The following is a 56,356-nucleotide window of genomic DNA, read 5'->3' as shown; positions in this document are numbered from 1 at the left end:
GCACGCGCTGCGCCTCCGCGCCGAGTACGGCGACTCCACCCGCATCGTCGCGGCCGAGCAGGTCGCCCACCTGGAGCCGCTGCCGGAGCTCGTCGTGCTCGGCGACGCCGTCATGTACGAAGTGGTCATCGGCGCCGAGCTGACCACGGAGTACGCCCTGCGCCACACCGACCCGGACGTGATCCGCCGCTGCCGCCGCCTGATCCAGGAGATCTACGACCTGGGCCGGCCACTCACCTAGAGCACCTGCCGGAGGAAGTCTTCCAGCGACGTCGCCGGACGCCCGATCAGGGTCGCGAGGGTGGGGTCGGCCGGGCCGAAGTCGCCGTCGCGGCTCGACAGGAACATTCCGGCCAGCATCGTCGCCGCCGGTTCGGGCAGCCCGTTGCGGTAGTCGGCGTCGGGAACCACGACATGCCGGATCTCGCGGCCGGTGACCCGCGAGGCGATGACTGCCACGTCCGCCATGTCGAGAGCGGCCGGCCCGGTCAGCGGCGCGGTCGGCCCGTCGTCGGCGCCGTCCACCAGCAGGCGGGCGGTCGCCGCGGCCAGGTCGGCGTGGGTGGTCCAGGCGACCGGGCCGTCCGCGGGCGTGCGCAGCTCGCCGGTCTCCAGCGCCTGCCGCAGCAGCATCGGCACCGCGGTGGCGTAGTAGCCGTTGCGCAGCACGGTGAAGGCCAGACCCGACTCGGCGAGCATCTCCTCGGTGGCGGCGTGACCTCGCATCGGCGGGAAGTGCGACGCCGGGTTCACGCCCATGTGGCTGGTGTAGAGAACTCGCTTCACCCCGGCCGCTCCGGCCGCGGCGATCGCGGTGCGGTGCGTCTTCAGCAGCGCGTCGCCGATGAGCGGGGCCGAGACGAGCAGCAGCGACGAGGCGCCCTCGATCGAGTGCTCCAGCGAGGTGTAGTCGCCCTGCCGGACACGCACTCCGCGGTCGCCGAGGTCGGCGACCTTGGAGACGTCGCGGACGCTGACGCCGACCTGGGACGCGGGCACGAGCGACAGCAGTTCCTCGACGACAGCGCGGCCCAGCTGGCCGCTCGCACCGGTAACGACGATCATGATCTTCTCCTCGGCTGAAACGGTGTTAACGCGACGACCATAACACCGGTAATACCACTGGAAGCAAGGGTGCGTTATCGTTGGTTTCGTGAGCGACGACACCCGCGAGCGGATCATCACCGCGGCCCTGAGACTTCTGACCGAGGGCGGGGAGGACGCCGTCTCGACCCGTTCGGTCAGCGCCGCCGCCGGGGTGCAGCCGCCCACCATCTACCGGTTGTTCGGCGACAAACAGGGCCTGCTGGACGCGATCGCCACCAGGGGCGTTCTCGACTTCCTGGAGAGCAAGAGCGCGCTGCCGGCGGTCGACGACCCGGTCGAGGACCTGCGCCGGGGCTGGGACCTGAACATCGAGCTCGGCGTGGCGAACCCGGCGTTGTTCGCGCTCATGTACGGCCGGCCGAGCACGCCGAGCACCCACGAGGCCTTGAACGCCGGCTACGCGATGCTGGCGGCGAAGGTGCACCGCATCGCGGCGGCAGGCCGGCTGCGCGTACCCGAAAGCCTTGCTCTGTCCTTGATCAAGGCGGTCGGCTCCGGGACGACGCAGGCCCTGATCGCCGCGCCCGAGCCCGACCCGTCCCTGTCGCGGGTGGCCCGCGAGGCCGTCATCGCGGCCGTCACCACGGACGAGCCGGCCGGCGGCACCCCGGGCCCGGCGGCCGCCGCGATCACGCTAAGCGCGGCCCTGCCCGGCCTCGACGCCTTCAGCGCGGGGGAGAAGTCCCTGCTGGACGAGTGGCTGCGACGGATCAGCCCTTAGGGTGGGCGGTGCTGTCCCGGGCCACCAGCGAGGTGACCAGCTCGACGCGGGGTACCTCGATGTGCTCGCCGCGGGCCAGGCGCAACGCGGTGCGGGCGGCCAGCGCGCCCATCTCGGCGAGCGGCTGCCGGACCGTGGTCAGCGGGGGCGACGCCCAGCGGGACTCGGGCAGGTCGTCGAAGCCGGCGATGCTGATGTCGTCGGGGATGCGCAGGCCGCGCAGGCGGCAGGCCTCGTACGCGCCGAGCGCCATCGTGTCGCTGGCGGCGAAGATCGCGGTGGGCGGCTCGGGCAGGTCGAGCAGTTCCGTCGCGCCGTCGAAGCCGGAGCGGTGCAGGAAGTCGCCCTGCACGATGGCCTGGTAGGTGAGGCCCGCCTCCTCCAGTGCGGCGCGGTAGCCGTCCAGCCGGGCCCGGCTGCACAGCAGATCCTTCGGGCCCGCGATCAGGCCGATCCGGCGGTGGCCGAGCGAGACCAGGTGCTCGGTGGCGGCCCGGCCGCCGGCCCAGTTGGTGGCGCCGATCGTGGGGACGTCGTTGCCCGCGTTGCCGGCCGGGTCGACGACGACTACGGGGATGCCGAGGCGCTGGAGCTCGGTGTGCGCGACGCCGGGGCCGCACAGTACGAAGATCACGCCGTCGGAGGCACGGGCCCGCAGATTCTGCAGCCACTGGCGGGTGGACGTCGAGCGCCGGTGCACCGCGGAGATGACCGTGCCGACGCCGGCCGAGTGGGTGACCTCCTCGACGCCGCGGATCAGCTCGACCGCCCACGGGCTGTCCAGGTCGTTGAAGACGAGGTCGATGAGCGCCGCGCCACCGGGCCGCTGCCGGGAGGCCCGGCGCTGGTAGCCGTGCTCGCTGAGCAGCTGTTCGACCTTTTCCCGGGTCTCCGGCGCAACGTCCGTGCGGCCGTTGAGCACGCGTGAGACGGTGGGAACGGACACCCCCGCCTCGGCTGCAATCGCCGCGATCGTCACCCGCCTGCCGTCCACCGCCATGAGCGTCCCCTGCTTGGAAGTTTCGGAAAGTATTCCACTTTCTGGCCGCACTGCGGCACCCGGTGGCGATAGATAGGTGAACGTCTATGCTTTCCGCCATGCGGAAGTGGATGGGAGTCATCGCGGTCGCGATCCTCGCCGCGACCGGTCCGGCCGGCGGCGCCCACGCCGGCCCGGCGAGCCCCGGCTCGAAGGACGTCATCGTGCACCTGTTCCAGTGGCCGTGGGCCTCGGTCGCGAACGAGTGCGCCACGGTGCTCGGCCCGAAGGGTTTCGGGGGCGTGCAGGTGTCGCCGCCGCAGGAGCACGTCGAGCTCTCCGGCCACCCGTGGTGGCAGGACTACCAGCCGGTCAGCTACAACCTGGTGACCCGGCGCGGTGACCGGGCGGCGTTCGCGTCGATGGTGTCGGCCTGCCACGCCGCCGGGGTCAAGATCTACGTCGACGCGGTGATCAACCACGCGGCCGGCGGGGCGTCCACCGGTGCGGGCAGCGGCGGATCCACCTACTCGCACTACGCCTACCCGGCCGTTCCCTACGGCTACGACGACTTCCACCACTGCGGGCGCAACGGCAACGACGACATCGCCGACTGGGGCGACCGCTGGGAGATCCAGAACTGTGAGCTCGTCGATCTTTCCGACCTCAAGACCGAGTCGGCGTACGTACGGAGCAGGCTGACCGCGTACCTGAATGATCTGGTCTCCCTGGGTGTGGACGGGTTCCGCGTAGACGCGGCGAAACACGTGCCCGCCACCGACCAGGCCGCCGTCCTGGACGCGGTGACCGGCGACCCCTACGTCTTCTCCGAGGTGATCGAGGGCGGCGCGGGAGAGCCCGCCCCCGAGGAGTACGCGGGCATCGGCGACGTGACCGAGTTCCGCTACGGCGACGTGGTCAGCGGCGCGTTCCGGGACGGCAACCTTGCCCAGCTGGAGGGGCTGCCCGGCCGGATGCGCCTGGCCTCCGCCGACGCGGTGGCGTTCATCGACAACCACGACACCCAGCGCAACGGGCGTAACGTGCTGACCTACAAGAACGGCACCACGTACCGCCTCGCGCAGGCGTTCCTGCTGGCCTACCCGTACGGCGTCCCGCAGGTCATGTCGAGCTACGACTTCAGCGGCCCCGACCAGGGCCCGCCGGCCGCCGCTGACGGCACCACCAGCCAGGTCTCGTGCGGGAGCGGCTGGGTGTGCGAGCACCGTTCCGTCGCCGACCTGGTCGCGTGGCGGGCGTCGGCCGGCGCCCGGTCCGTCGCCAACTGGTGGAGCAACGGTTCGAACCAGATCGCCTTCTCGCGCGGCGACGCGGCGTTCATCGCCTTCAACCGCGGCGGCGCCGCGCTGACCCGGACGTTCGCGACCGGGCTGGCGGCGGGCAGCTACTGCGACGTGCTGGCCGGCGACGGGTGTCCGGTCGCCTACACCGTGAACGCCACCGGCCAGGCCACGATCACGGTGGCGCCGGGAGCAGCGGTGGCACTGCACGTCGGGGCTCGCGGCGGTGGCGGCCCGAACTGCGGCACCGCGTCGATCTCGTTCGCGGTGAACGCCACCACGACCTGGGGTCAGAACGTCTTCGTCGTCGGCGACACACCCGAGCTGGGCAGCTGGAACCCGGCGGCCGCGGTGGCGCTGTCCTCCGCCGCGTACCCGATCTGGCGAGCCGCGGTGACCCTGCCCGCCGGCCGTGCGGTGGCCTACAAGTACATCAAGAAGGAGGGCTCGGCCGTCGTCTGGGAGAGCGACCCCAACCGCTCCCGCACGACGCCGTCCGCCACCCCGTGCAGCGCGAGCTGGGACGATACCTGGAGATGATCCCGGGGTGCGGTGTCGATCCGCCGCCTCGCGACTTCGTCGTTGAGGTAGGCGGGTCCACCAGGACCCCGTGGCAGAACGGGTGCGACATGGCGAAGTACATGCTCCTCATCTACGGCGACGCCCAGCAGTGGGACGCGATGACCCCGGAGCAGTGGCAGGCGCACGGCGAGGCGCACGGCGCGTTCAACGAGGCGGCCGGCGGGAAGGTCGTCGGCGGCGAGCAGCTCGAGCTCGCGCAGACGGCCACGACCTTGCGGACGGACGGCACCGGGTCGGTCCTCACCACGGACGGCCCGTTCCTGGAGACGAAGGAGGTGCTGGGCGGCTTCTACCTGCTCGAGGCGGCCGACCTGGACGAGGCGATCAAGCTGGCGTCCCGGCTGCCCGAGGTGCACGCCGGTCACAGCGGCGTGGAGATCCGTCCGGTCGTCGACCACGGATGATCGAGGAGGCCGGCGCGGCGGTGTCTTCGGCGGTGGCTGAGGCGCACCGCCGCGACTGGGCCCTGGTGCTGGCCGGGGTCGCCCAGCTCACCCGCGACCTGGATCTGGCCGAGGAGTGCACGCAGGACGCGTACGCCCAGGCGCTGGAGTCCTGGGCGCGGAGCGGAATCCCGGACCGCCCCGGCGCGTGGCTCACCACGGTCGCGCGGAACCGGGCGCGGGACCTGATCCGGCGCGAGGCCGTGTTCCGCCGCCGGATGCCCCTGCTCGTGCCGGAGCCGTCGGTGCCCGGGCCGGAGGACGCGCTGGGAGAGGACGGCCGGCTGCGCCTGATCTTCACCTGCTGCCACCCGGCCCTGTCCCCGGAGGCGCAGGTGGCCCTGACATTGCGGCTGGTGTGCGGGCTGTCCACGGCCGAGGTGGCCCGTGCGTTCCTCGTACCGGAGCCGACGATGGCCGCCCGCATCACCCGGGCGAAGAAGAAGATCTCGGCCGCGCGTATCCCGTACCGGGTGCCGGCGCCGGACGAGCTCGCCGGCCGCGTCGGCGCCGTCCTCGAGGTGGTGCACCTGATTTTCACGACCGGGCACACCCCGCCGGCCGGCGCCCGGCTGGTCCGCCGCGACCTGGTGGACGGCGCGATCGACCTGGCCCGGACACTGCACCTGCTGATGCCGCACGACACCGAGATCAGCGCGTTGCTGGCGTTGCTGCTGCTCATCGACGCCCGGTCCGAGACCCGGCTGGCCGCCGACGGCCGGATGCTGCTGCTCGCCGAGCAGGACCGCTCCCGCTGGGACCGCACGCGGATCGCCGAGGGCGTCGGCCTGCTCACCGACGCGCTGCGCCGGCGGCCGCCCACCAGGTACGCCGTGGAGGCCGCGATCGCCGCCGTGCACGCCGAGTCGGTCACCTGGGAGGACACCGACTGGACCGAGATCGCCGGCCTGTACGACGTGCTGCTCCGCCTGTGGCCGTCGCCGGTGGTCGCGCTGAACCGGGCGGTGGCGATCGGCCGGCGCGACGGCCCCCAGGCGGGACTGGACGCCCTCGCGCCCCTGCTGGCGGACCCGGCGCTGGCCACGTACGGCTACCTCAGCGCGGCCCGCGCAGACTTCCTTCGCCGGTTGGGGCGCTGGGACCTGGCCGCCGACGCCTACCGCGAGGCGCTGGCCCTCACCGGCAACGAGGTCGAGCGCGCGTTCCTGGCCGCCCGCCTCGACGAGGTCACCCGCTCACGGTGAATGTCCTGGTCGTACCCGTGAACGGGGTGATCCGGCCGGTCAGGGACCGGGCGTCGCCGTGGTGCACGATCCGGTAGGTGCCGGGCTGTGCGGTCGCCGGGACCGTCCAGGTGATCTTCGCGGTGGAGACGGCGAGGTACTCGCGCTTCCAGGTGTACGTGGTCTGCCACTCGCTGTCGGTCGCCACCGTCCGCCAGGTCCCCTGGGAGAGGTGCTGCACCTCCAGGAACGTGCTCTCGTCGCGGAGGTTGTTGTTGGGGTGCGCGGTCACGAAGTCCGTCGCGACGGTCGCACCGTGCGCATAGGACGCCGCGGGCTGGGTGAGGACCGCTCCGAAGGACCTGCCCAGCGGCGGCGAGTCGACGACGACGCCGGGGCGGGCGCTGATGCGCTGGCGGGACAGGTCGAGCGGCTGAGCGTCGTCGGTGACCGGGCCGCCGTCGCGCAGGGCCGCCGCCAGCGATGCCAGCTCCTGCGCGTACGCCGGACCGGTGTACCGCCCGAAGTGGGTGGCCGCGCCCTCGTAGTGCTGCGCGTCGTACTCCTCCGGCGTGGCCACGTAGCCGGCGTAGGCGTTCGCGTACCCGGCCGGCATCACGTGCGACACCGTGCCGCCCAGCTCGGCGGTCATCGCGTCGATCACCCGCTGCCCGGACACGATGGTGAACTCGCCCGGCGCCGTGCCGACGGCCGGCTGCCCGATGCGCAGCAGTTGCACCGGCATCACCTGCGGCGTCCACGGCGGGTTCTGGCTGCCCGTACCCAGGAAGACCTGCTTGGGCGCCTGACACTGGCGTACCCAGAGGGGGGTGGGGGTGACCACGATGCCGGCGAGCAGCAGCAGGGGGTTGGTGGACAGGTCGCCCTCGTCGACGATCGGCGGGCCGGGACCGTCCTCGGCGCCCGCGGTGAAGTTCTGGCCGAGCGCGCCGGGGCACGTGCGGTGCGGCTGCCCGTCCGGCGTGAACCGCGGCTCGACCTGGATGTCCGAGAAGTCCACGTAGCGGCCGCGGGCGTCGATCGGCCCGGACAGCTCCTCGGTCGCCGACTCGAACAACTGCTCGGCACGGGAGGCCTGCAACTGCCCGATGATCCGGGTGTTCTCGAACTGGTCGTCGGTCGGCCCCTGCGCCCCGCCGCCGCGCAGGTTCGGCGACATGTCACCGGCCGAGGTCTGGGCGAACGCGGCCACGAAACCACCCCGTTCGGCCCAGGAGACGCCGTGCACGTCGTGCTCGACGACGTGTGAGGCGTACCCCTTGTTGTCCGCGCGAACTTCACCGTGCCCGGCGCCAGACCGGCGTCCGCGGCCGTCACCGCCCGCACGATGCCCGCCACGATCGCCTCGAACACCGGCGCCTCGAACCCCGGCGTCGTCAGGTTCCACAGGGTGTACTCGGAGAACCCGCCCGGCCCCGAGTGCGTGTGCGTCGCGGTCAGAACCACATTCTGGCTGCTAAACCCATTCACGTTCGCCCGCAGAGCTCGTCACCCGCCGTTGGCGGAGAAGTGCATGAAGTCCTTCAGCGAGCGATAGTCGCCGCCCCATTCCCATCCGATCGAGGCGAACGCCCGCACGGCCGGCCCGTCCTTCTGGATCATGCCGGGCCGCACGTCACCGCGCTTCAGGTAGGACGTGGCCCGCTCGGGCAGCACCACGTCGCCGCGGTGGTACGGGTTCTGGAACGGGTTGACGTCCACCGCGAGCCCGTACGCGTGCTGTGACCAGGCCTTCCGCCCGCGGACCGGCCGGCACGCGAACGCCGCCGTCGTGTTGCCGTCTCCGGTCGGCGGCGCGTTGAGCTCGGCGAGGCTGGTCACCCGCATCCGCTCGATCGGGAAACCCTGGGCGAACAGCTTGCCGAACACCGTGACCAACTGCTCGGCGGCTCGGGCGTGGACCAGCAACTCGCCGGTGTGCGCCAGCCCGTCGAATCCGCGGAAGCTGACCGTCACGTACCGCAGGCTGGTGGCCGGGACCGGGCAGCGCCGGTTCCAGGTCGACCGTGCGAGCACGCTCGCCGGCACCCGCCGGATCTCGGAGTGGAAGCGGCCGTCGGCCGGCGGCGGCAGGTCGTCCAGCGTGGTGGTGCGGGTGTCCGACGGGCTCCGGCCCGGGGCCGGCGCGGCCGGCGTGACCGTCTCGGTGGGCGCGGGCGCCGCCGGGCCGCCGGAGCAGGCCGCGAGACAGCACACGGCCAGGGCCGCCGCGAGCCGGATCGTCCGTTCCATCGGTTCACGGTAGGCCGCGCGTCCCTCGATCCGGCGATTCTGAGGTCGCCGTGGCGGCCCCGCGGCCCGCTCACGCCGGGACGAGAGCGGGCCTCCTGGCCGACGTCTGCTGCCCGACCTGCGTCAACAGCGTGATTCCGGCGGACCGAGGCCCGGCTTATGCCACGATTCGGGCAAGCTACCGTGCCTCGTGCTCAATACCCGAATTCGTGCAAAGGCCGCGGTTCGCCGTACGATGATCGTCGGCGTCTCCGCCGCGCTCATCGCCGGTGGCGGCGCGGCGCTCGCCGAGGTGGTCGGGACCGCTCCGGTCGCCTCCCCGTCGTTCAACGGCCCGGTCTACGCGGTCGCCCACAGCGGCGACATCGTCTACGTCGGCGGCTCCTTCACCGCCGCGGTGGTGAACAGCAAGACCATCGTCCGCGAGCGGCTGGCCGCGTTCAACGCCAAGACCGGCGCCCTGCTGCCCTGGGCGCCCGCCGCCGACGCCAACGTGCGCGCGCTCGCGGTGGACGGGGCCACGGTGTACGCGGCCGGCGACTTCGACAAGATCTCCGCCACCGCCCGCGACGCGGTCGCCGCCCTGGACGCCACCACCGGCGCGCTCAAGCCGCTCAAGCACACCGTCATCGGCCAGCCCAACGCCCTGGGCGTCGGCAACGGCAAGCTCTACCTGGCCGGCAAGCTGACCTCGATCGACGGCGTGCCGCGGGCCAACGTGGCGGCGTTCTCGCTCGCCACCGGCGCGCTGGACGGCTGGGCGCCGACCACCGACAACGTGGTCAACGCGCTCGCGGTCAGCGGCAACCGGGTCTACCTGGGTGGCAGCTTCCACAAGACCAACGGCGTCAGCTCGACGCTGCGGCTCACCTCGGTCGACGGGACGACCGGGGCCCTCGACAAGTCGTTCCTGCCCAAGCCGGTGTCGCAGGTGTTCGCGCTGGCCGCCGACTCGACCGGGGTCTGGGCCGGGCTCGGTGGCCAGGGCGGTCGTGCGGTCGCCTACTCGCCGGCCGGCGCGACCAGGTGGACGCGGGTGTTCGACGGCGACACGCAGGCGATCGCGGTGCTGGACGGTGTCACGTACGTGGGTGGCCATTTCGACAAGGCCTGCACCACGACGAACAACGGCGTGAAGGGTGTCTGCACCGACGGCTCGGTGCCGCGGGTGAAGCTGGCCGCGGTGGACGCTCAGGGCAACCTGCTGGACTGGGCGCCGCAGGCCAACGGCGTCGCCGGGGTCCGCGCGCTCGCCGTCTCGCCGGCTCTGGGCGTGGTGAGCGCGGCCGGTGACTTCACCGCGATCGGCGCCGCGACGCGCAAGCGGTACGCGGCCTTCAAGATCAGCCGGCAGGAGGACACCCCCGTGCCGGGGACGCCGGCCACGCCGGGGACGGCGACCACCGCGGCCACGCCGGGGACGGCGACCACCGCGGCCACGCCGGGGACGGCGACCACCGCGGCCACGCCGGCCATCCCGACCACTCCGGGCACCACGCCGCCGGCCAGCCCGTACGTGGCGTCCTACAACTTCGACACCACGGTCGCGGACGGCACCTTCGACGACGGCTCGGGCAAGAAGCACCTGCTGCGCGCGGTCACCCGCGGCGGCGGCGCGGTCAAGATGGTCCCGCACGGCAACGGCCAGGCCCTCGCGTTCCCGGCCAAGTGCGCCGGTGCGAACTGTCCCAAGCTCGTGCTCCAGTCCGCCGACGTGCCCGACCTCAACCCGGGCAGCGGGACGCTGAGCTACGGCGCCGCGATCCGGCTCGCCAAGCAGGAGGCCGGCGGCGGGGAGAACATCCTGCAGAAGGGCTACGCGAGCGGCGGCGGCCAGTACAAGCTGCAGGCCGACGGCATCACCGGCAAGCCCAGCTGCGGGATGAGCGACAAGACCACCGCCACCGTCCACATCGCCCGCAGCCGGGAGTCGATCGCGAACGGCCAGTGGCACACGCTCGAGTGCCGCCGGTCGGGTGCGACCCTGAGCATCGTCGTCGACGGTGCGGTCAAGGCGTCCACCACGATCCCGGCGGCGCTCTCGGTGGTCACGACCCAGCCGCTCAGCCTCGGCGGCAAGGGTCTCGGGGCGAACAGCGACCAGTTCCACGGCGAGCTCGACGACGTCTGGATCAAGGTCGGCAAGTAGCGAAGAAAGTGACGCACGAGGCTTTCGCAGTCCTCCGCGCGGCGTGGTAGCCCAGGGCGGCATCCGTGGCCCGGATGCCGCTCTGGGCTACCACTACGGGCTCAGCTCTTGGCCGGGCCGGACGACGGGCGGCCGGGGAGGGCCAAGGCGATCAGGGCGCCGACGGCCACCACGGCCGAGCCGACGTAGACCGCCGGGACCACGCCGTCGATGAAGGCGTCCAGGCTGGTGTAGCCGCCGTACGAGCTGAACACCGACGCCAGCACGGCCACCCCGGCGGCCACCCCGAACTCGCGGATGGTGTTGTTCGCGCCGGAGGCCACGCCCCGCTCCGCCTCCGGAACGCTGGCCAGGGCCATCGTGCTGATCGGCGCGAAGGTCAGGCCCATGCCGATCCCGGCCATCACGAAGGCGGGGACCAGCGACGAGTACGTGGTGTCCGCCGCGGTCACCGTGGCGATCCAGAACAGGGCGCCCGCGAGCAGCGCCTGTCCCGTGGCGATCAGCGTCCGCAGCCCGATCCGGTCGGCGAAGATGCCGGCCAGCGGCGCCACCACCATCGGCGCCAGGGTCCACGGCAGCGTCCGCAGCCCCGCGTCCAGCGGGCTCAGGCCCTGCACCACCTGGAAGAACTGCGCCAGCAGGAAGACCGCGCCGAACGTGCCGGCCGAGAAGGTCAGGGTCACGACGCTGACCAGGCTGAAGCCCCGGGCACGGAAGAGCCGCAGCGGCATCATCGGCGCGCTCGCCCGGCGCTGCCAGGCCACGAACAGGCCGATCAGGACCAGGCCGGCGATCAGCATGGACGCGACCCGGCCGGAGGTCCAGCCGCGGTCCGGCCCGTCGATGACGCCCCAGACCAGCAGCAGCATGCCGGACGCGGAGAGCACCAGGCCGAGCGGGTCGAGCTTCGAGGCGCCGCCGCGTGAGTCGCGCAGCACCACCGCGGCGAGCACCACCGCGATCACGCCGACCGGCACGTTCAGCCAGAAGATCCAGGTCCAGTCGAGGCCCTCGGTGACCGCGCCGCCGACCACCGGGCCGACCGCGACGCCGAGGCCGCTGATCCCGCCCCAGATGCCGACCGAGGCGTTGCGCAGCCGATCGGGCACGGCCTGCGCGAGCAGGGTGAGTGACAACGGCGCGACCGCGGCGCCGGCCAGGCCCTGCACCGCGCGGGCGGCGGTGAGCTGCCACGGCTCGGCAGCCAGCGCCGCCGCGGCGGACGCCAGGGTGAAGAGCGCGATGCCGCCGATGAACATCCGCCGCCGGCCGATCCGGTCGCCGAGGGCGGCGGCGGTCAGCAGGAATGCGGCGAACGGCAGCGTGTAGGCGTTCACGAACCACTGCAGGTCGGTGATGGAGGCGCCGATCGAGCTGCGGATCGTCGGCAGCGCGGTGGTCACCACCAGGTTGTCCAGCGTGACCATGAAGATCGGGATCCCGGTCGCGGCGAGCACCCAGGCCAGCGGCCGGGCCTTGCGCGCCGGCTCGGCGGCGGGCCGCTCGAGAGTCGTGGCGGTCATCAGGTTCTCCCCAGTTGTTATTCACTGATAACTACTCGGCCGAAGGTAGTTATCCACTGATAACTTTGTCAAGTAGGATCGGTGCATGGCCAGAACGAGACTCACCGCCGGAGAGCGCCAGGACCAGCTGGTGATGGCTGCCGTGACCGCGTTCAGCGAGGGTGGGTACGCCGGCACGACCACCGATCAGGTGGCCCGCCTGGCCGGCGTCTCCCAGCCGTACGTCATCCGGCTCTTCGGCACCAAGCAGCAGCTCTTCCTCGCCGCGATCGGCTACGCCTGCGACCGGATCGAGGAGCACTTCCGGGCCGCCGCCGAGGTGACGCCCACCCTGGAGGGGCTCGGCGCGGCCTACGACGACCTGATCGCCCAGCGCGAGCTGATCACCCTGCTGTTGCACGGCTTCGCGGCGGCGGGCGACCCCGTGATGGGGCCGGTGGTCCGCGATGGCTTCGGCCGGATCTACACCTCGGTACGCGACCTGACCGGTGCCAGCACCGAGGAGTGCCGCGACTTCATGGCCATGGGCATGCTCTGCACCGTGCTCGGCTCACTTCGCGTGATCGGGCCGGACGCCGTCGCGCCCGAGCCGTGGGCGGCCGAGGTCCTGGGCACCCTCGCCTTGCATCGGGCCTAGACACCCTTCGAGGTCGAGGTCTGGTCAGGCCGCGCTGCCGGGTGTGCAAGGTGCCCGGGCGCCTGGTCACCCTGGCTGCCGTTGCTTGCGCCCGGTGCGGGGTCGGGGCGGGGTCTGCTTGCCTTGGTTGCCGTTGCTTGCGCGGGGTGCGGGGTCGGGCCGGGGTCTGCTTGCCTTGGTTGCCGTTGCTTGCGCGGGGTGCCGGGTTGGGCCGGGGCCTGCTCGCCTTGGTTGCCGTTGCTTGCGCCCGGTGCGGGGTCGGGGCGGCTTGCCAGGCGCCCGGGTGCCTGCTCACCGTTGCTGCGGCCGGTCGCGGCCGTGGCCGGGCGCGGTTGGTGGCCGGGCGCGGTTGGTGGTAGGAGCGGACGTGAGTGGTAGACCAGGCAGGCGGTGGTGGGCCAGAGCGGTATTTCGGCGCGGATGCCGCGCTGGGCTACCACGGTCCGCGCGCGTGGTAGCCCAGAGCGGTCAGCGGTCTCGGATAGCGCCTGGTCCTACCACCGGCCGCGCGAGACCGGTCGGCCAGAGCGGTCGTGGCGGGCCGTCCAGGTCGGATGCCGCCTTCGGCTACCACTCTCGTGCCCGGCTACCACCCCGCGGGCCGCGGCTACCGCCCTCGTGCCGGGCTACCACTCTCGTGCCCGGCTACCACTGACCGCGCCCGGGCAGAGCCGCGAGCGGCGGCAGCGACGGTGAGCAGGCACCCGGGCGCCTGGCAGACCAAGCGAAAGCCCACGCCCGGCGAGAGCGCCGGCAGCAAGCGCACGCACCGAGGAGCCCCGGCAACGTGAGGGGTCCCGGCAACGTGAGGGGTCCCGGCAACGTGAGGGGTCCCGGCAACGTGAGGGGTCCCGGCAACGTGAGGGGTCCCGGCAACGTGAGGGGTCCCGGCAACGCGAGGGGTCCCGGCAACGCGAGCCGGACCTCCACCGCGAAGAGTCTCTAGACTAGCCACCGGCCACGGACCGGTCCGGGCTCGCCCCCGGACCGGTCCGTGAACGTCGTGAAGGCAGGTCCGCCGCGAGTCCCACGACCACGCCGTTCTACCAAACCCGACTACGGTCGGGTGGGGGACAGGACGGGAGTTGGCTCATGGACGACATCCCGGCAGGACTCGCTGATGCGCCGCGAGGGCCACGGAACTCCTCAACGACAGCCGGGCAGTTAGCCGTCCTTCGTGATCCTTCCGGGGTATCGGCCTCGCCGCCGGGCGATGTGCGGATGGAAGTGCTCGGAGTGGATCATCCAGACAGCGCCGCACTGCTCAGGGCGTTCCGCGAGCAACAGCTGAAGCGTTACGGCTACGCCGACCCCGCCGATGTTCCGCGGGCGGACTATGCCCCGCCGCTGGGCACCTTCGTGGTGATGTACGACCACGAGCGACCGGTCGGGTGCGGCGGATGTCGCTGGTACGACCAGCAGGCCGGGACGGCGGAGATCAAGAAGACCTATCTCTCGCCCATTGCGAGAGGTCGCGGATGGGGTCGGTTGTTGATGCGGTGGCTCGAGGAGCAGGCGGTCGGCTGGGGTGCCGGGCAGCTGATCCTGGAGACCGGAGTCCGGAACGCCGCGGCAATCGATCCATTCACGCGCTGTGGCTATTCGCCCACCCGTGGATATGTGGAAGGGCGCGATCCTGTGATCAATCGCGCATTCGCCAAACGGCTGACGAGAACATTCACGTAGTTCACCGCTACCGGCGGGTTTCGCGCAATACCAGGGTTGCGACCATATGCCGCGCCCGCCTGGACTGGTCGACTGGAACCGCGAAGTCGACTGGAACCGCGAATCGGAACCGGCCGGTCCAGAACTGCTTCCGGCGCTCGACCGGTTCACGGTGGACGGCCGAGGCCTCGCTGGACCGCTCGCGAAGCACGAAGTAGACCGGGGTCTCGGTGGGGTGATGACTCCGGCGCATGATCATCCGGCCGCCGGTGGCGTTGTAGGCGTCCCGGATGTTGGTGTCCGACGCGATGCGCGAGACGAACCAGTAGGCGACGCGATGCGCGGGACGAACCAGTAGGCCATGTGGATCCCGACCCGCCGGTACGGGTCGGGGGAGCCGGGCGGCAGGACGGCCCGGCGCAGGCGCGACCCCTGGCCGTCCGCGCCCACCACCAGGTCGTAGCCGTCCGGGTCGCCGTCCTCCTTGCTCACGCCGAAGACGTACTCGACGTCGTCCTTCGTCGCCTCGTGCAGGATGCGCACCAGATCGCCGCGCATGATCTCGTACTCGGAGGTCAGCGACTGCCGGCCTCTGCCGGACGTGTTCGCCGTGATTGTCGCTCGCGCCCGGCCCCTGGCGTCGACGAAGCTGACGCCGATTCACCGTCGGCAGTGTGCTCGAGGAGCAGGCGGACTCCGGCGCGGCGGCGGTGGATCACGAGGCGGCGTTCGAGGCGGGGCCGGCGCTCATCCTGGACGGTCTGGCGCTGCGGTCCTGAGAACCACTAATCTCCTGCAACGTGTCGTCCGGTGGGGAGCGTTGGATCCGTGTGGCCGCCGGTGTTGTCGCCGGCATGTTCGCCGCGCTCGGGTTGCCCGCCACGGCGGCTCTCGCCGACGACTCGGTCCGTTCCGAGCAGTGGCATCTGCGTACGCTCAATGTGGCCGGTGCCTGGAACTGGTCGATGGGTGCCGGTGTCACGGTCGCGGTGATCGACTCCGGCGTCGACGCCCGGCACGCCGATCTGCGGGGTCAGGTGCTGACCGGCGTCGATCTGGTGGACGACAAGGGCGACGGCGAGACCGACCTGGTCGGGCACGGCACGACGGTCTCGGCGATCATCGCCGGCAAGGACGACGGTGCCGGAGTGGTCGGCATCGCACCCAGGGCCAAGATCCTGCCGGTCCGGGTCCTCGACCAGGAGAACCGGTACAACGACGCGCTGATCGTGGCCAAGGGTGTGCGCTGGGCGGCCGACCACGGCGCCCGGGTGATCAACCTTTCGCTGGGCGGCAACAGCAGCAGCGCTGCGCTGGCGGCGGCGATCGACTACGCCTTCGCCAAGGACGTCGTGGTGGTCGCCTGCACCGGCAACGTGGGCACCTCGTCGTCGACCGGCGTCTGGTATCCGGCCCGCGAGCCCGGCGTGATCTCGGTGGCGGGGACGGAGCGGTCCGGTGACGCGCTCTGGTCCGGCTCGAACTTCGGGCCGGCGACGGTGGTTGCCGCACCCGCGACCCAGATCATGGGCGTCTATCCCAGCGGCTACAAGAAGGCCAGCGGCACCAGCTTCGCCGCGCCGATGGTCTCCGGGACGGCGGCGTTGATCCGTGCCCGCTGGCCCGAGATGCCCGCGGGTGAGGTGGTCAACCGCATCATCAGGACGGCCCGCGACCGGGGTGCGGAGGGCCGCGACGACAAGTACGGCTTCGGTCTGGTCGACCCGACCGGCGCCCTGACCGCGGAGATTCCCGCGGTGGCCGGGAACCCACTGGACACGTCCCCGGCGCCCGGCGTGGCCCGCCTGGGCAGTCGCCGGGTGTCCGGCTCGGCCCAGGCGGCTCCCGACAACTTCCCCGGGATCGCGCGGGCCCCCGCCGAGAAGGCCGGCATCGGGGTCGCGGCACGTCCGGCGGGGGACGACGAGAGATCCGCACGCTGGTGGCCCGCGGCCGTGCTGCTCCTCATCTCGGCGGGTGCGGGCATGGTGATCATCCGTCGCATCCGTCGCGTTCTGTGACATCGCAGACAGCCGCTGGCCGATGGATGTGTAACCCGGGCACCGTAGGGCACTACAGGGTTTGATCAATCTCTGGAGTGGTGATGCCTTCCAAGCCTGACGAGGATGCGCGCCTCAGGGTGCGCCCACCCGCCGACCATGCTGCCGGTCTCAAGGCGGTCCAGGTCAGCATGGCCAGGGCCGTGGGTCAGATGGGCGTGGTCAAGGCCACCCGCAACCTGCTCACCCTCAACCAGGCCGACGGCTTCGACTGCATGAGCTGCGCCTGGCCCGATCCGCAGGGCCACCGGCACACCGCCGAGTTCTGTGAGAACGGCGCCAAGGCGGTGTCCTGGGAGGGCGTCCGCGACACCGTCGGCCCGGCGTTCTTCGCCGAGCACTCGGTCGCGTCCCTGTCCGAGCAGACCGATCACTGGCTGGAGAAACAGGGCCGGCTTACGCATCCGATGGTCCGCCGTCCGGGCGGCACGCATTATGAGCCGCTCTCCTGGGGTGAGGCGTTCGCCCTGGTCGGCGAGCACCTGCGCGGCCTGGCACACCCCGACGAGGCGGTCTTCTACACCTCGGGGCGGGCCAGCAACGAGGCGGCGTTCCTCTACCAGCTGCTCGCCCGGGCGTACGGGACGAACAACCTGCCGGACTGCTCGAACATGTGCCACGAGTCGACATCTGTCGCGCTGGCCGGCACCATCGGCATCGGCAAGGGCTCGGTGACCCTGGAGGACCTGCACGAGGCCGACCTGATCGTGGTGTCCGGCCAGAACCCGGGCACGAACCATCCCAGGATGCTCACGGCGCTGGAGATCGCGAAGCGGGACGGCGCCAAGATCCTGGCCATCAACCCGCTGCCCGAGGCCGGTCTGCTCAAATTCGACAACCCGCAGAAAGCGCGCGGGCTGGCCGGGCGGGGCACCGAGCTCGCCGACACGCTGCTGCAGATCCGCTCCAACGGCGACCTGGCGCTCTGGCAGGCCATCGGCCATCTGCTGCTCAAAGCGGAGGAGGCGGCCCCCGGCACGGTGCTCGACCGCGCGTTCATCGACGGGAGCACCACCGGGTTCGAGGCGTGGGCCGCGCACGTACGCGACATCGACCGCGAAGCGGTCCTGGCCGCCACCGGCTTGACCTGGCAGCAGATCGAGGACGCCGCGGCGATGCTGGCCGGCGCGAAACGCATCGTGCACTGCTGGGCGATGGGCATCACCCAGCACCACAACGCCGTCAACACGATCAAGGAATTCGTCAACGTCGCGCTGGCCCAGGGCATGATCGGCCGGCCGGGCGCCGGCCTCTGCCCGGTCCGCGGGCACTCCAACGTGCAGGGCGACCGGTCGATGGGCATCTGGGAGAAGGCGCCGGACTTCTTCCTCGACGCGCTCGGCGCCGAGTTCGGCTTCGATCCGCCCCGCGAGCACGGCTACGACGCGGCCGCATCGGTCCGCGCGTTCCGTGACCGCAAGGCGAAGGTGTTCGTGGCGCTCGGCGGCAACTTCGTGGCCGCCATGTCCGACACCGAGGTCACCGCCGCGGCGATGCGCGGCGCCGAGCTCACCGTGCAGATCTCCACCAAGCTCAACCGCAGCCACCTCGACGCGGGCGCGACCGCGCTGATCCTGCCCACGCTGGGCCGCACCGAGCAGGACCTCACCGGCGGCACGGTGCAGCGGATCACCGTGGAGGACTCCATGTCCGAGGTGCACGCCTCCCGCGGCCGCTCCAAGCCCGCCGGCCCGCTGCTGCGCTCCGAGGTCGACATCGTGTGCGGCATCGCGGCAGCCACGCTCGGCGACCGGCACGGCATCGACTGGCGCGCGTTCACCACCGACTACGACCGCATCCGTGACCGTATCGGCAACGTGGTGCCCGGCTGTTCCGGCTACACCGAGCGCGTCGACAACGGCGGCTTCACCATGCCGCATCCGCCGCGCGACACCCGCACCTTCACGACCCCCGAGGGCCGGGCGGTCTTCTCGGTCAGCCCCCTCGAGGTGCTCCAGGTGCCGCCGGGCCGGCTGATCCTGCAGACCCTGCGCAGCCACGACCAGTTCAACACCACGATCTACGGGCTGGACGACCGCTACCGCGGCATCAAGGCCGGCCGCCGCGTCGTCTTCATCAGCAAGGCGGACCTCGACGAGCTCGGCTTCGTCGACGGCGACCACGTCGACCTGGTCTCCGAGTGGGTCGACGGCGAGCGCCGCGCACCCCGCTTCCGCCTGGTCGAGTACTCGACGCCGAAAGGCTGCGTGGCCGCCTACTACCCGGAGACGAACCCGCTCGTGCCCCTGGACTCGCAGGCGGCGGAGAGCGGCACGCCCACGTCCAAGGCCGTGATCGTCCGCCTGGAGCCGGCCACGTAGGGTCCGTTCCATGGTGGACTGGGTGACGCTCGAACTGGACATCGCGAACTTCGACGATGCGCTCTTCGAGCATCACCTGCGACGGGCTCGGTCGTCGGGCACGCGGTTCACGACCATGGCCGAGCTCGGCGATGCGCCCGAGCACCGCCGGGCGCTCTATGACCTCAACAAGACGTGCTCGTCCGACATCCCGGGCCGCGGCCTGTTCTACACGTACGACGAGTACGTCACCCAGCGCATCGATGTGGCCACCTACGATCCCCGCGGTGTCATCGTCGCCCTCCAGGACTTCGCGTGGATCGGGATGTCCGCCACCTCCCTGCGCCCGGACGACGGGTATGCCTTCGCCGAGATGACCGGAGTGCTCGCACCCCATCGCGGCAAGGGGCTGTCCCTGGCGTTGAAACTGCTCGCGATTCGCTTCGCCCGATCGTCGGGCTACCAGCGCCTGGTGGCGTTCCACCACCCCGGCAACCACGCCGCGATCGCGATGAACCGGCGGCTGGGCTTCGCGGACGCCGTACCCGATCAGGCCCGTCAGGTCAGCTGACTGACCGCGTCGATCAGCAGCACGACGCCGAAGATGGCGAAGAGCGCCGCGGCGCCGTACTTGATGGCCTTCTCCGGCAGGCGCTTGCCCAGGAAACGTCCGAGCAGGATGGCGAGGGCGTCGGCGGCGACCATGCCGATCGTCGAGCCGACCCAGGTGCCCAGCCAGCCGTGCTGGGTGGCCAGCGTGATCGTGGCGAGCATCGTCTTGTCGCCGAGCTCGGCCAGGAAGAACGCGACGCTGACCGCGACGATCGCCGACCGGTTCGTCCTCTCCGCCTTGCCCTTCTCCTCGTCGCTCAGTGAGTCACCGCGCAGCGTCCAGGCCCCGAAGGCGAGGAACGCGAGACCGGCGACGAGCGCGATCCAGCCGGTCGGCAGCGCGGCGCCCAGGCCGTACCCGATGCCCACCGAGACGGCGTGCACGACAGCCGTGGCCACGGTGATGCCGATGAGCACCGGCAGCGGTTTGAAGCGGGTGGCGAACGTCATCGCCATCAGCTGCGACTTGTCGCCCAGCTCCGCGACGAAGATGACACCGAAGCTGATTGCCAGCGCGGCAAGGAACCCGTCCACGAAAAAAGCCTCTCCACATCATGGCCGGGCGGGCACGAACGACCTCGACCCGGCGTTTCAGCCGAATCGAAGGTCTCGCCCGCCTCACCAGGTGGTGAGGCTGCGTGGCCGGGCGCGAACCGCACACCAGTATGTCGACCATCGCATTGGGAGCTACTCCCCTTCGCGTGATCCAACCTATCGGGAAGTTTGCCGAAGTCGCAAAGACTTTGGCCTGTGATCCGCGCATCAGGCAGGTTGAGGGCATGGATGCGGAATTCTGGGACGAGCGGTATCGGAGCCGGGAACGGCTGTTCAGCGGCGCGCCCAACGGGGTGCTCGTCGACGAGGTGAAGGGCCTGACGCCCGGGCAGGCGCTCGACGTCGGCTGCGGCGAGGGCGGCGACGCGCTCTGGCTGGCCCGGCAAGGATGGCGGGTCACGGCCACCGACATTTCGCGTACGGCCCTCGAACGCGCCGCAGCCGAGGGCGCCGACGTCGCCGACCGGGTGGCCTGGATCCACGGCGACCTGACCAGCATGCCGCCGCCCGCCGGCAACTTCGACCTGGTGTCCGCCCACTACTTCCCGCTGCCACTGCACAAGGACGTGACCGGCCTGCTCGACGCGGTGGCGCCGGGCGGCACGCTGCTCTTCGTCGGCCACGACCTGGCCGGGCTGCCCGCGGACATGGATCCCGACCCGCGCGGCTTCTACCAGCCCAGCCAGGTCGCCGACCTGCTGGACGCGTCGTGGGTGGTGGAGGTCAACGAGACGAGGCCGAGGACGGCGGCCAACCCCGAAGGCGCCCACCACACCCACGACACGGTCCTGCGGGCGCGGCGCGTGCAGTAGCCGTATTGAACTAGCCTCCTAGGATGCCTACGGGTTGTGCGGCACGTTGCCTGGCCGACGATGATGTCTGAAACTCGCCAGCCAGGCTGCGGTCGATCGGCAAGACTCGTCCACGGTGGATCACCGGACGGGGAGAGTGGAATGGTCGGGGACAAGACGATCGCGCGGGCACGGCTGCTGCGGGAGCTGCACGAGGGGCTGCACGAGGGGCTGCACGAGGGCTCGGTGCTGGTACTGCCGAACGCCTGGGACGCGGCCAGCGCCGCCCTGGTGGCGCGCGCCGGGGCGCGGGCGGTGGCCACCACCAGCGGGGGCGTTGCGTGGGCGTTCGGCCGTGCCGACGGTGAGGGCCTGACCCGCGACGAGACGGTCGCCGCGGTGGCCCGCATCGCCGCGGCGGTGGACGTGCCGGTGACCGCGGATGTCGAGAGCGGCTACGGCGAGACTCCCGAGGACGTGGCGGACACGATCCGGTCGGTGATCGGGGCCGGCGCCGCCGGGTCAACATCGAGGACGCCCGCCCGGCCGACGGGAAGCTGCGCACAGTCGAGGAGCAGGCGCCGCGCATCCGGGCGGCCCGCGAGGCCGCGTTCCCCGAGTTCGTGATCAACGTCCGCACCGACGTCTACCTGCGTCAGGTCGGCGACCCCGCCGATCGGTTCGACGACGTGTTGTCCCGCGCGGACGGTTACGCGAAGGCTGGAGCGGACTGCCTGTTCGTGCCGGGCCTGCTCCACCTGGAGACGCTGAGCAGGCTCGTCGAGGCGTCCCCGCTCCCGGTCAACGTGATGACCGGCCCGGGAGGCCCCACGATCGCCGAGCTGGCCGCGATCGGCGTCCGCCGGATCAGCGTCGGCACGGCGCTGGCCCAGGCCGCCTACGCGGTGGCCGACCGGGCCGCCCGCGAGCTGCTCACCACCGGCACCTACACGTCCCTCGAGCCGAACGTCAGCTACCCCGACCTCAACGCCCTCTTCTCCTGAGAGGAAGGCTTCGACGCAGCGAGGGCCGTCGTGGCCGGCCATCCAGGTCGGGCGCCGGCTGCGCTGAGGCACCGGGACGTGGGCGACCCCCCTCCTGGCGTCTGGCGATCACATCGCCGGTCGGCGTGGGCTGATCCGGACCGATCCGCCGGCCTGACGCCAAAGGATCGACCCGGTGGCCCGCCCCGAGCCGACGGATCGGCTGGGCGGGCCTGGCCCTGCGCCGACGGATCGGCCGGGCTGGCCGGACCCCCGGGTATGCATCGGATCGGCGGCTGTCAGCCGGCGGTCTTGCGCAGGACCTTGAAGGCGGCGTCGAGCTCGACATCCCACTCGGCGTTGGCGGCGTCGCGGATGTCGACCTCGTAGGCCACGCCGGGGTCGTCGCTCGCCGACACGTCGAGGACGGTGCCGCCGGCGACTGCGCCCTTGGCCGCCTGCTCGGCCGATGCCCGCTCGGTGGCGCTCAAGACGCGGTCGCCGGCGTCGGGAGTGTCACCGGCGCCGGCGCTGCTGCCGGCGTCGGGGGTGTCGTCGGCGTCGGGCGCGTCGGCCTCCTGGCCGAGCACCTTGAGGTCCTTGTCGAGCGTGACCTCCACCTCGGAGCCGTCCTGCTTGCGCACGTCGACCTCGTAGGCCACGCCCTGGTCGTCGCCGGCCTCGACATCCGACGCGGTGCCGCCGCCTGCGGCCCGGACGGCGGCCTCGGCCACCCGGTCGCGTTCGCCGCCGGTGACGTCGGCGTTCGCCGCGGAGGCCCACACGGTGCCGCCGACCCCGAGGGCGACGACCGCGGCCAAGGTGGGGAGGATGATGCGCTTGCTGCGGAGCTTCGCTGTATTCATGGGTACAGGTTGCCGCGATGTTCCTGAATCCAGCCTGAATGCGGCTGAAAGGCTTTTTCAGGAAGGAAATCGCACGACGAAGCGGGCGCCGCCCAGGTCGGAGTCGGTGATGGTGACGGTTCCGCCGTGGGCGGTGACGATCTCCCGGACGATGGCCAGGCCCAGGCCGCTGCCGCCGGCGTCGCGGGCACGCGCCTCGTCCAGTCGCGCGAAACGCTCGAAGACCTGCTCGCGCCGGTCGGGGGAGATTCCGCCGCCGTCGTCCTCGACGATCAGCTCGACCACGCCGCCGGTGTCGCGGACCGCGACGGCCACGGTCGTGCGGGCGTGCCGCGCCGCGTTGTCCATGAGGTTACGCACCACCTGGGCGAGCGCGGTGGCGTCGCCGTGCACGCGACCGGCGCCGATCCCCGAGGTCCGCACGGTCGGCGCCGCCCGCTCGGGAGACGGAGGCCCAGCGGTGGGCGAGCGGCCCGCGGGGGGAGAGGCGGTCGCAGGGCCTGCGGGGGAGGAGGCGGGCGAGGGACGCACGGGGGCCGAGGCGGGCGAGGGACGCGCAGGGGCCGAGGGACGCGATGGGGGCGAGAGGCCCGGGGTGGGCGAGGAGCGCTCGGGCAGGGCGTCGGTGGCCGTGAGCCGGGCGGCCTCCACGAGGGCGAGGTCGTCGAGGTCGACATCCTGGCGGGTGCTGATGACCACGCCGTCGTCGGCGCGGGCCAGGGTGAGGAGCTGTTCGAGGAGGCGTTGCATGCGGGTGGCCTCCTCCCAGACCGTCTCGGCCAGCCGGCCCTCGGGGAGCGCGCCGGGGTGGGCGCCCGCCACCTCGGTCGCCTGGCGGATGCTGGCCAGCGGGGAGCGCAGCTCGTGGGAGGCGTCGGCGACGAACTGCTGCTGCCGGGAGCGGGCGGCCGCCAGGCGTTCGAGCATTCGGTTCATGGTGTGCGCCAGGCGGTGGATCTCGTCGCGCGCGGGCGGTTCGGGGATGCGGCGGTCGAGGCGGTCGCCGGTGATGGACTCGACCTCGCGGCGGATGCGTTCCACAGGGGCGAGCGCCCGGGTCACCACGACCCAGGTGGTGCCGCCGACCAGCAGCAGGAGCAGTGGCAGACCGATGAGCAGAGGTCGCAGCAGGGCGGCGGTCGAGTCGTCGACCTCCTCCAGGGAGCCGGCCACCGAGACGGTCCACCGGTCGCCGCGGGTCACGACGACGAGGTAGTCGGGATCTGCGCCGGGGATGCGGACCGTGTCGGTGTCTCGTGTCGGCAACGGCGAACGCAGAGCCTGGGAGGAGGAGACCACGGCGCCGGTGGCGTCGGTGATCTGCCAGATGAAGTCCGGATCGTCGTCGTCCAGCAGAGATGAGGGTGGCCGGTCGAGGCTCGTGGCCAGCTCGGCCGCGCGCTGTTCCGCGGCGCTCTCCACCCCGTCACGCAGGGACTCGCGGACCAGGAACAGCAGGGCCGCCGCCCCGGCGAGCAGCGCGACCGCCACCACGACCACGGCCGCCGCGGTCGTGCGCAGCCGTACCGAGGCGCGGCCGAGCCGGGCCCGGCGCTCAGCCACCGTTGCTCACCAGGCGGTAGCCGGCGCCCCGCAGCGTCTGGATCGCCTCGCGGCCGAACGGCCGGTCGAGTTTGTTGCGCAGGTGCCGGATGTAGACCTCGACGATGTTCGGGTCGCCGTCGAAGCCGAAATCCCACACCGCCTCGAGGATCTGCGACTTGGAGACCACGTCGCCGCGGTGGCGGGCCAGGAACAGCAGCACCGAGAACTCGCGCGCGGTCAGCGGGACCTCGGCCGGGCCGCGCCACACGCGGCGGGCGGACGGGTCGATGCGGATGTCGCCCACCGAGATCTCGGTCGGCCGCTCCCGGGCGCCGCGCCGCACGACCGCCCGCAGGCGTGCCACCAGCACGGGGAAGGAGAACGGCTTGGTCAGGTAGTCGTCGGCGCCGGTGTCGAGCCCCTCGACCTGGTCCCACTCGCCGTCCTTGGCGGTGAGCATCACGATCGGCGTCCAGTCCTGCTCGGCCCGCAGCGTCGCGCACACCTGGTAGCCGTTGACGCCGGGCAGCATGAGGTCGAGGACGATCGCGTCGTAGGAATGCTCGCGCGCCAGCCACAGCCCGTCGACCCCGTCGTGTGCCAGGTCGACCGCGAAGCCCTCGGCCCGCAGCCCGGCCCGCACCGACTCGGCCAGCCTCTTCTCGTCGTCGACCACCAGCACGCGCATGCGACTCATAGTGCCCCAGGGAAGCTGAACCCACGCTGAAGGCGGCCGGCACGAGGCCGGCCGCCCGTTACAGCGGGATCAGTTGCCGTCGAGCACCGGCGGCGGCTGGCCGACGTACCAGGCTGCCGCTTCCTTGCCGAGGACGGCGACGTCGAGCGTGCACGCCTCGAGCCAGCCCGCCGCGATCTCCTTCTGGCGGCAGATCGCCTGCGCCCGTTCGCGGATCTTCGGCTCCAGGTCCTTGGCGAAGAACGGCTTGTCGGGGTTGCTCTCCTCGGTCTTCTCGCCGCAGACCGAGAGCAGCGAGTCCGACGGCTTGACCCGCCAGCTGTCGCCGTACTTGTGGTAGAGGTCGTCGAAGGACAGCGGCACCGCGAAGACCGTGCTGTCACGGGACTCGAGCAGCTTGACGTCGTTGTCGGGGTTGCCGAGCAGACCGCGGACCTTGGTCGGCCAGGTGCCGACGCCGACCTCCACGTCGAGGTATCCGTTGCGCGGGGTCACCGTGACGCTGTTGCCCTCCTCGTCGGTGATCACGTACTTGCCGTTGCCGGTCCTGGTGACGTTGACTCCGGTGGGCAGCACCAGCGGCTCGTCCTTGAGTTCGACCTTCTCGCCGTCGACGACGAGGGCCGGTCCGGCGCAGACGGCCACCCGGCTCTTGCCCATCCGGGCGCCGACGGCCTGGTTGACCGACGCGTTCGGCCAGGTCGGCGCGCCGGAGATGTGCCGCGCCTGCACCTCGAAGTCGGGGCCGACCTCGGCGAGCGTGTAGTCGCCGACGCCCTGGAAGTCGTAGTACAGGCCGGCCACGGTGTGCGCGTGGACGTCGCCGACGGTGACCGCCGCGGCGCAGTTGGCCACCGAGCCGCCGCTGTGCTGGTTGAAGATCAGGGCCGGCCCGGGCTGGGACGGCGCCGGGGCGGACGGGCCGAAGCTGAGGTTGTTGGTCTCGCCGGTGAACCCGGTCGCCACGCAGGTGGGTGCGGCGCGGCCACCGTAGATCACCCGGTTCCGCACGGTCATCGAGGCGCCGGGGTTGAAGCTGAACATGCCCCCGCCGTCCTCGTTGCCGCCGAAGCCGAACACGTTGAACTCGGCGGTGGTCCAGCCCGCCGCGGCGTTCACCGAGTTGTCACCCGTACGCGTGAATGCCGTGGTCCCGACGAACAGGGTCGCGCTGTCCGCGGCCGCGCTCGCCTGGCCGGACAGGCTCAGGTTGCCGAGGTTGGCGGCCACCTGATTCGGTACGAGCGTCGCCCCGCCGCCGTTGTTGCGGAAGCAGAAGATGTCGCCGCCCCCGCCGAACTGGAACTGGTTCCAGCCGCCCGGGCAGGTGGTGTTGAAGTTGAGCAGCCAGTACTGGATGAACACGAAGCCGTTCGACCCGTCGTTGGCGTAGACGAACTGTTCCCAGCCGCGGCAGCCCGGGTTCGGTGATCCGGCGCAGGCCGTGCTGGCGAAGAAGTTGGTGTTCATCTGCAGCGTGTACGCGTTGGCGATCGACGGTCCCGTGTTGCCGATCGGCCCGCTGCCACTGCTCACGTTGACGTTCTCGAAGGAGCCGATCGCGGTCTGGATGAAGCTGCCGGCAGGTACGCGCGCCGCGACGTCGGAGCCGTTGCCGACCACGAGCGGCCGGGCGCCGTCCTTGGGCGTCATCGGCACCTTCGGCGAGGCGACGCACGCCGCCGGTTTCCAGTCGGTGGCCGGGTATTCGGTGGTGAAACATCCCGCGGACGCCGGTCGCGACACTTTCGAGACCTGGTTCTGCCAGTCCCGCAGACCGGGTCTGGCCGGATCAGCGGCGTTGGCGACGGTGGCGACGCTCAACACCAGTAGGACGGAGCCGAGCAGGCCCCAGATTTTCCTCATGACCGTTCCTCCCCTGACAAACCACGAATGGTCCGGCTCAGGAGACGGCGGTTGCTGCTTCCGAAACAACGGGGGAACTGCTGCCGCGCTAAGTCAGATATCCGAATCTCTGCATGAGGATCCGGACCTTGGCCTCGCGCCGGGACTGCCCGAGCCGCTGGTAGAGCCGCAGCGCCTCGCCGAAATGCGCGCGGGCCGGGTCGAATTTCTCCTGGGCGTGATAGTCGGCGCCGAGGCAGCGGTTGGTGAGCGCGAGGATGTGCTCGTTGTCCGCCGCGATCTCCATCGCCTCCCGGTGGTAGCGGAGCGCTTCGGAGACGCCGATCTCGAAGTGGGCCGAGCCGAGATTGTTGAGGAAGATCGCCTCGGCGGCGCGGTCGCCGAGGGCGCGGCTGAGCTCGACACCGCGCGACGTCAGATCCCTCACCAGGGCGAAGTCGCGCCGCCGGAACGCCGCCACGCTGTGTGCCTCGAGCGTGCGCATGGTGCCGACCTCGTCGGAGGTCGCCGCTGCCAGCGCGTACGCCTGGGTGAAGGTCTGTTCTGCCTCTGCCTGCCGGCCGTCCTCGGCGAGCGCCTTGGCGATCACGCTGAGCAGGATCACCTGCCGTTGCGACGTCGGCGCGAGGGCGAGCGCGGCCCGGTAGGACGTGACGGCGGCCGGGTAGTCCTCCTCGTTGAAGCTGGCGTTGCCGCGCTTGCTGAGCAGCAGGTGCTGGTCGCCGTGGCCGGACGCGATGGCCTGGTCGAGCAGCCGCAGCAGCGGGAGCGTGTGACCGTGCGTATCCAGGTACCCGCAGGACGCGAGGCTCGTGACGATGGCCGGGTCGGAGGCGGCCGCCGCCACGATGTTGTCCAGCTCGCGAGCCAGAAGATCATGATCATCCGCGTACGCCACGACGAAGTCGAGAACGCGCGGCGGAACCGGCGTCAGCACCGACCGGGCGTAGCCGACCGTCAGGTCGTGGAGCACGTAGACGCCCGCCGAGCGCTTCGCGAAACTCACGTCCACCAGCGCGTTCAGCGCCGCGCGGGACCGGTTGAGGCTGATCCCGAGGCAGCAGGCCAGCAGCTGCGGCGTGATCGTGCCGCTGGCCAGCCCGCCGATCGCGCCCAGCGCCGCCCGCGCGTCGGCCTGGGGGAACGCGTCGATCGTGGTGTCCAGCAGGCGGCGCGCGTTCTCCCGGCCGGGTGCGGCGAACCCGGCCGGCATGGCCAGGTCGTGCGGCGAGCCGTCGACCTCCTGACGAAGGTCGGCCGGGTTCAGCGCGTACTGGCGCAGGCGGTGCCCGGCGATCTCGATCAGGTACGGGTGGTGCCACAGGTCGCGGCACAGCGCCGCGGCGTCCGGGTGCCCGGCGTACGCGTCCTCGCGCGCGTGGTGGGCGAGCAGCCGGGTCGCCTCGGCCGGTTCCAGCCCGTCCACCTCGATCTGATGCTCGACGCCCAGCTTGAGCCGGGACGTGACCAGCACCGAGATCCCGGCCGGGATCGCCCGCAGCACGGTGTGCAGGGCGGCCGCGTTCCAGACGTCGTCGAGCACGCACAGGCGTACGCCGATCTCGACGAGCTGCCGGCCGATCGTCATCAGCCGCGCGTCGCCCGCGGCCGGGACGCCCGCGCCCAGCCCCAGCGCGGTGGCCAGGCAGCGGGCCAGCCCGTCGAGCAGCACGTCCTCGTCGGCGCTGCCGGTGCGCAGCCAGAGATAAGGGCCCTGACGCGCGTCCACCGACCGGTCGGCGATGGTGGCCGCGATCGCGGTCTTCCCGGCGCCGCCCAGCCCGTGCAGCAGCACCCGCCCGCCGTCGTCGAGCCGGGAGCTCACCGCTTCGATCATCCGCTGCCGGCCGACCATCAGCTCCGGCCGGTTCAGCCGGTTCACCGCCGTGTCGAAGAGGATCACATCCAGCCGGGTGGTCCCTTCCGCGTCGGCGGTCCACCCCGGCTTCTCCGCCACCGCGCGCCGATCATTGCGTACGGTGGCGGCAGCGCGCCGCAACACCTCGGCATGGGCGGGGTCGCCGTCCAGATAGGCGACGATCGCCTGCAGCCGCTCGGGACCGATCGGGCGCGCGCCGGTGAAGAACGCCGACACGGTGCCGGCGACCAGCCCCACGGCCTTGCCGATCCGGGCCATCGACGGCTGGCCGTGCGCGCGGTGCAGATCGTCGAGATACTCCAGAAGCTCACGTTCCGGTCCGCCGGCCGGCCACCGGTGCTTGCTGAACCCGGCCAACGCCCCTCCACTGTTTCAGCAGAACTTCAGCAGTTCCGCAGCAGCACTGTTCTGGTTGTACCTGGTCGGCGCACGCTTGCCGACATGCAAAAGCGATTACGGTTCACCGGTTTCGGGATCTTCTCGGCCGAAGTGGACGGTGTTGACGCCGATCTGCCACCGATCACCCGGACCATGCTCGCCCGGCTGGTGCTCGCCCGGGGCGGCCTGGTCTACGCCGACGACCTCTACGCCGACGCGTGGCCCGCCCCGGCCCCGGTGGTGCGGCGCGAGCAGCGGGTCGGCGTCCACAAGCGGATCGGCGAGCTGCGCCGCTGTCTCCCGCCCGGCCTGCTGGTCACCGAACGCGGGGCGCGCACCGGCTACCGGCTGCTGCTCGACGGCGGCGAGGTGGACCTGTACGTGTTCGCCGGCACGGTGTTCCGGGCGGCGGCGGCCCACGACGAGGTCGGCGTGGACCTGCTGATCGCGGCGCTGGGCATGTGGACCGAGACGCCGCTGCTCGGCCTGCCGGACAAGGCGTTCGTCGCCGATCACCGGGACCGGCTGGCCCGGTTGCGCGATCGGGCCTGCCGCGCGCTGGTCACCGGCTGCGTGGCGATGGACCGTACCCGGGAGGCGGTGGCCGCCCTGGACCGGCTGCAGGTGTGCAATCCGGAGGACATCGGACTGCGTGATCTGGTGGACGGGCTGATTCGCGATCTGCTTTCCGTCAGTTCCGTTGTGCCGGCCGTCTCATCCCGACAGTCTGCGTTCTTATGAGACCCGCTCTCGGAGTCCTGCTCGCCCTGACTCTCATCGCCGTCCCGGCCCCCGCCTCCGCTGTCCCTGCCACGCCGGTTCCGGGAAGTGTCGCCGTCCTCGTCGTCGACGACTTCGGGCTGGGCAAGAACCCCAAGGCCCGCTCCGGTACGCGCGACGACAACTGCACCGTCGGCGTCAACGAGGTCGGCTCCAACGGCGCCGGCGACGACCTGCCGCCGTCCGGCCATTCGCACGGCGAACTCGTGTACCGCGTACTCAGGGACGAATTGACGACCGTCGCCGGCGCACCGCCGGACGTCGACACCGGCACCCTCACCGAGTGGACCTATGTCATCTCCGGCGAGAAGTACGCGCTGCGCGAGGTGGCCGTGCACGCCGACCGCTACCGCGTCGACGAGCTCCTCGCCGGCCTCCGCGACCAGATCGCCGCGCTGCGCAAGGACGGCTTCGAGCGCATCGTGCTCAACCTCAGCTTCGTGGTGGTGCCCTGCGACGTGGTCGGCTGGCTCGGCGACAAGTCCCTCGACGAGCTGCTGGCCACCTACGACGACATGATCGGCGGCGACCCGACCGGCGAGCTGAAGGACGCCCTGAAGGACTACCTCGACGGCTCGGGCAAGCTCGACCCCGCTCTGGTACGCGCCGGCGCCTTCACCACCACGCTGCTGCGGGATGCTCGCCTCGCCTCGCTGCGGTCCCCGTTGACCGGCGCGTACTACCGCACGATCGACGTCCGCGAGTTCAACCCCGAGAAGCCGCCGCTGGCCCGGCTGATCCACGACCAGGCCTGGGCCGGTTTCCGCCGCGACCACTCGTCGCTGACGATCGTCCCGGTGGCCGCGGCCGGCAACGGCGTCCGCGACGCCAAGGGCAACCGCATCGGCCTGCCGTTCCCGTTCGCGCCCGCGCTGTGGGACTTCGTGGCCAGCGCCGGCGTCGACGCCGAGCCGAAGATCGCCGAACGCTTCAACTCCGGCGAGGTCACGCTCGACGCGACCGGCCCGGCCGCCCTGCTCCCGGACAGCTTCGGCAGCTCCTTCGCGGCGCCCCGGCTGAGCGCCCTGCAAGCGAAGTATCTGGCCGAGACCGGCGCGACGGCCTGCGGCGGCACCCCGTCGATGGGCTACGTCGACCTGGCCGGCTCGCCGCCGCTCAACCTCGAGACCAACTCACCCTGGAAGAACCAGGGCAAGCCGTCCTGGCCCGGCATCTGCGCGGACTTCCCGACCTAGGTCCTAACGGCGGACCTTCCGGGGCAGGTGGCCGGTCCGGCCGGCGATCGCGGCGGTCGTCTCCGCCGGGGTCAGCATGCGGTCGGAGGCCCACGCGACGTAGCCGTCCGGGCGTACCAGAATCATCGCCGGACCCGGCAGCGCCTCGCGCCGGACCACCGTGACGCCGGGCGTGTCGCCCAAGGCCAGCGGCTCGCGCGTGACCAGCACGAACCGGCCGTCGCGCAACTGCTCGTAGAGACGGCCGACGTCCGGCATCCGGCGGCCGGCCCACCGGTGCGCGCCCGCGCCCCGGGCCGGGTAGCGGACGCCGATCCCGCTGACCCGGCCGGCCAGCATCCGCCGGGTGCGCCCGAAACGGAGGATCGCGCGCACCGCCAGCGCCTGCACCAGGGAACGCGGGCGCTTGCGGCCGAGCACCATGCCGTTGAACGCGTCGGTCAGCCGGAGCACCTGCTCGCCGACCGGGTGCCGCTCGGCCTGGTAACTGTCCAGCAACCACGGCGCCGCGGTCCCGTGCACGGCGGCGGCCAGCTTCCAGCCCAGGTTCATCGCGTCCTGGATGCCGGTGTTCATGCCCTGGCCGCCGAGCGGGGAGTGGACGTGCGCGGCGTCGCCGGCCAGGAAGACCCGGCCCGCCCGGTAGCGGGAGGCCTGACGGCGTTCGCTGAGGAACCGGCTGGTCCAGCGCGGCTCGCCCATGCCCAGGTCGCCGCCGGCGATCCGGTGGAAGGCGTCGCGCATCTCGTCGTCGGTGACCGGCTCGCTCAGCGGCACCCGGTCGCGTTTGCGGTCCCACGCGATCGCCCGGAACCAGCCGTCACCGAACGGCACGATGATCACCGCGCCGTCGTCACCGGTCCGGGCGAACATCGCCTCCTGCGGCGGCTCGGCCAGGTGCACGTCGGCGAGCAGGATGTGCGTCTGGTACTGCTTCCCGGCGAAGTCGATGCCGGCCAGCCGCCGCACCGTGCTGTGCGCGCCGTCGCAGCCGACCAGGTAGCGGGCCCGCTCGGTGCCCGGGTTCGCGCCGCCGATCTCGACGGTCACACCGTCGTCGTCCTGCCGGAAACCGAGCACCTCGGTGTCCGGGACGATCTCCACGCCGAGTCGTTCGGCGTGGGCGCGCAGCACCTTCTCGGTGCCGCTCTGCGGGGCGATGAAGATCATCGGGAAGCGGCTGTCCAGGATGGTCAGGTCGAGGGTCGAGCCGGGCACGGGCGCGATGCTGGTCACGCGTACGCCGTGCTGCAGCACCTCGTCGGCCAGGCCCCGGGCGTCGAGCAGCTCCAGCGTGCGGGCGTGCAGGGCGAACGCGCGGGTGATGTTGGGCTCCTCGCGCCGCCGCTCCAGCAGGCGGACGCGGACCCCGGCGAGCGCCAGCTCACCGGCGAGGGCCAGGCCGGTCGGCCCGGCGCCGACGACGATCACATCAGCGGAATTCATGGCGGTCCCTTTCGGATCGTTCGGTGGACGACCACAGCCTGCGACCGCGGAGCATTCGCTCGCATCAGCGACGTCACCGGTCCCGTACGATCGGCGGCATGCTGCACGGGCGGCAGAAGGAATGCGCGCTCATCGATGGGCTGCTGTCCGCCGCGGTGGCCGACCGGCGCAGCGGCGTCCTCGTGCTGCGCGGCGAGGCGGGCATCGGCAAGTCGGCCCTCCTCCGGTACGCCGCGGCGCAGGCGACGGGGATGCGGGTCCTGCGCGGCGCCGGCGTCGAGTCCGAGGCGGAGTTCCCGTTCGCCGCCGTGCACCAGCTGCTCCGCCCGGTCGCCGACCTCGTCGAGGTGATCCCCGAGCGGCTCCGCGACGCCCTGCGCGGCGCGTTCGGTCTCGGCCCGGCCGCCGACCAGGACCGCTTCCTGCTGTCGCTCGGCGTGCTCAGCGTCCTCGCCGAGGCGGCCGAGGAACGTCCCCTGCTGTGCCTGGTCGACGACGCGCACTGGCTGGACGGCGCGTCGGCCGCCGCGCTGACCTTCGCCGCCCGGCGGCTCGACTCGGAAGGCGTGGTGATCCTGTTCGCGGCGCGCGACCAGGCCGTACCCGGGCTCCCGGAGCTCACCCTCGCCGGCCTGGACGCCGCGTCCGCCGGTGATCTGCTCGCCTCCCGGGCCGGCACGCCGCTTCCCGCCGCGGTCCGGGACAGCCTGGTGGCGAGCACCGCCGGCAACCCCCTCGCGCTGCTCGAACTGCCCGGCGCGCTGTCCGCCGAGCAGCTGTCCGGGCGCGCGGCCCTGCCCGACCGCCTGCCGGTGGGCGCGGGGGTGGAGCAGGTCTTTCTTGATCGGGTACGCCGTGAGGACCCGTCCACGCAGACGTTGCTGCTGGTAGCGGCCGCCGAGGACACCGGTGAGCTCGGCCCGGTCCTGCGAGCCGCCGAGCTGCTCGGGGTGCCGGCCGGCGCGCTGGACGCCGCGGAGAAGGCCGGACTGGTCACGATCGACGGCCGCACCGTCGAGTTCCGGCACCCGCTGGTCCGCTCGGCGGTCTACCGGGGCGCGACGTTCTGGCAGCGGCGGGACGCCCGGCAGGCGCTGGCCGCGGCCCTGGACGGCGACGAGAACGCCGACCGGCGCGCCTGGCATCTCGCCGCCGCGGCGCCCGGCCCGGACGAGGCGGTCGCGGCGGAACTGCACCGGACCGCCGACCGGGCCCGCCAGCGTGGCGGGCACGCGGCGGCGGCGACCGCCTTCGAACGCGCGGCGGCGCTGACCGCGTCTCCCGGCCCGCGCGGTGAACGGCTGCTCGCCGCGGCCGGGGCCGCCTGGCAGGGCGGGCTGCCGGACCGGGCGAACGCGCTGCTCGACCGGGTCGCCGGCCCGGCGCTGCGGTCCCGGGCGGATCACCTGCGCGGCTCGATCGAGTCGACCAACGGGGAGCTCACCACGGCCTACGCGATCCTCCTCGGCGCCGCCGAACGGGCGGCCGCCGAAGACCCGCCGCGCGCGGCACAGATGCTCACCGAGGCCGGCCAGTCGGCGTGGCTGGCCGGCGATGCCGCCGCTCTGCACGAGGTCGCCCGCCGGCTGGCCGCGCTGCCGGTTGCGAGCGCGGTCGTCCCGCTCAGCGCGCAGCTTGTGCTCGGCCTGGATCGGCTGCTCAGCGGCGACACCGCCGCGGCCGCCGGGCATCTGCGCGAGGTCGCGGGCGGCGCGACCGCGACCGGTGATCTCCGGGCGATGTTGCTCAGCGCGGCAGGCGCGATGTTCCTCGGTGACGACGCGGTGGCCATCGGCCTGTTCACCACGGCGGTGACCCGGGCCCGGTCGGCGGGCGCCGCCTCGATGCTGCCGTCGCTGCTCGCCCCGCTCTCCTCGCTGGAGGGCTGGACCGGCCGGTTCGCCGCCGGCGCGGCGAACGCGACCGAGGGCCTGCGGATCGCGACCGAGACCGGGCAGGACAACCCGGCCGCCCATCTGCGCAGCGTGCTGGCCTGGATCGCGGCGGCCCGAGGCCGCGAGGAGGAGTGCCGGGCGTACGCGTCGGCTGCGCTCGCGCACGCGATCGGCCACCGGCTCGCTCCCGCGGCGGGCATCGCGTCCTGGGCGCTCGGCCTGCTCGACCTGGGCGCCGGGCGGCCCGGGCCGGCCCGCGACCGGTTGGCCGCCCTGGCCGCCGCCGGGCCGGGGGAGTCCCACCCGATGGTCGGCGTCTTCTCGGCGGCGGACCTGGTCGAGGCCGCGGTCCGGACCGGCGACGAGGCGACCGCCCGCGAGGCGCTGGCCCGGCTGTCGGCGTGGGCCGATCAGACCGGGTCGGCGTGGGGTCTGGCGCTCGTGCTGCGGTGCCGGGGTCTGCTCGCCCCCGAGCACCGCGGCGATCCGGGTGGTCCCACCCGCGACCAGCGTGGTGGCGATCCGGGTGGGCGGGCTCGCGACCATTACTTTGCCGAGGCGCTGCTTCACCGTGAGCGGCCGTTCGACGCCGCGCGCACCGAGTTGCTGTTCGGGGAGGCGTTGCGGCGGAGCCGGCGGCGGACCGAGGCCCGCACTCATCTGCGGGCGGCGCACGAGACCTTCGAGCGGCTCGGCCTGCCGGGTTGGGCCGGGCTGGCGGCGGCCGAGCTGCGCGCCACCGGCGAGACCGCCCGCAAACGGGATCCGGGCACGACCGAGCAGCTCACGCCGCAGGAGACGCAGATCGTCCGGATCGTCGGCGAGGGCGCGACCAACCGTGAGGTGGCGGCGCAGATGTTCCTCAGCCCGCGCACGGTCGACTATCACCTGCGCAAGGTCTTCACCAAGCTGAACGTCTCGTCCCGCGCCGAGCTGATCAGACTGGCGGCGCGTCAGGACGGGTGATGTCCGAGGGCTGCGGCGCGTCAGGACCGGTGACTTCGCCGATGCGATCGGCGGTCAGGGCGATGACCATCCGGCGGGCGGCGGCGAGCACGGCGGCGGGGTCGGCGGGGGCGCCGAAGGTGGCGGCCAGCACCGAGCCGACTGTGTTGAAGACGGCGCGCACACCGATCGGCGGCGGGCGGCACCGGCTGGAGTTCGCCAACGGGGCCACCGCCGAGACCGACCTGGTGATCGGCGCCGACGGCGTCTGGTCCCGGGTGCGTCCGCTGGTCAGCGACGCGGAACCCGAGTACTCCGGGGTCGCCTTCCTCGACGTGCGGTACGACGACGCGGACCACCGGCACCCCGCGATCGCCGAGCTCGTCGGCAACGGGCACCTGTTCGCCCGCGGCGACGACGGCAACGCGATCATCGCCCAGCGCAACAGCAACGGCGTCATCCGCGGCTACGTCGCCATGCGCGCCGAGGCCGGCTGGGCGGCGCGGTCCGGCGTACGCGTGGATGATCTTCCCGCCCTGCGGACCCACCTGCTGGAGCGATTCGCCGGCTGGTCCCCGACGCTGCTGCCGTTCCTCACCGACAGCGACGGCTATGTCGACCGCGGGATCTGGTTCCTGCCGGTTCCGATGGCCTGGGAGCCCACGCCCGGGGTGACCCTGCTCGGCGACGCGGCGCACGTGATGGGCCCGTTCGGTGGCCACGGCGTCAACCTGGCCCTGCTCGACGCGACCGAGCTCGCCCACGCCATCGCCGAGGAGCCCACCCTGGACGCCGCGATCCGCACCTACGAGCCGGTCATGCAGGCCCGTGCGGCCGGATACGCCGGCCCGTCCAACGCGGCGACCAGACGATTCTTCGGGGTCGGCGAAGGTGCCGGCGAGGGCGTCGGAGAAGGCAGTGACACCGAGCCGCACACCGCACCCGACACGGCCGCCGAGCACCGCCGATACCTCGAGGGCGCCGAGCGTTACCGTCGAGCCTCCCGGCCGGCCTGATCCAGCCGAGCTCGAATGCCGGCCGAGCTCGAAATGCCGGCCGGGGCTCTGACGCCTTTCTGACGCCCATCCGGCCACGAGGGGCGCCTCCTCCTAGGGTGAGCAGCGTGAATGCGTCGCTACGGTTCCGGGTGCTCGGCCCGCTCGAGGTCGTCCGCGACGGCATCCCGGTGCCCCTCGGCTCGCCGAAGCAGCGGCTCCTGCTCGCGTTGCTGCTCACCCGGCCGCAGCAGGCGATGGCGGTCGATCAGCTCGCCGAGACGATGTGGCAGGGCACGCCGCCGCGGTCGGCGACCGAAAACCTCCGGACCTACGTGCACCGGCTGCGTGCGGCGCTGGGTGCGGAGGTCATCCACGGCCGCGGCCGGACCGGATACGTCCTGGACATCGCCCCGGAGCAGGTGGACAGCGCCGAGTTCCTGGACACCGCCGGCCACGGCCGGGCGACCCTGGCGGCGGGCTCGGTACGGGCCGGCCGCGACCTGATCGACGACGCGCTGCGTCTGTGGCGCGGGCCGGCGTACGCGGGCCTCGACGACGTCGACGTGCTGGCCGCCGAGCAGGCGCGGCTGGACGCGCACCGGCTGTCGTCGGTGGAACAGCGGATCGATGCCGACCTCGCGCTGGAACGGCACCTCGAGGTGGTCCCGGAGCTGACCGCCCTGGTCGGCGAGCATCCGTTCCGGGAGCGGTTCCACGCTCAGCTGATGATCGCGCTGTACCGCGCGGGGCGCCGGGCGGACGCGCTGGCCGCGTACCGGCGGGTGCGGCGGCTGTTCGCCACCGAGCTGGGGCTGGAGCCCCGGCCCGAGCTGAGCGGCCTGCACGGGGCGATGTTGCGCGGCGACGAGGTGATCGGCGGCGGCCCGGGACCGGCGTCGCGGTCGTCGCGGCCGGTCCCGAGCCAGTTGCCACCGGACACGGCGGTGTTCACCGGTCGCGACCGCGAGCTGGACCGGCTGTCCGAGCTGCTGGGCGAGCGGGTGGCGACCGGCACGCCGGTGGTCATCGCCACCATCGGCGGGATCGGCGGCGTCGGCAAGACCTGGCTGGCCCTGCACTGGGCGCATCGGCACCTCGACCGGTTCCCCGACGGCAACCTCTTCGTCAACCTGCGCGGTTTCGACCCGCACAGCCGGCCGTTGTCCGGCGCGGAGGCGGTCCGCGGGTTCCTGTCGGCGCTGGGCGTGCCGCCGGGCGCCGTGCCCGCCGACGCGGACGCCCAGGTCGGGCTGTACCGCAGCCTGGTGGCCGGCCGCCGGATGCTGATCGTGCTGGACAACGTGCACGACAGCGACCAGATTGCCGGGCTTCTGCCCGGCTCGGGGCAGTCGACGGTGCTCGTGACCAGCCGCAACCGGCTCGCCGGGCTGGTCGCCGGCAAGGGCGCGGTGCCGCTGGCGCTCGACGTGCTCACCGACGATCAGGCGCGTGCCCTGCTGACGGCCCGGCTGGGCCCGGCGGTGGTCGAGGCGTGGCCGGACGCCGTCGGCACGCTGATCCGGGCGTGTGGTGGGCTGCCTCTTGCGCTGGGGATCGTCGCTGCCCGGGCGCTGCTCGAACCAGGCCTGGCCCTGTCCGACATCGCCGAGCGGGTCGCCGACCGGTCGACCCGGCTGCATGAGCTGGACGACGGTGACCAGCACGCGAGTGTGCGGGCCGTGCTGTCCTGGTCGTACGGGGTACTGGCCGAACCGCAGGCGGAGTTGCTCGGGCTGCTCGGCCTGGCGCCCGGTCCCGACATCGGCACCGCGACGGCCGCCGCGCTGGTCGGCAAGGGCCGCGCCGAGACCGCCGCCCTGCTGCGGGAGCTGGAGCGGCGGTCGCTGATCGGACGGACCGGCCCGGATCGGTGGCAGCTGCACGACCTGGTCCGGTTGTTCGCCGCCGAGGAGGCGCGGCGGGCCGGTGCGGACGAGGCCGCGGCGCTGCGCCGGCTGGTAGATCACCTCAATCACACCGCGTACGCGGCGGATCTGACCTTGAATCCGGAACGTCCCCCGCTCAATCTGCGCGCCCCGGTGCGCGGCGCCGCGCCGGACCCTCCCGCAGGCCTGTCCGCCGCGTTGGACTGGTTCGACGCCGAGTTCGCCGCGATCCGGGCGGCGCAACAGGTCGCCCTCGATCACGGCTGGTGGGATCCGGCCTGGCAGCTCGCTCGCAGCCTGGACACTTTCTGCTGGCGGCGGCACCGCAACGAGGACAGGCACACGGTGTGGACAGCCGGGATGACCGCCGCCGACCGACTGGGCGAACGGGCGGTCTTCGCCCGCGCCGCGCGGCTCTACGGCGACGCGTGTCTGCGGTCGGGGCGCCGGGCGGAGGGGATGGCACAGCTCGACCGCGCGTTGGCGATCGGTCGTGACCTCGGCGACGACGAGGACGTCATGCTCACGCTGAGCACGCTGTGCTGGGCGACCTGGCAGAACGGCGATCCGGAGGCGGCGCTGCGGCACGCGCTGGCCGCGCTGGGGCTGGCCGAGCGGTTCGGCCGTCAAGCTCAGCTGGCCGACCGGCACAACGCGGTCGGTTGGTACCTGATCCAGCTCGACCGCTTCGACGAGGCGCGTGGACACCTCGACCTGGCGTTGTCGCTGGCCCGCCGGCACGGCCACCGGGAGGTCGAGGCGGCCACCCTGGACAGCCTCGGCTCGCTGGAACACCGGCTCGGGCGGCACGCGCAGGCGCTCGCCTGGTTCCAGCTCTGCCTGCCGGTGATGGACGAGATCGGCGACGACCACTTCTTGGCCGAGGTCTGGCAGCGGATCGGCGACGAGCAGGCGGCGCTGGGCGACCTCGGCGCCGCGCGCGGGTCGTGGCAGCAGGCGGTGACGTTGTTCGAGCAGCAGCGGCGTCTGGGTTCGCTGGTCGAGCTCCGGCAGCGCCTGGACCCCGACGGCGTGTACGAAACGTATACGTCGGATTCCTAGCGTCCCTCGCAACCGGTGCCGCCCGGCGCCGGTACGAAGGGGAAGAACAGCATGTTGAGAAAGCTTGTGGCGGCCGCCGCCTTAGGGCTCGCACTCGTCGCCGGAGCCGCCGCGCCGGCGCACGCGGCGGGGAATCCGCCCGGATCGATCGACCAGATCAGCGGCTCCGGCTACCTGTACGAGTATTCGAACTGGGGTGGCATCTTCTTCCGCACGACACTCGCGGACTCCCGATGGATCATGCCGAACGACTATTACGAGGTGTTCGTGATCGGCACGGACCACAAGGTGTGGACGAAGTGGAGCGGCTCGTTCGGGCTGTCGGCGTGGACCGACCAGTTGGGTGGCCGGTGCAACGGGGCCCGCCGGCTCACCTACAAGGCGAGCGGATGGAATGTGACGCTCAGATGCACGGGGATGGACGGGCTGTACTGGATCAACAAGCGGAATACGGCGGGCGCGTGGACAGGCTGGCGACCGGAGTGATCGGGTAGGGCAAGCCGAGGCGGGCCAGGAAGTGGCGGCAGGCGTCGAGGTCGAGCTCGTCCGTGCGCCACGCCACGTGGCCGTCGGGGCGGATGACGTACAGCGCCTGGGAGTCCGGGTGGGTCAGGCCGTACCGCTGGAAGACCTCGGCCGTGTCGACCAGCTCGACCCGCTCGTCGGGGCGGCACGCCACCCGGCCGATCAGGTGGGTGGAGACGCCGTCGAAGGTCGCCAGTCCGGCGGTGAGCGCGGCCACCGCCTCGTCGTCGAGGTGCGCGCGGGACATGGCGACGACGTGCATCCGGTAGCCGCCGAGCAGGTCGAACATCTGCCGGCCGGCGCTGATCCGGGCGTCCGGGGCGCGCTGCCCGGCCAGCGGGCCCTTCAGCGAGTACAGCCGCTCGTTCACGGTGAACGGGCCGGCCGGGTAGGACATGCCGATCTGGGACAGGCGGCGGAACGCCTTGCGGTGCGGCAGCGGCGCGGCGGACATCCGGCCCACCAGGAACGGGCCGGCGAGGTCGCGCAGTCGCGCCCGCCAGCCGTGCAGGTCGGCGGCGACCCGGTAGAGCCGGTCGGTGAACCGCAGCAGCTCGACGCCGACCGGGTGCCGTTCGTCGTGGTAGCTGTCCAGCAGCGCCTCGTCGCCGCTCGCCAGCTTCCACGCCAGGTTGGCCGCGTCCAGCAGGCCGGTGTTCATGCCCTGACCGCCGGCCGGGGAGTGGATGTGCGCGGCGTCGCCGACCAGGAAGCAGCGGCCCACCCGGTATTGCGCGGCCTGCCGCAGGTGGGCCTGGTAGCGCGTCTTCCACACCGGGTCGGACAGCGTCACCGGCACCCGCATCGCCGCCCGGAGCGCCGCCTGGAGCTCGGGCAGGTCGAGGGGGCCGGTGCCGCCGGTCAGGTCGGTGGTCATGACCCGGGAGCGGCGGGCGCCGTCGAGCGGCAGGAACAGTCCGATGCGCTCGCCGGACATGAAGATCCGGAAGCTGGTGTGGTCGAACGGCCACTCCACGCGGCAGTCGGCGAGCAGGAAGCGCTGGGCGTACCCGTCGCCGTCGAACGCCAGGCCGAGCTGCTTGCGGACCGTGCTGTGCGCGCCGTCGGCCCCGACCACGTAATCGCAGGTCAGGTCACCGGTGCTCAGGCGTACGCGAGCATGGTCCTGATCTTGGGTGAGGGACTCGAGGCGGGTGTCGCGCTCGACCGTGACCCCGTGCCGGGCGAGGTCGGCGACCAGGATCGCCTCGACCTCGTTCTGCGGCGCCATCAGGATGAACTGGTACGGCGTGTCCGCGGCGCGCGCCCGGTCGAAGTCCAGCCCGCCGACGTGCCGGCCGTTGATGTGGAACGCGATGCCCGTGTCGATGACGCCGCACGCGAGCAACTCGTCGGCCAGTCCCAGTGAGCGGAACAGCTCGATGGTGCGCGCCTGCACGGCGAAGGCGCGCGACTCGGTGGCCGGTCCGGCGCCCGCGTCGATGATGCGGACCTCGGCGCCCTGCCGCACCAGCAGCGCCGCGGTCATCAGCCCGCTCGGCCCGGCGCCGACGACGAGCACCTCGCGGCGGGGGACAGGTTCCAAGGTCAACGGCTCGAGGCTTCGCGTACGCGGAACCGCGCGGTCCTTGCCGATCCGTTCGAGGAGCCCGGCACCGGGCCGGGCCTGCACCCGTGGCAGCGGCCGGCCGGACATCGAAGCCCACAGCCGGCGCCCGAACGCCGCGGTCAGGGTGATCAGAGCGAGGATGACGAGGCCCATCGGTTCACCCCGCGACCTGCGGCAACGTGCTGCACATCCGCAGGAACTGCTGCCGCAACGGCCCTTCGACGTACGGCCGGATGTCCCGGATGAAGTCCTGCGTGTACGGCTGCGCGACGTGCCGTTCCAGGTCCTTCTTCGACCGGAACATCTCGTAGATCACGAAGAGCCCGGGGTCGGCGCGGTCCCGGTGCACGTGGAACTCGAGGGCGCCCTCCTCGGCACGCAGCGGCTCCACCAGCGCCAGGATCAGCCGTTCGACATCCTCTTCGCAGCCCGGTTTCGCGTGGGCGAAACCCAGATGGGTGTATGGCCCGGTCTCGTCGGGGTCCGGCTCCGGAAACATCATCGTCACAGTGTTGGTGCCGGCGCCCGCCGGAAACGAGAGCGAGTCCCGCTCAGTGGTACAGCGGGACTCGCACTCGGCCGATCACGGATCGTCAGGGTGTCAGCGGGAACCAGGTCGCCGGCTTGTCGGAGCCGGCGAACTTGATGCTCGCCAGGATCGTCTTCAGCGCGGCGGACGACGTGTCGCCGCTGCCGATGATCTCGACCTGGAAGGTGCCGCCGGGGGACTTGCGGTAGCACAGCGAGTCGTTGCCGGGGTTGCAGTACGGCTCCTGCTCGGCGCCGGCCGGCGGGTCGGCCTTCATGGCGTGCGCGCCGGGGAAGACGTTGATCCGGATCTCCCGGCCGACTTGCTCGTCGTCGGGCACCGCGTCGGTGAGCTTGGCGGTCGTCTTCGGCTTGTCCTTGACGTAGAGCAGGCTGGTTCGATACGACTCGCTCGCGCCGCCGTTCGGGTAGCCGGGGCCTCGGCCGCCCTGCGCCAGCCGGTAACCGGCCGGGACCTCGCCGACCTTGATCGCGACCTTCGCCGGGTAGGCGGGCACACCGTGCAGCCCGGCCGCCACCCGCATCAGGGCGTCCTTGCCGGCCTTCTTGGCGTCGTCGGACTGGTAGGTGTTGAGGACCGCCCAGGCGTCGTCCGCGTACTGCCAGGCGAGCCCGCGGTGCTCGTCGACCATCGAGGTGTCCCCGTCGATGAAGGTGCGCTCCTTGAACAGGCCGGGCTTGCCGCCGACGCTGACCTGCTCGCCGCCGTCGAACTGCTTCGGGCTGTAGCGTCCGGGCTTGTAGACGGTCAGCAGCAGGTTGTCGGCCGGCTCGGTGCGCGGTGTCGTGTCCGACGGGTCGGTGGCGTACACGTCGACGTCGTTGCCGATCCGGACGGTGGCCTGCTGGAAGTCCGCGGTGACCAGGAACGGGTCGTTGACGTGGAATTCGCCGACCTGGTACGACTCGAACGCGTACTGCCACGGCTTGGCCGGGTAGGTCAGCGGCGCTCCGGCGGCGGCCTGGGAGGCGGCGGGCGGCGCGGGTGGCGCGGTCGGCGGACCGGCCATCAGACGCGGCACGCTCACCACGGTGGCGACGGCGACCACCGCGGCGGCGACCGTGGCGCCGCTCCACGCGGCGCGGCGGCGGGTCTGCAGGCGGCGGCCGGCGGCGACCGCGTCGTCGACGGTGAACCGCGCGGGCGGCGGGCCCGCCTTGGCCTCGGTCAGCATCTCAGACAGCTCGCGCTGCTTCATGACGGTCCTCCCAGGTATCCGAAAGTTCAACGTTGAGGAGCTCGCGAAGCCGAGCCAGGCCGCGGGACGTGTACGCCTTCACCGTGCCCTCGGGGCAGCCCAGCGCCTCGGCCGTCTGCTGCACGCTGCGTCCCTCCAGGAAACGCAGCACCAGCACGGCGCGTAACCGGGGCTTCAGGTGCAGCAGGGCCTGGCGCAGGTGCAGCCGCTCGTCGACCGCGCCGGCGTGATCCGGCAGGGCCGGCTCCGGCATGGCGTGGCTGTTCGACTGCTCGCGGCGCCACCACGGCCGCCGGGTCTCGTCGATCGCCGCACGGACGACCGCGGCACGGGCATAGCTCGCCGGTGACTCGATCTTGTTCCACTTCACGTAGAGCCTGGCCAGCACGGCCAGGGTCGCATCCTCGGCAGCCTGCCAGTCGCCACAGGTCAGGTAGGCCAGACCCCGCAGCGACTCCATCTGGGCGCCGACGAAGTCTCGGAACTCCGTCTCTCTGTCATCCACGACACCTAGACGTTAGCCGGGGCCTGTGGCGTTACATCCGATCAGACGGCGGCCGCGGCGGCAACCTTCCAGCTACCGTCGGCGCGACGGAGAGTGAGGATCACGCGGTTCTGGTCGACCTTCTCGCCACTGATCTTGGCGTTGCGGCGGTACTGGTTGAGGTAGACCAGCACGGTCACCGTGTCGCCCCGGGCCTCCTCCACGCCGATGGCCGACACCTGCGCCTGCACGATCGCCTTCTCGGTGGTGGCGATCGGTTTCAGGCCGGCGGTCATCTTCACGTACTCGCCGGTGAAGCCGCCGGTGGTGTAGCGGCTGCCGTTGGCCACGCTCGCGTCCCAGCTGCGGTAGTCGTACGAGAAGATCGCCTGCGCGGCCGTGCTCGCGTCGGCCACCGACGCCTTCGCGGCGGCGGCCCGGGTGGTGGCGGCGTCGCGCTGCCACCAGAGCCAGCCGCCCGCGCCGGCGGCCACCACGGTCGCGATGGCCAGGATCAGCGCCGTCCGGCGCGCCTTGCGGAGACTCATGCCCTCACCCGACGAACTGCAGCTGGGAGACGAGCCAGCGACCGCTCTGCCCGTCCTTGGTCAGGCCCACCCGGACCCGGTAGTGCGAGAGCCGCCCGTTCGGCGCGCCCTTGTTCTTCACCGTCGCGTCCACGGCGACCAGGACGGTGGCGGTGCGGGTGTCGCCGTCGACCAGGCCGGTGCGCAGGACGGTGCCCTTGGCGTCGACCTTGTTCTCCAGCACGGCCTTGCGCACCTGGGCCGCGCCCCGGGTGAACTCGTCCCGGAAGTCGCCGGTGGCCCGGCCGGTGATCCGCTCGATGTCGGCGTCCACGGTCGCCGCGCTGATCGACATGAAGTCGACCGCGGCCTGCCGCGCGGCCGCGGTCGCCTGCTGGTGCGCGTCCTCCGTCCGGCGGCGGTCATAGACATCACGAGCGGACAGACCAGATCCCACGAGTACGGCGGTCAGCAGCACGACGAGCCCGAGGATGACGAACCGCCAGCGCCCGGCCGGAAGCGCATCAGCGTCGGGGCGCGGCGTCGCGGGCGCCTCGGCCGGCGTCACAGGTGGCGCTTCGGGCGCCTCGGCCGGCGGGGTCGTCTCGGTCGGAGTTCCCGCGTCGGGCGGTGCGGTGTCGGGCGCGGGATCGCGCGGCGCCACGGGCCGCACAGTCGTCGCGCGGGCGGTCAGGCGGCGTCGCACGCTGCGCGACGGGACCGGCCGATTCACGGAGCCACCCCCGAGAGGAGAAGTTGTTTCCACGACTGCGCGCCGGCCACCGCGTACTGGCCGCCGGTGCCACCGAACGCCAGCGGCAGGCCGTCCGCACCGGTCACCAGCCCGCTGCCCGGGTCGTAACCCGCGACCGGCGCCGAACCCGCCGCCGGCGCAGGACCCGCGCCTCCGTCCGGCGCGGGCGCGACCGTTCCCCGCCCGCCCGGCCGTGGCGCGTTCCGCTCGCTGCGCACCCCGGATCCGGCCGCCAGCTCGGCGTCGGTGCAGGTCCGCGCGCCGGTCTGCGAGTACTGGCAGGGCGGCGGGTCGTTCGCGTTCACGACGAGGCCGAAGTGCGCGGTCCCGTCGCCCGGCACGACCGTGAAGCCACCGGCCACCACGAGCGGATAGGTGACCAGGATCTGCTCGATGCCGTCCAACCGGCGTACCGCGATGCCGTTGACCGTGATCAGGTTGCCGAGCAGCGTGCCCACCGTCGGGTCGAGGCCGCGCAGCAGGGCGGTCAGCTCGTCCGCGGCGGGCGGCCCCGCGGTCAGCAGCCGGCGCAGGTCCGGGTCCGAGGCGCGCAGCGTGCCGCTCAGGTCGGCCAGCGCGGACGCCCAGCGCCGCAGCTGCGCCGACTGCACGGCCTGCGTGGTGAGCACGGTCTTCGCGTCGTCGATCAGCTTCCCGGTCTGCGGCAGGTAGGCCTGGCCGCTCTCCAGCAGCGCGTCCGACGAGTCGAGCAGCAGCTGCAGCGCCGCCGCGTTGCCCTCGAACGCCGTACCCAGCTCGGTGATCACCACGTTCAGCTTGTCGCCGTCCACCGATCGCACCAGCTCGTCCAGGTTGGTCAGCAGCATCTCCACCGGCAGCGGCGTTCCGGTCCGGGAGGCGGGGATCACCGAGCCGTCGCTGAGGTACGGCCCGCCGTCCCGCGCCGGCCGCAGGTCCACGTACTGCTCGCCGACGGCCGACCGCAGCCCGACCACCGCGCGCAGGTCGGCCGGCACCCGGACGTCCTGCTCCACGCTCAGATCCGCGCGTACGCCGGCGGCCGTCAACCGCACGGCCTCGACCCGGCCGACCGGCACCCCGCGGTAGGTGACCGGCGCGTTGACGAACAGGCCGCCGCCCCGGGCGAAGTCCAGGTGCACCACGTAGTCGCGACGCCCGATGCCGACGTAGGTGAGCCCGACGTAGCTGATGCCGATGGCGCTGATCAGCAGGAACACCAGCACCTGGAGTTTGGCCATGCGGGTGAGGATCATGGCTGGTCACATCCGGTGAGCAGGCCGAGCGGCCCGCAGTCGCGGGTGGGCAGGGGCAGCGGCAGCCCGGGGAGCGTGGGCAGCGGCACGCCGGGGATGCCGACCGAGATGCTCGGCAGGGGCACACCGGGTACGTTCGGGAGCTGCGGCCCGCCGGGCACGACGGGCGGCGTGGTCGTCGCCGGAGTCGAGGGTTTCGTCCTGTTGTCCGGGGCGGGGTCCGCCGGCTCGGACGGCTCCATCGCGCCCACGTCCGGGTTCACCAGCAGGTTGGCGAGCACCACGGCGGCGTCCAGCTCCAGCGTCGCGTGCAGGTTGACGAAGTTCGCCGTGATCGGCCCCTGCACGTTGGCCGGGAACGGATAGGTGAGCAGGAAGTTCAGCGCCTGCGGCAGGTCGTCGCCGGCCTTGACCAGCTGGGTCAGGATCGGCCGCAGCTCGGCGAGGCTCGCCAGGGTGGCGTCCCGGCTCTCGTCGATCACCCGGGTGCCCACCGTGGACAGGTCGCTGAGCGCGGTCAGCGCCTCGGTGAGCTGCGCCCGCTGGTCGGCCAGCACGGCCAGCCCGGGGTCGGCCGCGTCCAGTGCCCTGCCGATGGTCTCCTTCTCGCCGGCCAGCCGCCCGGAGAGCGAGTCGAGGGCGTCGATCGCCCGGGTGATGTCCGCCTTCTGCGCGTCCAGCCCGCCGATCAGCGTGTCGAGCCGGGTGAGCAGGTCGTTGACCGCGGGGGAGCGGCCCTTGAGCGCCTTGCCCAGCTCGGCGTTGACGGTGCGCAGCTGGGCCAGCCCGCCGCCGTTGAGCAGCAGGCCGAGCGCGGCCAGCACCTCCTCGACCTCGGCGGTGCGGCCGGTGCGCTCGATCGGGATGTGCGCGCCGTCGGCCAGGTTCCCGGTGCCGGGCTCGCCGACCGGCGGCGCCAGGGACACGAACTTCTCGCCGAGCAGGCTGCTCTGCCGCAGTTCGGCGGTGACGTTGGCGGGCAGGCGTACGCCGGAATCGAGGGACATCCGCACCCGGGCCCGCCACCCGTCGAGCTTGATCTCCTCGACGCTGCCGACGGTCACGTCGTTGACCCGCACCGCCGACCGCGGCACCAGGTCGAGCACGTCCGCGAAGGTCGCGGTGACCTCGTAGCTCGACGAGCGTCCGCACCCGCCGGCGGTGATGATCAGCAGGACCGCCATCGCGGCGGTGAGAGGGCGCTTCACGGTGCCCTCCGAGGCAGGATTCCGCCCAGCGTGGGGTCGCTGGACACCTCCGGCGCCGTCAGCACCGGCTGCTTCGGCGGCGCTTTCGACGCCGGGGGCAGCCCGAGGAGCTTGCGCAGGGCATCGGTCAGCGGCAGCCCGCGCCGCTGCAGGTCCTCGGCGAGCGCCACGCACACCTCGGGCACCTGTGCGACCGGCACCAGCCCGGCCAGCAGCGAGCAGACGTAGGTGGCCGGCCCGTTCGGCCCGAGCAGGTTGTCCCGGGTGTCCAGGGTGCCCGAGCGCGGGTTGTAGACCAGGTTGAGGTTGGACAGCGCGAGCGGCGCCACGTCCAGGACCTCGATCAGCGCCTGCTGCTGGCGGACCAGCACCGTGGTGACGTCGGTGAGCGCGCCCACGTCCTGGGTGAGCAGCGCCCGGTTGTCGCGGATGAACTCGGCCACCTGCCCGAGCGCCACGGACAGGCTGCGCAGCGACGCCTCCAGCGCGGCGCCCTCGCCGGCCAGCTGCTCACTCGCGGTGGCCAGCCGGTCGTTGAAGGTTCGTACCAGCCGGTCGCTCTCGGCCAGCGTGGTGGTGAACTCCTGCAGGTCGGCAACCGTGCCGAACAGGTCGTCGCGGCCGCCGGACAAGGTCCGCAGCGTCCGGCTCGCGCCGTCGATGGTGTCGTGCAGGTTCTCGCCGTTGCCGTCCAGGTTGGCCGCGCCGGTGTCGACCAGGTCGCTCAGGGCGCCGTCCTGGTTGGCGCCCTTCGGCCCGAGCGCCTGGTTGAACTCGTCCAGCGCCCGGTACACCTCGTCGAGTTCGAGGGGGACCACCGTGCGCGAGGTGGGCAGGTCGGCGTCGTCGGGCAGGACCGGACCTCCGGCGTACGCGGGGGTCAGCTGCACGTAGCGGTCGCTGACGACGCTCGGCGGGATGATCACCGCCTGGGCGTCCGCCGGGACGGGCTGCTCCGCGTCGTACTCCATGACCACCCGCACCGTGCCGCCCTGCGGGACCACCTCGGTGACCGTGCCCACCCGCACGCCGAGCACCCGCACGCCGGACCCGGCGGCGATGCCGACGGCGCTGGTGAAGTGCGCGACGATCCGCCGCTGCCCGGGGCCGCCGCCGAGCAGCACGACCGCGACCACCCCCGCCAGCACGACGACCAAGCCGGCCGCCAATATCCGCCGCCTCATCGCGTCGGTCCCGGTGTGAACGGCTGAACCAGCCCGTCGAGGTACGAGTCGAACCAGCGCCCGTTGCCCAGGACGTTGGTGAACGCGTCCAGGAACGGCGCGAACGTCTCGATGGTGTCGCTCAGGTTGTCCCGGTTGCGTTGCAGCACGGCCAGCGCCTCCCGCAGTTCCGTCAGCGCCGGCGCGAGCCGGGCCTTGTTGTCCTTGACCAGCCCGGACAGCTGCCCGGCCAGCGCGGTCGTGGTGACCAGCAGCTGGTGGATCGCGTCCCGTCGCTTGATCACCTCGGCGAGGAGCAGGTCGCCGTCCGCGATCAGCTTGCGGAACTCCTCGTCGCGTTCGGCGAGCACGCTGCTCACCCCGCGGGCGTGGTGCAGCAGGTCGCGGAGCTGCGTGTCCCGCTCGGCGAGCGTGTTCGTGAGGCGGGACAGGCCGTCGAGCGACGTGCGGACGTCCGCCGGGGTGTCCGCGAACGCCTCGGACAGCGTGCCGAACGCGGTGGCCAGCTGTTTGGTGTCGATCTGCTGGAACCGGTCGGCGAGCCCGGTGACCGCCTGCACCACGTCGAACGGCGACGCGGTGCGGGACAGCGGGATCTCCGCGTCCTCGGCCAGCCGGCCGCCGCCGTCGGGCGCCAGCGCCAGGTATTTCTGCCCGAGCACGGTCTTGATCCGGATGGTCGCGCCGGTCCGATCGCCCAGCCGGACCTCGTCGTCGTCCACCCCGAACGACACCCGCACGTAGGTCGCGCCGCCCGAGCGGGCGAGCTCGACCGCGGTCACCTTGCCGACCTTGACCCCGGCGATGCGCACCTCGTTGCCCTCGGCCAGGCCGCTCGCGTCCCGGAACGCCGCGTGATAGGTCGCGCCGCCGAACAGCCGGGTCAGGTCCTCCAGGTGGAACGCGCCGTACAGCAGCAGGGCGGCCACGACGATCGCGGCGGCGCCGACGCGCTTCATCGCGCACCCTCGGTCGCCGTGCAGCGGGCCTTGTCCGAGCTGAACGGCCCGACCGCCTGCTCGCCGACCACCGGCAGCTGGATGTGCCCGTCGAAGTCGCACATGAAGAAGTTGAACCAGGAGCCGTCCTCGGCGGTGCTGGTCAGGTCGCGGTACTGGCCGGGCAGCCGGGTCAGTGTCCGGTCGAGCACGTTCTGGTTGCCGGCCAGGGTGCCGCTGAGCTTGCCCAGCTGGTCGATGTCGGCGCGCAGGTCCGGCCGCGCGTCCTTCAGCAGGTCCGCGGTGGCGCTGGTGACGCCCGAGATGTTGGTGATCGCGTCGCCGATCGCGGCCCGGTCGGCGGCCAGCCCGGAGACGAACTGCTGGAGCGTGGCGATGCTGCCGGACAGCTGGTCGCGGTGGTCGTCCAGGGTGGCCAGCACGGTGTTCAGGTTGGTGATCACCCGGGAGATCACGGCGTCCCGGTCGGCCAGCGTCGACGTGAGCGACGCGGTGTGGTCCAGCAGGCCGGAGACGGTTCCGGCTTCACCCTGAAAGACCTGGATGATCTCGTACGCCAGGGTGTTGACGTCCTCCGGGCTCAGCGCGGTGAACAGCGGCCCGAATCCGTTGAACAGCACCGTGAGATCGAGCGCCGGGTCGGTCTGTGCCAGCGGGATGATCCCGTCCGCTTGCAGGGCGGGTGCCGTCCCGGCCTGGTTGGTGAGCGCCACGTACCGCTGTCCGACCAGGTTCCGGTAGCGGATGGTGGCGTGCACGTTGGCCGGGATCTCGATCGCCTCGTCCACCGTGAACTTCAGCTCGGCCGTGGCGGCACCGGTCAGCCGTACCTCGGTGACCTGGCCGACCTTGACCCCGGCGATGCGGATGTCGTCGCCGGGCAGCACCGAGGTGACGTCGGTGAAGCGGGCCCGGTAGGTGGTGCCGTCCGGCGCGAACGCACCCAGCGACCCGGCGAGCAGCCCGGTCAGCACCAGCGTGACGGCCGCGAAGACGGTCAGCTTGATCAGTGGCGAGGCGATCTTCTGGCTCATCCCTCGTTCACCACAGTTCCGCGCAGCACCGGACCCCAGAGCAGCGACGCCGAGTCCGGAACCTGGTCGGGCGCGGTGCCCGTGGCCGCGCCGGCCAGCACGTCGATCACGCCGCGCTCCTCCTCGGTCCCGGCGTAACCCATCGCCGCCGGGACGATGCCGCCGTCGTGAGAGGAGCCGTCGTCGATGTCCGGCGGGCCGAACGGGACCTTCGGCCTGGGCAGCCCGTTGCAGTCCGGGCCGCCGCTCGCGTCGTACTTCGGATCGTCTCGCCCCTTCACGTATTTGCCGCCGTCGCGGGTGGCCTCCAGGGTGATGTGCATCCGGCCGCCGGAGAACACCTCCTCGACCCGCGGCTGCAGCCGGACCAGGCCGGCCAGCACGCACGGGTACTCGGGGGAGTAGGTGGCCAGCAGCTCCAGCACCGGCTCGCTGACCTTGCCGACCTGGATGATCCGGTCGCCGTGCCGGTCCAGGAAGCCGGTCGCGTACTGGGCGGCGTCGGCGGTGTCGGCCAGCAGCGCCGCCAGCTGGGCCCGCTGGTCGGACACGGTGGTCAGTGTGACGGTGGCGTTGCGCAGCAGCGTGAGCAGGTCGTCGGCGGCGCCGTCGTACGCCTCCAGGGTGTCGGCCAGCCGGGCGAGGTCGGTGCGCAGCGTCGGCACGTGCGGGTTGAACCGGATCAGGTAGTCGTCCAGCCGTTTCAGGTTGGCGCCGAGCTGGTCGCCGCGCCCGCGCAACGCGCCGGCCAGCACGCCGAGCGTGGTGGCCAGCTGTGCCGGGTTGATCGTGCGCAGCAGCGGCAGCACGTCGTCCAGCACCCGTTCCAGCTCCAGCGCGCTGCTGCTGCGGTCCTGCCCGATGACCGCGCCGGTCGCTATGGGGTTCTGGGAGGTCGCGGGCATCTCGAGCGACACGTACCTCTCCCCGAACAGGGTCTTCGGCAGCAGCCGCGCGGTCACGTTTGCGGGAACCCATCGCGTGCTGTCGGGCTGGAGAGCCAGCCGCAGCGTGGCATTGCCGCCGTCGGCGGTGATCTCGCGGACCTCGCCGACGATCACATCCCGCACCTTCACATCGGCGCCCGGATTGAGCTGGAGTCCGGTGTGGTCGGCCTTCAAAGTGACGGTGACGACCGGTGTGAAGGCCTTCCGGTAGACGAGCACCGACAAGGTCGTCGCGGCCAGGAGGACCACGATGAACCCGACGCCCAGCAGTCGCAGCCTCATCCCGCGATCCTGACCGTCGTGGTGGCGCCCCAGATCGCCAGGGACAGGAAGAAGTCGATGATGTTGACCGCGACGATCGCCGTGCGCACGGCCCGGCCCACCGCCACGCCCACCCCGGCCGGCCCGCCGCTCGCCGTGTAGCCGTAGTAGCAGTGCACCAGCACTACGACCACGCTGAAGACGAGCGTCTTGCCGAACGACCAGAGCACGTCGCCCGGCGGCAGGAACAGGTGGAAGTAGTAGTCGTAGGTGCCCGGCGACTGCCCGAAGTAGGCGGTGGCCATCGTCCGCGTGGCCAGGTAGCTGGAGAGCAGCCCGATCACGTACAGCGGGACCACCGCGACGAACCCGGCGATCATCCGGGTGGTGACCAGGAACGGCAGCGACGGCACCGCCATGACCTCGAGCGCGTCCACCTCGTCGCTGATCCGCATCGCGCCCAGCTGCGCGGTGAACCCGCACCCGACGGTCGCCGAGAGCGCGATGGCGGCCACCAGCGGGGAGATCTCCCGGGTGTTGAAGTACGCCGACACGAACCCGGTGAACGCGCTGCTGCCGAGCTGGTTGAGCGCCTGGTAGCCCTGCAGTCCCACCTCGGTGCCGGTGAAGAAGGTCATGAACGCGATCACGCCGACCGTTCCACCGACCACGGCCAGCGCCCCCGACCCGAAGCTGACCTCGGCCAGCAGCCGCAGCACCTCCTTCGGGTACCTCTTGAGCGTCCGCGGCACAGCGGCGAACGCGCGGGCGTGGAAGGCCAGCTGGGCGCCGAGGTCGTCGAGGATCACCTCAGGTGCCCTTCTGCGGTACGACCTGGAAGTAGATCGCCGTGATCAGGAAGTTCAGCGCGAACAGCAGCATGAACGTGATCACCACGCTCTGGTTCACCGCGTCGCCGACGCCCTTCGGCCCACCTCCCGCGTTCAGCCCCTTGTACGACGCGACCAGCGCGGCCGCCGCCCCGAACACCAGCGCCTTGATCTCGCCCGCGGCCAGGTCGGACAGCTGACCCAGCGCCTGGAAGCTGGCGATGTAGGCCCCGGTCGTCCCGCCCTGCACCAGGACGTTGAACACGTAGCCGCCGAACACCCCGACCACGCTGACCAGGCCGTTGAGCAGCACCGCGACCAGCATCGACGCGATCACCCGCGGCACCACCAGGCGCTGGATCGGGTCGATGCCCAGCACCCGCATCGCGTCGATCTCCTCGCGGATCTTCCGGGCGCCCAGGTCCGCGCAGATCGCCGAGCCGCCCGCGCCGGCGATGATCAGCGCGGTCACGATCGGTCCCGACTCGCGCACCACGGCCAGCACCGACGCCGCGCCGGTGAACGACTGCGCGCCCAGCTGCCGGACCAGCGAGCCGAGCTGCAGCGCGATCACCGCGCCGAACGGGATGGACACCAGGGCGGCCGGCAGGATCGACACCGAGCTGATGAACCAGGCCTGCTGGATCAGCTCCCGCACCTGGAACGGGCGTCGCACCGTCTTCCGTGCCGTGTCCAGGCAGAACGCCACGAAGGTGCCGGTGCTCACCAGGACGTTCATCGGAACGACCCGGCCGGCGGCTCGATGTTGTTCTCCGCGCACCACCGGCCGGGCTCCCGCTGGGCGTCCCGGGGCTTTCTGTTGGAGGGCTGCAGCTGCACCGGGATCGGTGGCAGCGGGCCGAGCTCCTCGCCGGACTCCGCCTCCGCCGCCAGCTCGGTCTCGTCCTTCTCCTCGGACATCCCGATCGGGCCGACCCGCTGCGCGTTGAGGAACTGCCGCACCACCGGCTCGGTGCTGGACAGCAGCATCTCGCGCGGCCCGAACATCGCCAGGTGCCCGTGGTGCAGCAGGCCGATGTTGTCCGGCACGGTCCGCGCGGTGTTGATGTCGTGCGTGACGATCAGGAAGGTCGCGCCGGTCTGCTGGTTCAGGTCGATGATCAACTGATTGAGGTACGCCGTCCGCACCGGATCGAGGCCCGAGTCCGGCTCGTCGAACAGGATGATCTCGGGGTCGAGCACCAGCGCCCGGGCCAGCCCCGCCCGCTTGCGCATGCCACCGGAGATCTCACCCGGCAGTTTGTGCTCGGCGCCGTTCAGGCCGACCATGTCCAGCTTCTCGGCGACGACCTCCCGCACCTGCGCCTCGGACTTGCGGGTGTGCTCGCGCAGCGGGAAGGCCACGTTGTCGTAGATGTTCATCGACCCGAAGAGCGCGCCGTCCTGGAACAGCACCCCGAAGAGCCGGCGGATCTCGTACAGCTTCCGCTCGGAGAGCGTGGGCAGGTCCTGGTCGTTGATCCAGATCGAGCCGCGATCCGGCCGCAGCAGGCCGACCAGCGTCTTCAGGAACACCGATTTGCCCGTGCCGGAGGGTCCGAGAAGGACGGATATCTCCCCGGCGGGCAGCGTCAGGGAAACGTCCTCCCAGATCACCTGGCGGCCGAACGTCTTCGTCAGACCCTCGACGCCCACGGCCACACCCACCGAGCACCTCCCCGCCCCCCGGCGAAGAACCGGTTGCAGAGGTATAACACGCGTGTAGCTCGCACGCATGTCCACAGTGCCGAAAGGGGCGGACCGCCCGGCCCGCCCCTTTCGCCCCCTCGATCAGAAACGTGTGCTGATCAGCTCGGTGATGACCTCGCCGTGGTAGACCTGAACGTCGCCGGCTGGCATGTCACTGTCGTGCAGGCACTGGATGTTGATGCGGTCCGGCTGGGTGAGCGTGATCAGCTTGGGCAGGGTGAGGCTCTGGTAGCTGAACGCCGGCACGGACTGCGCGTCACCGGCCAGCAGAGCGCCGCCGCCGTTGTAGAGGCCGCATCGGAACGTGTTCGCGGCGCTGGTCGAGTTGATCAGGATGATGTGCATGTCGGTGTTCCATGTGCCGGCCGGCAGTACCGGACCCGCCAGCACGGTGAACCCCAGGCCTCCGGCGTGCGGCAGCAGGACCGGCTGCGGCGTCTGGTAGGACGTCGCCCGGGAGCCGGCTGACGGCCAGTTGATCGGCTGCTCGACGCCGCGGCAGCTCTGCCCGATCTGCGTGTCGATCACTCGCAGCGCGCCGTTGTCGGTGTTGTAGCAGGCGTTGATCAGGCCGGTGCCGGAGTTCGGGATCGCGGCGTGGGCGGCTGCGGCTCCGGTCCCGAGGACGGCGACGGCGACGGCGACGGCGGCGAACCACCGTTTGCGGACGGTCATGGTGTCTCCCTGTGCGTGATGGATGTCGGCATCGGGGAGAGCCTGGGTGACGGATTCCCGCAGAACCTGGAGCGAAGCTGGAACGCGCTGGTAGACAGTCCATCATGGAGGTCGAGTTCCGGGTCCTCGGAGACGTCGAGGTGCACGTGGACGGGCGCGCGGTCGACATCGGGCACTCGCGACAGCGCGGCGTGCTCCTGGCTCTGCTGGTCGACGTCAACCGGGTGGTCGCCCTCGATCAGCTCGTCGACCGGGTCTGGGCGGGCAGGCCGCCGCGGGGCGTGGGCACGCTCTACAACTACGTCTCCCGGATCCGCGGGCTGCTGGCCGGCGCCGACGGGGTGGGCGTCGTCCGGCGGCCCGGCGGCTACCAGCTCACGGTCGACGAGCTGGCCGTGGACCTGCACCGCTTCGACCACCTCGTGGCCCGCGCGCGGGCCGCCGGCGACGGTGAGGCGACGGCGCTGTTCGCCGAGGCGCTCGGGCTGTGGCGCGGCGAGGCCTTCGCGACGCTGGACACGCCCTGGCTGAATGCTGTGCGCGACGTGGTGACCAACCGGCGGATCGCCGCCGAGCTCGACCGGGACGACATCGAGCTGCGCCGGGGACGGCACCACGACGTCCTGCCCGGCCTGGCCGCGCGGGCCGCCGCCCGGCCGCTCGACGAGCGTCTCGCCGGTCAGCTCATGCTCGCGCTCGACCGCTGCGGCCGGCGGGCTGACGCGCTCGGCCACTACGAGGTGGTCCGGTCCCGGCTGGCCGAAGAGCTCGGCATCGACCCCGGACCGGCGCTGCGTACCCTGCGCCAGCGGATCCTCACCGCGGACCCGGCGCTGGAGATCCGACCGGCCGAGACGGTCCGGCCGGCGATCACGCCGCCCGGGCCCATCACACCGGCGCAGCTCCCGCCCGCGGTCGCCGGTTTCACCGGACGCGACCGGGAGCTCGCCGACCTCGACGGGACACTGGCGAGCATCGCGCCCGGATCGGCCGGGGTGGTGCTGGTGGCGGGCACTGCCGGCGTGGGCAAGACCGCGCTCGCCGTGCGCTGGGCGCATCGGATCGCCGATCGTTTCCCCGACGGACAGCTCCACGTGAACCTGCGCGGCTACGACCCCGAGCAGCCGGTGGTGGCGGCGGACGCGCTGGCCGGGTTCCTGCGCGCGCTCGGCGTCGCCGGCGCCGCTGTGCCGCTCGACCCGGACGAGCGCGCCGCCCGCTACCGCAGCGTGCTGTCCGGACGCCGGGTGCTCGTGCTGCTTGACAACGCGAGCAGCGCCGACCAGGTCCGGCCGTTGCTGCCCGGGACGCCCGGCTGCGTGGCCGTGGTGACCAGCCGGGACTCTCTCGGCGGGCTGGTCGCGCTGGACGGCGCGTACCGGATGAACCTCGGTCTGTTGCCCTTGGACGACGCTGTC

General features: G+C 72.1%; 49 protein-coding genes and 2 pseudogenes (2 of these 51 only partly in view). 20 read left to right on the top strand and 31 right to left on the bottom strand.

The window, feature by feature from the left end:
* Nucleotides 1-241 carry the final stretch of a DUF6879 family protein gene (locus tag QSK31_RS25680; protein ID WP_285686878.1) on the top strand. It extends 299 nt beyond the left edge of the window, so 241 of the gene's 540 nt are visible here — the last part of the coding sequence; its start codon lies beyond the left edge, outside the window; the stop codon is at nt 239-241.
* Here QSK31_RS25680 and QSK31_RS25675 read toward each other — a convergent pair.
* Nucleotides 238-1,065, bottom strand: a complete 828-nt coding sequence (locus tag QSK31_RS25675) for an NmrA family NAD(P)-binding protein (protein WP_285686877.1) — start codon at nt 1,063-1,065, stop codon at nt 238-240. The two genes, QSK31_RS25680 and QSK31_RS25675, sit on opposite strands and share 4 nt — an antisense overlap.
* Before the next feature lie 88 nt (nt 1,066-1,153).
* Between QSK31_RS25675 and QSK31_RS25670 the strand changes: the two genes are divergently transcribed.
* Nucleotides 1,154-1,828, top strand: a complete 675-nt coding sequence (locus QSK31_RS25670; protein ID WP_285686876.1) for a TetR/AcrR family transcriptional regulator — start codon at nt 1,154-1,156, stop codon at nt 1,826-1,828.
* Here the strand turns inward: QSK31_RS25670 and QSK31_RS25665 are convergent.
* A complete protein-coding gene (locus QSK31_RS25665) occupies nt 1,818-2,828 on the bottom strand; it encodes a LacI family DNA-binding transcriptional regulator (protein WP_285686875.1) in 1,011 nt (336 codons plus the stop codon). The two genes, QSK31_RS25670 and QSK31_RS25665, sit on opposite strands and share 11 nt — an antisense overlap.
* Before the next feature lie 98 nt (nt 2,829-2,926).
* Between QSK31_RS25665 and QSK31_RS25660 the strand changes: the two genes are divergently transcribed.
* From QSK31_RS25660 to QSK31_RS25650, 3 genes are all read left to right on the top strand, one after another.
* Entirely contained in the window at nt 2,927-4,648 is a 1,722-nt protein-coding gene (locus QSK31_RS25660; RefSeq protein WP_285686874.1) for a carbohydrate-binding module family 20 domain-containing protein, read from the top strand.
* Nucleotides 4,649-4,737: 89 nt separating this feature from the next.
* The gene (locus QSK31_RS25655; RefSeq protein ID WP_285686873.1) at nt 4,738-5,094 is read left to right on the top strand and encodes a YciI family protein; all 357 of its coding nucleotides are present in this window, start codon (nt 4,738-4,740) and stop codon (nt 5,092-5,094) included.
* Between the two features lie 65 nt (nt 5,095-5,159).
* Nucleotides 5,160-6,338 (top strand): RNA polymerase sigma factor, encoded by a 1,179-nt coding sequence (locus tag QSK31_RS25650; protein WP_285687013.1) that lies wholly within the window; start codon nt 5,160-5,162, stop codon nt 6,336-6,338.
* Here the strand turns inward: QSK31_RS25650 and QSK31_RS25645 are convergent.
* The 3 genes and pseudogenes from QSK31_RS25645 to QSK31_RS25640 form a co-directional block, all read right to left on the bottom strand.
* The gene (locus QSK31_RS25645; RefSeq protein ID WP_285686872.1) at nt 6,322-7,725 is read right to left on the bottom strand and encodes a neutral/alkaline non-lysosomal ceramidase N-terminal domain-containing protein; all 1,404 of its coding nucleotides are present in this window, start codon (nt 7,723-7,725) and stop codon (nt 6,322-6,324) included. The genes QSK31_RS25650 and QSK31_RS25645 overlap by 17 nt on opposite strands.
* A pseudogene (locus tag QSK31_RS48880) lies at nt 7,675-7,784 on the bottom strand (neutral/alkaline non-lysosomal ceramidase N-terminal domain-containing protein); the annotation flags it as partial. The gene QSK31_RS25645 and the pseudogene QSK31_RS48880, both read right to left, overlap by 51 nt.
* Nucleotides 7,785-7,826: 42 nt before the next feature.
* Complete coding sequence (locus QSK31_RS25640; RefSeq protein WP_285686871.1) at nt 7,827-8,570, bottom strand: M15 family metallopeptidase; 744 nt, start codon at nt 8,568-8,570, stop codon at nt 7,827-7,829.
* Between the two features lie 235 nt (nt 8,571-8,805).
* Between QSK31_RS25640 and QSK31_RS25635 the strand changes: the two genes are divergently transcribed.
* A complete protein-coding gene (locus QSK31_RS25635; protein ID WP_285686870.1) occupies nt 8,806-10,719 on the top strand; it encodes a LamG-like jellyroll fold domain-containing protein in 1,914 nt (637 codons plus the stop codon).
* Nucleotides 10,720-10,820: 101 nt separating this feature from the next.
* On the opposite strand, the gene QSK31_RS25630 is transcribed toward QSK31_RS25635, so the two are convergent.
* Nucleotides 10,821-12,245 (bottom strand): MFS transporter, encoded by a 1,425-nt coding sequence (locus tag QSK31_RS25630; RefSeq protein ID WP_285686869.1) that lies wholly within the window; start codon nt 12,243-12,245, stop codon nt 10,821-10,823.
* 85 nt (nt 12,246-12,330) lie between these two features.
* Between QSK31_RS25630 and QSK31_RS25625 the strand changes: the two genes are divergently transcribed.
* Together QSK31_RS25625 and QSK31_RS25620 are read left to right on the top strand one after the other, a co-directional pair.
* A complete protein-coding gene (locus tag QSK31_RS25625) occupies nt 12,331-12,882 on the top strand; it encodes a TetR/AcrR family transcriptional regulator (protein ID WP_285686867.1) in 552 nt (183 codons plus the stop codon).
* Nucleotides 12,883-13,974: 1,092 nt separating this feature from the next.
* Nucleotides 13,975-14,568 carry a GNAT family N-acetyltransferase gene (locus tag QSK31_RS25620; protein ID WP_285686866.1) on the top strand — a complete coding sequence of 198 codons (594 nt, stop codon included), beginning with the start codon at nt 13,975-13,977 and terminating at the stop codon, nt 14,566-14,568.
* Between the two features lie 234 nt (nt 14,569-14,802).
* Here the strand turns inward: QSK31_RS25620 and QSK31_RS25615 are convergent, their stop codons facing one another.
* On the bottom strand, nt 14,803-15,105 hold the full coding sequence (locus QSK31_RS25615; protein ID WP_285686865.1) for a hypothetical protein: 303 nt from the start codon (nt 15,103-15,105) through the stop codon (nt 14,803-14,805).
* A gap of 272 nt (nt 15,106-15,377) precedes the next feature.
* Between QSK31_RS25615 and mycP the strand changes: the two genes are divergently transcribed.
* From mycP to QSK31_RS25600, 3 genes are all read left to right on the top strand, one after another.
* Entirely contained in the window at nt 15,378-16,568 is a 1,191-nt protein-coding gene (mycP, locus tag QSK31_RS25610) for a type VII secretion-associated serine protease mycosin (RefSeq protein WP_285686864.1), read from the top strand.
* 83 nt (nt 16,569-16,651) lie between these two features.
* Nucleotides 16,652-18,928 (top strand): FdhF/YdeP family oxidoreductase, encoded by a 2,277-nt coding sequence (locus QSK31_RS25605; RefSeq protein WP_285686863.1) that lies wholly within the window; start codon nt 16,652-16,654, stop codon nt 18,926-18,928.
* 10 nt (nt 18,929-18,938) lie between these two features.
* Nucleotides 18,939-19,478, top strand: coding sequence for a GNAT family N-acetyltransferase (locus tag QSK31_RS25600; protein ID WP_285686862.1), 540 nt, complete (start codon nt 18,939-18,941; stop codon nt 19,476-19,478).
* On the opposite strand, the gene QSK31_RS25595 is transcribed toward QSK31_RS25600, so the two are convergent.
* Nucleotides 19,466-20,053: a TMEM165/GDT1 family protein gene (locus tag QSK31_RS25595; RefSeq protein WP_285686861.1), complete on the bottom strand. Its 588-nt coding sequence runs from the start codon at nt 20,051-20,053 to the stop codon at nt 19,466-19,468. The genes QSK31_RS25600 and QSK31_RS25595 overlap by 13 nt on opposite strands.
* A 245-nt stretch (nt 20,054-20,298) precedes the next feature.
* Between QSK31_RS25595 and QSK31_RS25590 the strand changes: the two genes are divergently transcribed.
* Both QSK31_RS25590 and QSK31_RS25585 read left to right on the top strand, forming a co-directional pair.
* Entirely contained in the window at nt 20,299-20,886 is a 588-nt protein-coding gene (locus QSK31_RS25590) for a class I SAM-dependent methyltransferase (protein WP_285686860.1), read from the top strand.
* Nucleotides 20,887-20,946: 60 nt separating this feature from the next.
* Nucleotides 20,947-21,869, top strand: a pseudogene (locus tag QSK31_RS25585) (isocitrate lyase/PEP mutase family protein).
* Between the two features lie 278 nt (nt 21,870-22,147).
* On the opposite strand, the gene QSK31_RS25580 reads toward QSK31_RS25585, so the two are convergent.
* The 5 genes from QSK31_RS25580 to QSK31_RS25560 all read right to left on the bottom strand — a co-directional run bounded on the left by QSK31_RS25580 (nt 22,148) and on the right by QSK31_RS25560 (nt 29,058).
* Entirely contained in the window at nt 22,148-22,714 is a 567-nt protein-coding gene (locus QSK31_RS25580) for a PepSY domain-containing protein (protein ID WP_285686859.1), read from the bottom strand.
* A gap of 57 nt (nt 22,715-22,771) precedes the next feature.
* Nucleotides 22,772-24,277, bottom strand: a complete 1,506-nt coding sequence (locus QSK31_RS25575; protein ID WP_285686858.1) for a sensor histidine kinase — start codon at nt 24,275-24,277, stop codon at nt 22,772-22,774.
* A complete protein-coding gene (locus tag QSK31_RS25570) occupies nt 24,270-24,947 on the bottom strand; it encodes a response regulator transcription factor (protein WP_285686857.1) in 678 nt (225 codons plus the stop codon). The genes QSK31_RS25575 and QSK31_RS25570 overlap by 8 nt, the downstream gene beginning before the upstream one ends.
* Before the next feature lie 78 nt (nt 24,948-25,025).
* Nucleotides 25,026-26,822 (bottom strand): VWD domain-containing protein, encoded by a 1,797-nt coding sequence (locus QSK31_RS25565; RefSeq protein ID WP_285686856.1) that lies wholly within the window; start codon nt 26,820-26,822, stop codon nt 25,026-25,028.
* Nucleotides 26,823-26,910: 88 nt separating this feature from the next.
* Nucleotides 26,911-29,058 carry an NB-ARC domain-containing protein gene (locus QSK31_RS25560; protein WP_285686855.1) on the bottom strand — a complete coding sequence of 716 codons (2,148 nt, stop codon included), beginning with the start codon at nt 29,056-29,058 and terminating at the stop codon, nt 26,911-26,913.
* Between the two features lie 84 nt (nt 29,059-29,142).
* Here QSK31_RS25560 and QSK31_RS25555 point away from each other — a divergent pair, with 84 nt between their 5' ends.
* Nucleotides 29,143-29,820: an AfsR/SARP family transcriptional regulator gene (locus QSK31_RS25555; RefSeq protein ID WP_285686854.1), complete on the top strand. Its 678-nt coding sequence runs from the start codon at nt 29,143-29,145 to the stop codon at nt 29,818-29,820.
* Nucleotides 29,817-31,055, top strand: a complete 1,239-nt coding sequence (locus tag QSK31_RS25550) for a hypothetical protein (RefSeq protein WP_285686852.1) — start codon at nt 29,817-29,819, stop codon at nt 31,053-31,055. Before QSK31_RS25555 ends, QSK31_RS25550 begins: the two co-directional genes overlap by 4 nt.
* 3 nt (nt 31,056-31,058) lie before the next feature.
* Here the strand turns inward: QSK31_RS25550 and QSK31_RS25545 are convergent, their stop codons facing one another.
* A complete protein-coding gene (locus QSK31_RS25545; RefSeq protein WP_285686851.1) occupies nt 31,059-32,501 on the bottom strand; it encodes an FAD-dependent oxidoreductase in 1,443 nt (480 codons plus the stop codon).
* Nucleotides 32,502-32,599: 98 nt separating this feature from the next.
* On the opposite strand from QSK31_RS25545, the gene QSK31_RS25540 reads away from it, so the two are divergent.
* The gene (locus QSK31_RS25540) at nt 32,600-35,362 is read left to right on the top strand and encodes a helix-turn-helix transcriptional regulator (RefSeq protein WP_285686850.1); all 2,763 of its coding nucleotides are present in this window, start codon (nt 32,600-32,602) and stop codon (nt 35,360-35,362) included.
* On the opposite strand, the gene QSK31_RS25535 is transcribed toward QSK31_RS25540, so the two are convergent.
* A complete protein-coding gene (locus QSK31_RS25535; protein WP_285686849.1) occupies nt 35,334-35,495 on the bottom strand; it encodes a hypothetical protein in 162 nt (53 codons plus the stop codon). The two genes, QSK31_RS25540 and QSK31_RS25535, sit on opposite strands and share 29 nt — an antisense overlap.
* A 10-nt stretch (nt 35,496-35,505) precedes the next feature.
* Here QSK31_RS25535 and QSK31_RS25530 point away from each other — a divergent pair, with 10 nt between their 5' ends.
* The 3 genes from QSK31_RS25530 to QSK31_RS25520 all read left to right on the top strand — a co-directional run bounded on the left by QSK31_RS25530 (nt 35,506) and on the right by QSK31_RS25520 (nt 39,773).
* Nucleotides 35,506-36,357 carry an FAD-dependent oxidoreductase gene (locus QSK31_RS25530; protein ID WP_285686848.1) on the top strand — a complete coding sequence of 284 codons (852 nt, stop codon included), beginning with the start codon at nt 35,506-35,508 and terminating at the stop codon, nt 36,355-36,357.
* A gap of 107 nt (nt 36,358-36,464) precedes the next feature.
* Nucleotides 36,465-39,287: an AfsR/SARP family transcriptional regulator gene (locus QSK31_RS25525; RefSeq protein ID WP_285686847.1), complete on the top strand. Its 2,823-nt coding sequence runs from the start codon at nt 36,465-36,467 to the stop codon at nt 39,285-39,287.
* Between the two features lie 51 nt (nt 39,288-39,338).
* Nucleotides 39,339-39,773, top strand: coding sequence for a PLL family lectin (locus QSK31_RS25520; RefSeq protein WP_285686846.1), 435 nt, complete (start codon nt 39,339-39,341; stop codon nt 39,771-39,773).
* On the opposite strand, the gene QSK31_RS25515 is transcribed toward QSK31_RS25520, so the two are convergent.
* The 16 genes from QSK31_RS25515 to QSK31_RS25440 all read right to left on the bottom strand — a co-directional run bounded on the left by QSK31_RS25515 (nt 39,724) and on the right by QSK31_RS25440 (nt 54,938).
* Nucleotides 39,724-41,535, bottom strand: coding sequence for an FAD-dependent monooxygenase (locus QSK31_RS25515; protein ID WP_285686845.1), 1,812 nt, complete (start codon nt 41,533-41,535; stop codon nt 39,724-39,726). The two genes, QSK31_RS25520 and QSK31_RS25515, sit on opposite strands and share 50 nt — an antisense overlap.
* A 4-nt stretch (nt 41,536-41,539) precedes the next feature.
* Complete coding sequence (locus QSK31_RS25510) at nt 41,540-41,884, bottom strand: putative quinol monooxygenase (RefSeq protein WP_285686844.1); 345 nt, start codon at nt 41,882-41,884, stop codon at nt 41,540-41,542.
* A gap of 91 nt (nt 41,885-41,975) precedes the next feature.
* Nucleotides 41,976-43,130 carry a hypothetical protein gene (locus QSK31_RS25505; RefSeq protein ID WP_285686843.1) on the bottom strand — a complete coding sequence of 385 codons (1,155 nt, stop codon included), beginning with the start codon at nt 43,128-43,130 and terminating at the stop codon, nt 41,976-41,978.
* Nucleotides 43,108-43,635: a sigma-70 family RNA polymerase sigma factor gene (locus QSK31_RS25500; protein ID WP_285686842.1), complete on the bottom strand. Its 528-nt coding sequence runs from the start codon at nt 43,633-43,635 to the stop codon at nt 43,108-43,110. The genes QSK31_RS25505 and QSK31_RS25500 overlap by 23 nt, the downstream gene beginning before the upstream one ends.
* Before the next feature lie 41 nt (nt 43,636-43,676).
* Nucleotides 43,677-44,162 carry an Rv1363c family protein gene (locus tag QSK31_RS25495; RefSeq protein WP_285686841.1) on the bottom strand — a complete coding sequence of 162 codons (486 nt, stop codon included), beginning with the start codon at nt 44,160-44,162 and terminating at the stop codon, nt 43,677-43,679.
* A 4-nt stretch (nt 44,163-44,166) separates the two neighbouring features.
* Nucleotides 44,167-44,874, bottom strand: coding sequence for an Rv1363c family protein (locus tag QSK31_RS25490; RefSeq protein WP_285686839.1), 708 nt, complete (start codon nt 44,872-44,874; stop codon nt 44,167-44,169).
* Nucleotides 44,871-46,130 carry an MCE family protein gene (locus QSK31_RS25485; protein ID WP_285686838.1) on the bottom strand — a complete coding sequence of 420 codons (1,260 nt, stop codon included), beginning with the start codon at nt 46,128-46,130 and terminating at the stop codon, nt 44,871-44,873. The genes QSK31_RS25490 and QSK31_RS25485 overlap by 4 nt, the downstream gene beginning before the upstream one ends.
* The gene (locus tag QSK31_RS25480; protein ID WP_285686837.1) at nt 46,127-47,338 is read right to left on the bottom strand and encodes an MCE family protein; all 1,212 of its coding nucleotides are present in this window, start codon (nt 47,336-47,338) and stop codon (nt 46,127-46,129) included. The genes QSK31_RS25485 and QSK31_RS25480 overlap by 4 nt, the downstream gene beginning before the upstream one ends.
* On the bottom strand, nt 47,335-48,522 hold the full coding sequence (locus tag QSK31_RS25475) for an MCE family protein (protein ID WP_285686836.1): 1,188 nt from the start codon (nt 48,520-48,522) through the stop codon (nt 47,335-47,337). The genes QSK31_RS25480 and QSK31_RS25475 overlap by 4 nt, the downstream gene beginning before the upstream one ends.
* Nucleotides 48,519-49,481, bottom strand: coding sequence for an MCE family protein (locus QSK31_RS25470; RefSeq protein ID WP_285686835.1), 963 nt, complete (start codon nt 49,479-49,481; stop codon nt 48,519-48,521). The genes QSK31_RS25475 and QSK31_RS25470 overlap by 4 nt, the downstream gene beginning before the upstream one ends.
* Complete coding sequence (locus QSK31_RS25465; protein ID WP_285686834.1) at nt 49,478-50,515, bottom strand: MCE family protein; 1,038 nt, start codon at nt 50,513-50,515, stop codon at nt 49,478-49,480. Before QSK31_RS25465 ends, QSK31_RS25470 begins: the two co-directional genes overlap by 4 nt.
* Nucleotides 50,512-51,744 carry an MCE family protein gene (locus tag QSK31_RS25460; RefSeq protein WP_285686833.1) on the bottom strand — a complete coding sequence of 411 codons (1,233 nt, stop codon included), beginning with the start codon at nt 51,742-51,744 and terminating at the stop codon, nt 50,512-50,514. The genes QSK31_RS25465 and QSK31_RS25460 overlap by 4 nt, the downstream gene beginning before the upstream one ends.
* Nucleotides 51,741-52,532 carry an MlaE family ABC transporter permease gene (locus QSK31_RS25455; RefSeq protein ID WP_285686832.1) on the bottom strand — a complete coding sequence of 264 codons (792 nt, stop codon included), beginning with the start codon at nt 52,530-52,532 and terminating at the stop codon, nt 51,741-51,743. The genes QSK31_RS25460 and QSK31_RS25455 overlap by 4 nt, the downstream gene beginning before the upstream one ends.
* Before the next feature lies 1 nt (nt 52,533).
* Nucleotides 52,534-53,292 (bottom strand): MlaE family ABC transporter permease, encoded by a 759-nt coding sequence (locus QSK31_RS25450; RefSeq protein WP_285686831.1) that lies wholly within the window; start codon nt 53,290-53,292, stop codon nt 52,534-52,536.
* A complete protein-coding gene (locus QSK31_RS25445; RefSeq protein ID WP_285686830.1) occupies nt 53,289-54,221 on the bottom strand; it encodes an ABC transporter ATP-binding protein in 933 nt (310 codons plus the stop codon). Before QSK31_RS25445 ends, QSK31_RS25450 begins: the two co-directional genes overlap by 4 nt.
* A gap of 123 nt (nt 54,222-54,344) precedes the next feature.
* A complete protein-coding gene (locus QSK31_RS25440; protein ID WP_285686828.1) occupies nt 54,345-54,938 on the bottom strand; it encodes a hypothetical protein in 594 nt (197 codons plus the stop codon).
* 104 nt (nt 54,939-55,042) lie between these two features.
* Between QSK31_RS25440 and QSK31_RS25435 the strand changes: the two genes are divergently transcribed.
* Nucleotides 55,043-56,356, top strand: partial view of an AfsR/SARP family transcriptional regulator gene (locus QSK31_RS25435; RefSeq protein ID WP_285686827.1) — the 5' portion only. 1,710 nt of this gene lie beyond the right edge of the window; 1,314 of the gene's 3,024 nt are visible here — the first part of the coding sequence; its start codon is at nt 55,043-55,045; its stop codon lies off the right edge, out of view.

It is taken from the genome of Actinoplanes sp. NBRC 103695 (assembly GCF_030269485.1).
Classification (GTDB): Bacteria; Actinomycetota; Actinomycetes; order Mycobacteriales; family Micromonosporaceae; genus Actinoplanes.
This window is presented reverse-complemented; position numbering and strand designations above follow the sequence as displayed.

What these genes read in the sequence shown, in the direction of transcription:
- QSK31_RS25675 (WP_285686877.1), bottom strand. Translation starts at nt 1,065, where the DNA reads ATGATCGTCGTTACCGGTGCGAGCGGCCAGCTGGGCCGCGCTGTCGTC.
- QSK31_RS25665 (WP_285686875.1), bottom strand. Translation starts at nt 2,828, where the DNA reads ATGGCGGTGGACGGCAGGCGGGTGACGATCGCGGCGATTGCAGCCGAG.
- QSK31_RS25660 (WP_285686874.1), top strand. Translation starts at nt 2,927, where the DNA reads ATGCGGAAGTGGATGGGAGTCATCGCGGTCGCGATCCTCGCCGCGACC.
- QSK31_RS25655 (WP_285686873.1), top strand. Translation starts at nt 4,738, where the DNA reads ATGGCGAAGTACATGCTCCTCATCTACGGCGACGCCCAGCAGTGGGAC.
- QSK31_RS25640 (WP_285686871.1), bottom strand. Translation starts at nt 8,570, where the DNA reads ATGGAACGGACGATCCGGCTCGCGGCGGCCCTGGCCGTGTGCTGTCTC.
- QSK31_RS25635 (WP_285686870.1), top strand. Translation starts at nt 8,806, where the DNA reads ATGATCGTCGGCGTCTCCGCCGCGCTCATCGCCGGTGGCGGCGCGGCG.
- QSK31_RS25630 (WP_285686869.1), bottom strand. Translation starts at nt 12,245, where the DNA reads ATGACCGCCACGACTCTCGAGCGGCCCGCCGCCGAGCCGGCGCGCAAG.
- QSK31_RS25625 (WP_285686867.1), top strand. Translation starts at nt 12,331, where the DNA reads ATGGCCAGAACGAGACTCACCGCCGGAGAGCGCCAGGACCAGCTGGTG.
- QSK31_RS25620 (WP_285686866.1), top strand. Translation starts at nt 13,975, where the DNA reads ATGGACGACATCCCGGCAGGACTCGCTGATGCGCCGCGAGGGCCACGG.
- QSK31_RS25615 (WP_285686865.1), bottom strand. Translation starts at nt 15,105, where the DNA reads ATGCGCGGCGATCTGGTGCGCATCCTGCACGAGGCGACGAAGGACGAC.
- QSK31_RS25605 (WP_285686863.1), top strand. Translation starts at nt 16,652, where the DNA reads ATGCCTTCCAAGCCTGACGAGGATGCGCGCCTCAGGGTGCGCCCACCC.
- QSK31_RS25600 (WP_285686862.1), top strand. Translation starts at nt 18,939, where the DNA reads ATGGTGGACTGGGTGACGCTCGAACTGGACATCGCGAACTTCGACGAT.
- QSK31_RS25590 (WP_285686860.1), top strand. Translation starts at nt 20,299, where the DNA reads ATGGATGCGGAATTCTGGGACGAGCGGTATCGGAGCCGGGAACGGCTG.
- QSK31_RS25580 (WP_285686859.1), bottom strand. Translation starts at nt 22,714, where the DNA reads ATGAATACAGCGAAGCTCCGCAGCAAGCGCATCATCCTCCCCACCTTG.
- QSK31_RS25570 (WP_285686857.1), bottom strand. Translation starts at nt 24,947, where the DNA reads ATGCGCGTGCTGGTGGTCGACGACGAGAAGAGGCTGGCCGAGTCGGTG.
- QSK31_RS25565 (WP_285686856.1), bottom strand. Translation starts at nt 26,822, where the DNA reads ATGAGGAAAATCTGGGGCCTGCTCGGCTCCGTCCTACTGGTGTTGAGC.
- QSK31_RS25555 (WP_285686854.1), top strand. Translation starts at nt 29,143, where the DNA reads ATGCAAAAGCGATTACGGTTCACCGGTTTCGGGATCTTCTCGGCCGAA.
- QSK31_RS25550 (WP_285686852.1), top strand. Translation starts at nt 29,817, where the DNA reads ATGAGACCCGCTCTCGGAGTCCTGCTCGCCCTGACTCTCATCGCCGTC.
- QSK31_RS25545 (WP_285686851.1), bottom strand. Translation starts at nt 32,501, where the DNA reads ATGAATTCCGCTGATGTGATCGTCGTCGGCGCCGGGCCGACCGGCCTG.
- QSK31_RS25540 (WP_285686850.1), top strand. Translation starts at nt 32,600, where the DNA reads ATGCTGCACGGGCGGCAGAAGGAATGCGCGCTCATCGATGGGCTGCTG.
- QSK31_RS25520 (WP_285686846.1), top strand. Translation starts at nt 39,339, where the DNA reads ATGTTGAGAAAGCTTGTGGCGGCCGCCGCCTTAGGGCTCGCACTCGTC.
- QSK31_RS25515 (WP_285686845.1), bottom strand. Translation starts at nt 41,535, where the DNA reads ATGGGCCTCGTCATCCTCGCTCTGATCACCCTGACCGCGGCGTTCGGG.
- QSK31_RS25510 (WP_285686844.1), bottom strand. Translation starts at nt 41,884, where the DNA reads ATGATGTTTCCGGAGCCGGACCCCGACGAGACCGGGCCATACACCCAT.
- QSK31_RS25505 (WP_285686843.1), bottom strand. Translation starts at nt 43,130, where the DNA reads ATGAAGCAGCGCGAGCTGTCTGAGATGCTGACCGAGGCCAAGGCGGGC.
- QSK31_RS25495 (WP_285686841.1), bottom strand. Translation starts at nt 44,162, where the DNA reads ATGAGTCTCCGCAAGGCGCGCCGGACGGCGCTGATCCTGGCCATCGCG.
- QSK31_RS25485 (WP_285686838.1), bottom strand. Translation starts at nt 46,130, where the DNA reads ATGATCCTCACCCGCATGGCCAAACTCCAGGTGCTGGTGTTCCTGCTG.
- QSK31_RS25475 (WP_285686836.1), bottom strand. Translation starts at nt 48,522, where the DNA reads ATGAGGCGGCGGATATTGGCGGCCGGCTTGGTCGTCGTGCTGGCGGGG.
- QSK31_RS25470 (WP_285686835.1), bottom strand. Translation starts at nt 49,481, where the DNA reads ATGAAGCGCGTCGGCGCCGCCGCGATCGTCGTGGCCGCCCTGCTGCTG.
- QSK31_RS25465 (WP_285686834.1), bottom strand. Translation starts at nt 50,515, where the DNA reads ATGAGCCAGAAGATCGCCTCGCCACTGATCAAGCTGACCGTCTTCGCG.
- QSK31_RS25460 (WP_285686833.1), bottom strand. Translation starts at nt 51,744, where the DNA reads ATGAGGCTGCGACTGCTGGGCGTCGGGTTCATCGTGGTCCTCCTGGCC.
- QSK31_RS25450 (WP_285686831.1), bottom strand. Translation starts at nt 53,292, where the DNA reads ATGAACGTCCTGGTGAGCACCGGCACCTTCGTGGCGTTCTGCCTGGAC.
- QSK31_RS25440 (WP_285686828.1), bottom strand. Translation starts at nt 54,938, where the DNA reads ATGACCGTCCGCAAACGGTGGTTCGCCGCCGTCGCCGTCGCCGTCGCC.